This window comes from Klebsiella sp. P1CD1, from assembly GCF_003790505.1.
Taxonomy (GTDB): domain Bacteria; phylum Pseudomonadota; class Gammaproteobacteria; order Enterobacterales; family Enterobacteriaceae; genus Klebsiella; species Klebsiella variicola.
Genome location: NZ_CP033631.1, coordinates 2,846,731 through 2,903,016, shown reverse-complemented (window position 1 = coordinate 2,903,016; position 56,286 = coordinate 2,846,731). Strand labels below are relative to the sequence as shown.

Annotated in this window: 54 protein-coding genes, 2 pseudogenes and 1 riboswitch (1 of these 57 only partly in view); of the genes and pseudogenes, 23 read left to right on the top strand and 33 right to left on the bottom strand. The window is 56.9% G+C overall.

All coding sequences use genetic code 11. From position 1 onward, the window contains the following. Positions 1-420 carry the 3' portion of a hypothetical protein gene (locus DTA24_RS14480; protein ID WP_023340159.1) on the top strand. The gene continues 219 nt to the left of window position 1, outside the view, so 420 of the gene's 639 nt are visible here — the last part of the coding sequence; its start codon lies off the left edge, out of view; it ends in the stop codon at positions 418-420. 42 nt (positions 421-462) lie between these two features. On the opposite strand, the gene atzF is transcribed toward DTA24_RS14480, so the two are convergent. From atzF to DTA24_RS14445, 7 genes are all read right to left on the bottom strand, one after another. Continuing rightward, a complete protein-coding gene (atzF, locus tag DTA24_RS14475; RefSeq protein ID WP_023340160.1) occupies positions 463-2,259 on the bottom strand; it encodes an allophanate hydrolase in 1,797 nt (598 codons plus the stop codon). Continuing rightward, the gene (uca, locus tag DTA24_RS14470; protein ID WP_123836910.1) at positions 2,256-5,861 is read right to left on the bottom strand and encodes an urea carboxylase; all 3,606 of its coding nucleotides are present in this window, start codon (positions 5,859-5,861) and stop codon (positions 2,256-2,258) included. Before uca ends, atzF begins: the two co-directional genes overlap by 4 nt. Positions 5,862-6,027: 166 nt before the next feature. Then, positions 6,028-6,663 (bottom strand): urea amidolyase associated protein UAAP2, encoded by a 636-nt coding sequence (locus DTA24_RS14465; RefSeq protein WP_008804848.1) that lies wholly within the window; start codon positions 6,661-6,663, stop codon positions 6,028-6,030. A 10-nt stretch (positions 6,664-6,673) separates the two neighbouring features. Continuing rightward, entirely contained in the window at positions 6,674-7,402 is a 729-nt protein-coding gene (locus DTA24_RS14460; RefSeq protein WP_008804847.1) for an urea amidolyase associated protein UAAP1, read from the bottom strand. 4 nt (positions 7,403-7,406) lie between these two features. Then, entirely contained in the window at positions 7,407-8,183 is a 777-nt protein-coding gene (locus DTA24_RS14455) for an ABC transporter ATP-binding protein (protein WP_023297640.1), read from the bottom strand. Beyond that, complete coding sequence (locus DTA24_RS14450) at positions 8,180-8,995, bottom strand: ABC transporter permease (RefSeq protein ID WP_023297641.1); 816 nt, start codon at positions 8,993-8,995, stop codon at positions 8,180-8,182. The genes DTA24_RS14455 and DTA24_RS14450 overlap by 4 nt, the downstream gene beginning before the upstream one ends. A gap of 24 nt (positions 8,996-9,019) precedes the next feature. Then, positions 9,020-10,078 carry a putative urea ABC transporter substrate-binding protein gene (locus tag DTA24_RS14445; RefSeq protein ID WP_008804844.1) on the bottom strand — a complete coding sequence of 353 codons (1,059 nt, stop codon included), beginning with the start codon at positions 10,076-10,078 and terminating at the stop codon, positions 9,020-9,022. 56 nt (positions 10,079-10,134) lie between these two features. Then, a riboswitch (guanidine-I (ykkC/yxkD leader) is annotated at positions 10,135-10,233 on the bottom strand. A 446-nt stretch (positions 10,234-10,679) separates the two neighbouring features. Between DTA24_RS14445 and oxlT the strand changes: the two genes are divergently transcribed. Beyond that, the gene (oxlT, locus tag DTA24_RS14440) at positions 10,680-11,978 is read left to right on the top strand and encodes an oxalate/formate MFS antiporter (protein WP_123836909.1); all 1,299 of its coding nucleotides are present in this window, start codon (positions 10,680-10,682) and stop codon (positions 11,976-11,978) included. 37 nt (positions 11,979-12,015) lie between these two features. On the opposite strand, the gene DTA24_RS14435 is transcribed toward oxlT, so the two are convergent. The 5 genes from DTA24_RS14435 to DTA24_RS14415 are packed head-to-tail and all read right to left on the bottom strand — an operon-like array spanning position 12,016 to position 14,146. Continuing rightward, complete coding sequence (locus tag DTA24_RS14435; RefSeq protein WP_162708825.1) at positions 12,016-12,594, bottom strand: GNAT family N-acetyltransferase; 579 nt, start codon at positions 12,592-12,594, stop codon at positions 12,016-12,018. A 30-nt stretch (positions 12,595-12,624) separates the two neighbouring features. Beyond that, a complete protein-coding gene (locus DTA24_RS14430; protein ID WP_110198541.1) occupies positions 12,625-12,753 on the bottom strand; it encodes a phosphoserine phosphatase in 129 nt (42 codons plus the stop codon). Further along, positions 12,741-13,220, bottom strand: a complete 480-nt coding sequence (locus tag DTA24_RS14425) for an Hcp family type VI secretion system effector (RefSeq protein WP_032418948.1) — start codon at positions 13,218-13,220, stop codon at positions 12,741-12,743. The genes DTA24_RS14430 and DTA24_RS14425 overlap by 13 nt, the downstream gene beginning before the upstream one ends. Positions 13,221-13,262: 42 nt before the next feature. Continuing rightward, positions 13,263-13,451 carry a hypothetical protein gene (locus tag DTA24_RS14420; protein ID WP_032411087.1) on the bottom strand — a complete coding sequence of 63 codons (189 nt, stop codon included), beginning with the start codon at positions 13,449-13,451 and terminating at the stop codon, positions 13,263-13,265. A gap of 2 nt (positions 13,452-13,453) precedes the next feature. Continuing rightward, positions 13,454-14,146: a hypothetical protein gene (locus DTA24_RS14415; protein ID WP_123836908.1), complete on the bottom strand. Its 693-nt coding sequence runs from the start codon at positions 14,144-14,146 to the stop codon at positions 13,454-13,456. Positions 14,147-14,485: 339 nt separating this feature from the next. On the opposite strand from DTA24_RS14415, the gene DTA24_RS14410 reads away from it, so the two are divergent. After that, positions 14,486-15,064 (top strand): TetR/AcrR family transcriptional regulator, encoded by a 579-nt coding sequence (locus DTA24_RS14410; RefSeq protein ID WP_012968189.1) that lies wholly within the window; start codon positions 14,486-14,488, stop codon positions 15,062-15,064. On the opposite strand, the gene DTA24_RS14405 is transcribed toward DTA24_RS14410, so the two are convergent. Beyond that, complete coding sequence (locus DTA24_RS14405; RefSeq protein WP_012968188.1) at positions 15,040-16,140, bottom strand: iron-containing redox enzyme family protein; 1,101 nt, start codon at positions 16,138-16,140, stop codon at positions 15,040-15,042. The two genes, DTA24_RS14410 and DTA24_RS14405, sit on opposite strands and share 25 nt — an antisense overlap. Before the next feature lie 203 nt (positions 16,141-16,343). On the opposite strand from DTA24_RS14405, the gene DTA24_RS14400 reads away from it, so the two are divergent. Further along, the gene (locus DTA24_RS14400) at positions 16,344-17,258 is read left to right on the top strand and encodes a DMT family transporter (protein WP_012968187.1); all 915 of its coding nucleotides are present in this window, start codon (positions 16,344-16,346) and stop codon (positions 17,256-17,258) included. Positions 17,259-17,298: 40 nt separating this feature from the next. Here the strand turns inward: DTA24_RS14400 and DTA24_RS14395 are convergent, their stop codons facing one another. Further along, positions 17,299-18,531 (bottom strand): MFS transporter, encoded by a 1,233-nt coding sequence (locus DTA24_RS14395; RefSeq protein WP_012541690.1) that lies wholly within the window; start codon positions 18,529-18,531, stop codon positions 17,299-17,301. Positions 18,532-18,807: 276 nt separating this feature from the next. On the opposite strand from DTA24_RS14395, the gene DTA24_RS14390 reads away from it, so the two are divergent. Continuing rightward, positions 18,808-20,415 carry an FAD-NAD(P)-binding protein gene (locus tag DTA24_RS14390; RefSeq protein WP_023340169.1) on the top strand — a complete coding sequence of 536 codons (1,608 nt, stop codon included), beginning with the start codon at positions 18,808-18,810 and terminating at the stop codon, positions 20,413-20,415. Between the two features lie 107 nt (positions 20,416-20,522). Beyond that, positions 20,523-21,623 (top strand): NADH:flavin oxidoreductase/NADH oxidase, encoded by a 1,101-nt coding sequence (locus DTA24_RS14385; protein WP_123836907.1) that lies wholly within the window; start codon positions 20,523-20,525, stop codon positions 21,621-21,623. 232 nt (positions 21,624-21,855) lie between these two features. On the opposite strand, the gene DTA24_RS14380 is transcribed toward DTA24_RS14385, so the two are convergent. Next, complete coding sequence (locus tag DTA24_RS14380) at positions 21,856-22,344, bottom strand: hypothetical protein (protein ID WP_025712450.1); 489 nt, start codon at positions 22,342-22,344, stop codon at positions 21,856-21,858. 87 nt (positions 22,345-22,431) lie between these two features. After that, positions 22,432-23,337: a LysR family transcriptional regulator gene (locus tag DTA24_RS14375; RefSeq protein ID WP_162535966.1), complete on the bottom strand. Its 906-nt coding sequence runs from the start codon at positions 23,335-23,337 to the stop codon at positions 22,432-22,434. A gap of 174 nt (positions 23,338-23,511) precedes the next feature. On the opposite strand from DTA24_RS14375, the gene DTA24_RS14370 reads away from it, so the two are divergent. Continuing rightward, on the top strand, positions 23,512-24,489 hold the full coding sequence (locus tag DTA24_RS14370; RefSeq protein ID WP_008804833.1) for an NAD(P)H-dependent flavin oxidoreductase: 978 nt from the start codon (positions 23,512-23,514) through the stop codon (positions 24,487-24,489). Positions 24,490-24,521: 32 nt separating this feature from the next. On the opposite strand, the gene hpxK is transcribed toward DTA24_RS14370, so the two are convergent. The 7 genes from hpxK to hpxU all read right to left on the bottom strand — a co-directional run bounded on the left by hpxK (position 24,522) and on the right by hpxU (position 30,923). After that, positions 24,522-25,781, bottom strand: a complete 1,260-nt coding sequence (gene hpxK, locus DTA24_RS14365; RefSeq protein ID WP_008804832.1) for an allantoate amidohydrolase — start codon at positions 25,779-25,781, stop codon at positions 24,522-24,524. Then, a complete protein-coding gene (locus tag DTA24_RS14360; RefSeq protein WP_008804831.1) occupies positions 25,778-27,019 on the bottom strand; it encodes a pyridoxal-phosphate-dependent aminotransferase family protein in 1,242 nt (413 codons plus the stop codon). Before DTA24_RS14360 ends, hpxK begins: the two co-directional genes overlap by 4 nt. A 15-nt stretch (positions 27,020-27,034) precedes the next feature. Next, positions 27,035-27,772, bottom strand: coding sequence for an amino acid ABC transporter ATP-binding protein (locus tag DTA24_RS14355; protein WP_004179947.1), 738 nt, complete (start codon positions 27,770-27,772; stop codon positions 27,035-27,037). Continuing rightward, positions 27,753-28,409 carry an amino acid ABC transporter permease gene (locus tag DTA24_RS14350; protein WP_004179948.1) on the bottom strand — a complete coding sequence of 219 codons (657 nt, stop codon included), beginning with the start codon at positions 28,407-28,409 and terminating at the stop codon, positions 27,753-27,755. Before DTA24_RS14350 ends, DTA24_RS14355 begins: the two co-directional genes overlap by 20 nt. Beyond that, on the bottom strand, positions 28,409-29,074 hold the full coding sequence (locus DTA24_RS14345; RefSeq protein ID WP_004176117.1) for an amino acid ABC transporter permease: 666 nt from the start codon (positions 29,072-29,074) through the stop codon (positions 28,409-28,411). The genes DTA24_RS14350 and DTA24_RS14345 overlap by 1 nt, the downstream gene beginning before the upstream one ends. A gap of 9 nt (positions 29,075-29,083) precedes the next feature. After that, positions 29,084-29,869, bottom strand: a complete 786-nt coding sequence (locus DTA24_RS14340; RefSeq protein ID WP_004143665.1) for a transporter substrate-binding domain-containing protein — start codon at positions 29,867-29,869, stop codon at positions 29,084-29,086. Between the two features lie 214 nt (positions 29,870-30,083). Continuing rightward, on the bottom strand, positions 30,084-30,923 hold the full coding sequence (hpxU, locus tag DTA24_RS14335) for a MurR/RpiR family transcriptional regulator HpxU (RefSeq protein WP_012968180.1): 840 nt from the start codon (positions 30,921-30,923) through the stop codon (positions 30,084-30,086). Positions 30,924-31,102: 179 nt separating this feature from the next. Between hpxU and hpxW the strand changes: the two genes are divergently transcribed. The 5 genes from hpxW (at position 31,103) to DTA24_RS14310 (ending at position 35,170) form a co-directional block, all read left to right on the top strand. Beyond that, positions 31,103-32,689 carry an oxamate amidohydrolase gene (gene hpxW, locus DTA24_RS14330; RefSeq protein WP_109956406.1) on the top strand — a complete coding sequence of 529 codons (1,587 nt, stop codon included), beginning with the start codon at positions 31,103-31,105 and terminating at the stop codon, positions 32,687-32,689. A 10-nt stretch (positions 32,690-32,699) separates the two neighbouring features. After that, positions 32,700-32,885, top strand: coding sequence for an oxalurate catabolism protein HpxX (hpxX, locus tag DTA24_RS14325; RefSeq protein ID WP_023322648.1), 186 nt, complete (start codon positions 32,700-32,702; stop codon positions 32,883-32,885). After that, positions 32,882-34,279: an AtzE family amidohydrolase gene (locus DTA24_RS14320; protein ID WP_080930340.1), complete on the top strand. Its 1,398-nt coding sequence runs from the start codon at positions 32,882-32,884 to the stop codon at positions 34,277-34,279. Before hpxX ends, DTA24_RS14320 begins: the two co-directional genes overlap by 4 nt. Beyond that, positions 34,276-34,662 carry an oxalurate catabolism protein HpxZ gene (gene hpxZ, locus DTA24_RS14315; RefSeq protein WP_002905421.1) on the top strand — a complete coding sequence of 129 codons (387 nt, stop codon included), beginning with the start codon at positions 34,276-34,278 and terminating at the stop codon, positions 34,660-34,662. Before DTA24_RS14320 ends, hpxZ begins: the two co-directional genes overlap by 4 nt. A gap of 85 nt (positions 34,663-34,747) precedes the next feature. Next, complete coding sequence (locus DTA24_RS14310) at positions 34,748-35,170, top strand: GNAT family N-acetyltransferase (protein ID WP_109956417.1); 423 nt, start codon at positions 34,748-34,750, stop codon at positions 35,168-35,170. Between the two features lie 37 nt (positions 35,171-35,207). On the opposite strand, the gene asd is transcribed toward DTA24_RS14310, so the two are convergent. After that, positions 35,208-36,326, bottom strand: coding sequence for an aspartate-semialdehyde dehydrogenase (gene asd / locus DTA24_RS14305; RefSeq protein WP_064323519.1), 1,119 nt, complete (start codon positions 36,324-36,326; stop codon positions 35,208-35,210). 205 nt (positions 36,327-36,531) lie between these two features. Between asd and DTA24_RS28200 the strand changes: the two are divergent. From DTA24_RS28200 to fabF, 5 genes and pseudogenes are all read left to right on the top strand, one after another. After that, positions 36,532-36,651, top strand: a pseudogene (locus tag DTA24_RS28200) (hypothetical protein); the annotation flags it as partial. Next, on the top strand, positions 36,648-37,205 hold the full coding sequence (locus DTA24_RS14300) for a winged helix-turn-helix transcriptional regulator (RefSeq protein WP_123836906.1): 558 nt from the start codon (positions 36,648-36,650) through the stop codon (positions 37,203-37,205). The pseudogene DTA24_RS28200 and the gene DTA24_RS14300, both read left to right, overlap by 4 nt. Then, positions 37,189-38,232 carry an HlyD family secretion protein gene (locus DTA24_RS14295; protein ID WP_032733066.1) on the top strand — a complete coding sequence of 348 codons (1,044 nt, stop codon included), beginning with the start codon at positions 37,189-37,191 and terminating at the stop codon, positions 38,230-38,232. Before DTA24_RS14300 ends, DTA24_RS14295 begins: the two co-directional genes overlap by 17 nt. After that, positions 38,229-39,789 (top strand): annotated as a pseudogene (locus DTA24_RS14290) (DHA2 family efflux MFS transporter permease subunit). Before DTA24_RS14295 ends, DTA24_RS14290 begins: the two are co-directional and overlap by 4 nt. Positions 39,790-39,808: 19 nt before the next feature. Beyond that, positions 39,809-41,083 (top strand): beta-ketoacyl-ACP synthase II, encoded by a 1,275-nt coding sequence (gene fabF / locus DTA24_RS14285; protein ID WP_123836905.1) that lies wholly within the window; start codon positions 39,809-39,811, stop codon positions 41,081-41,083. 64 nt (positions 41,084-41,147) lie between these two features. Here fabF and DTA24_RS14280 read toward each other — a convergent pair whose 3' ends face one another. Both DTA24_RS14280 and DTA24_RS14275 read right to left on the bottom strand, forming a co-directional pair. After that, positions 41,148-41,456, bottom strand: a complete 309-nt coding sequence (locus tag DTA24_RS14280) for a YciI family protein (protein WP_023340176.1) — start codon at positions 41,454-41,456, stop codon at positions 41,148-41,150. 122 nt (positions 41,457-41,578) lie between these two features. Then, positions 41,579-42,307 carry an alpha/beta fold hydrolase gene (locus DTA24_RS14275; protein WP_016161078.1) on the bottom strand — a complete coding sequence of 243 codons (729 nt, stop codon included), beginning with the start codon at positions 42,305-42,307 and terminating at the stop codon, positions 41,579-41,581. Between the two features lie 172 nt (positions 42,308-42,479). Between DTA24_RS14275 and DTA24_RS14270 the strand changes: the two genes are divergently transcribed. Continuing rightward, on the top strand, positions 42,480-43,478 hold the full coding sequence (locus DTA24_RS14270) for a GlxA family transcriptional regulator (protein ID WP_023340177.1): 999 nt from the start codon (positions 42,480-42,482) through the stop codon (positions 43,476-43,478). Between the two features lie 117 nt (positions 43,479-43,595). Beyond that, the gene (locus tag DTA24_RS14265) at positions 43,596-43,910 is read left to right on the top strand and encodes a PTS sugar transporter subunit IIB (protein WP_008804820.1); all 315 of its coding nucleotides are present in this window, start codon (positions 43,596-43,598) and stop codon (positions 43,908-43,910) included. Positions 43,911-43,958: 48 nt separating this feature from the next. On the opposite strand, the gene gstA is transcribed toward DTA24_RS14265, so the two are convergent. Further along, on the bottom strand, positions 43,959-44,573 hold the full coding sequence (gstA, locus tag DTA24_RS14260) for a glutathione transferase GstA (protein ID WP_043875246.1): 615 nt from the start codon (positions 44,571-44,573) through the stop codon (positions 43,959-43,961). A gap of 129 nt (positions 44,574-44,702) precedes the next feature. Between gstA and DTA24_RS14255 the strand changes: the two genes are divergently transcribed. Continuing rightward, the gene (locus tag DTA24_RS14255; RefSeq protein ID WP_123836904.1) at positions 44,703-45,578 is read left to right on the top strand and encodes a LysR family transcriptional regulator; all 876 of its coding nucleotides are present in this window, start codon (positions 44,703-44,705) and stop codon (positions 45,576-45,578) included. 70 nt (positions 45,579-45,648) lie between these two features. Here DTA24_RS14255 and DTA24_RS14250 read toward each other — a convergent pair whose 3' ends face one another. The 6 genes from DTA24_RS14250 to DTA24_RS14225 form a co-directional block, all read right to left on the bottom strand. Next, entirely contained in the window at positions 45,649-46,482 is an 834-nt protein-coding gene (locus DTA24_RS14250; RefSeq protein WP_012541670.1) for a PRD domain-containing protein, read from the bottom strand. Positions 46,483-46,505: 23 nt separating this feature from the next. Continuing rightward, the gene (locus DTA24_RS14245) at positions 46,506-47,966 is read right to left on the bottom strand and encodes a glycoside hydrolase family 1 protein (RefSeq protein ID WP_012541669.1); all 1,461 of its coding nucleotides are present in this window, start codon (positions 47,964-47,966) and stop codon (positions 46,506-46,508) included. 4 nt (positions 47,967-47,970) lie between these two features. Continuing rightward, positions 47,971-49,839 carry a beta-glucoside-specific PTS transporter subunit IIABC gene (locus DTA24_RS14240; RefSeq protein WP_123836903.1) on the bottom strand — a complete coding sequence of 623 codons (1,869 nt, stop codon included), beginning with the start codon at positions 49,837-49,839 and terminating at the stop codon, positions 47,971-47,973. A gap of 270 nt (positions 49,840-50,109) precedes the next feature. Beyond that, entirely contained in the window at positions 50,110-51,705 is a 1,596-nt protein-coding gene (locus tag DTA24_RS14235) for a carbohydrate porin (protein ID WP_038422582.1), read from the bottom strand. 842 nt (positions 51,706-52,547) lie between these two features. Continuing rightward, positions 52,548-53,039 carry a DMT family transporter gene (locus DTA24_RS14230; protein ID WP_012968168.1) on the bottom strand — a complete coding sequence of 164 codons (492 nt, stop codon included), beginning with the start codon at positions 53,037-53,039 and terminating at the stop codon, positions 52,548-52,550. Between the two features lie 9 nt (positions 53,040-53,048). After that, on the bottom strand, positions 53,049-53,483 hold the full coding sequence (locus DTA24_RS14225; RefSeq protein WP_012541664.1) for a DMT family transporter: 435 nt from the start codon (positions 53,481-53,483) through the stop codon (positions 53,049-53,051). A 99-nt stretch (positions 53,484-53,582) separates the two neighbouring features. Here DTA24_RS14225 and DTA24_RS14220 point away from each other — a divergent pair, with 99 nt between their 5' ends. The 3 genes from DTA24_RS14220 to DTA24_RS14210 all read left to right on the top strand — a co-directional run bounded on the left by DTA24_RS14220 (position 53,583) and on the right by DTA24_RS14210 (position 56,228). Continuing rightward, a complete protein-coding gene (locus DTA24_RS14220) occupies positions 53,583-54,518 on the top strand; it encodes a LysR family transcriptional regulator (protein ID WP_012968167.1) in 936 nt (311 codons plus the stop codon). 252 nt (positions 54,519-54,770) lie between these two features. Further along, on the top strand, positions 54,771-55,127 hold the full coding sequence (locus DTA24_RS14215) for an ASCH domain-containing protein (protein ID WP_164481336.1): 357 nt from the start codon (positions 54,771-54,773) through the stop codon (positions 55,125-55,127). 201 nt (positions 55,128-55,328) lie between these two features. Then, the gene (locus tag DTA24_RS14210) at positions 55,329-56,228 is read left to right on the top strand and encodes a hypothetical protein (RefSeq protein ID WP_123836901.1); all 900 of its coding nucleotides are present in this window, start codon (positions 55,329-55,331) and stop codon (positions 56,226-56,228) included. Positions 56,229-56,286 lie beyond the last annotated feature (58 nt).

Genomic DNA, 56,286 nt, shown 5'->3' with positions numbered 1-56,286 from the left:
GCGGCGTTATTCTCCTGCTGGCTACAGGCCTACGCCATCGATCACACGTTATTCCCCTCTGCTGCGCCGAAACCGACCCTGGCTGAGGTGGTTCAGCACTTTCCTGCCAGCGCGGCGTTTATCGTCAGCGATGACGAAAAGCAGGACGTCGCCAAAAACTATGTGGGGAAAACCATCGCCGACTATACCCCGGACCTGAAAGCCAGGGACGATCGTCTGGAATCAGCGGCCAGCGCCAGCGGTTATGTGCTGGATGAGTATTATGCGTTTACCGATAAGCAAGGGCATCAGCTCAACATCGTCGCTCTGGTGGGCTACGCCATCGGCGGTACGGCGAGCGTGAAAAGCTACTATCGCATCGATGACACGCACGCCCGCGTCTGGAGCATCACCCTGCTCGATGAGAACAGCCCGTTATAAGCGAGGGTTCCCTCTGCGGCGCTACCGCAGAGGATGTTCCGTTTACCTGGCCAGCCACTGACGCCAGCCGCCCCAGGCAGTGATCTCCGTGGCATCCCCCAGCCCGGCGGCTTCGCAAATAAAGCCCGTCACCCATCGGCCGTTGGCCAGCTCAACCTGTCCCAGCCCCAGCGGCGCGGGAATAGCGGCCAGCAGCGACCCCACCTCGGCGCTGGGTATCTCCCAGACTTCCACCGCTATCGCCGCGCCGTCGCGCTCGTCACGCACCATCGCCGGGCGCTTGCCATCCGCGAGAGCGTACAAACGATAGCGTGGCGCGCTGTGGGTCGCCTGCAGCAACCGACCGCCCCGCGCCAGCAATTGACCGTTTAAGGGCAGACCGGCCAGATGCGCACCGCATACCGCCAGTGCCATCCGGTCATGGCCTGCGGAATGCGCAGGCGGCGGGCTCTCCAGCCGCGCGCCGCCTGCCAGCGGCAGCCGCTCCGCGCGCTGGAAGGCGTCGGCCAGGCTCAGCAAATACTGATCGGTAAACGCCCGACCAAACAGCGTGACGCCGGAGGGCAATCCGTCAGGCATAAACCCGCACGGCACACTCACCGCCGCATAGTCCAGCAGGTTCATAAAGTTGGTGTAGTAGCCCAGATCGGCGTTGCGGGCGATCGGCTCCGCCGCCAGCTCGTCGAGCGTTACCGGGCGCGGAAAGGTTGGCGTCAGCACGCAGTCCAGCGTATCAAGGATGGCATCGCACTGCGCTTTATACCCCTGCAACTGATACATCGCCTTAAAGGTCGCCGTCGCGTCGATATCAGGCGCTTTCGCCAGCACGTCGCGAATCACCGACAGCACGGCATCCGGCTGCTGCTCAATCAGCGGTCCGGCCACCGCATAGCGTTCAGCAACCCACGGTCCGTCATACAGCAGGCGGGCGGCGGCCAGAAATGGCGCGAAATCGATCGCTACCGGCACGCCGCCGAGCGCCGTCAGCCGCTGCACGGCCTGGGCGAACAGCGCTTCGCTGGCGCGGCAACCGAGGAAGTTCAGCGTCTGCGGAACGCCAAAGCGAAACCCGGCGGACGGCCTGCCAAAGGCCTGCCGGCTGTTCCACTGGGGATTGCGGCGGCTGTAGCTATCCTGCGGATCGGTCCGGGCAACCAGCGCCAGCAGTTGGCTGGCCTCGTCGGCGGTAGCGCTGAAAAAGGTCACACAGTCCAGCGTGCGACAGGCAGGGACGACCCCGGCGGTGGAGATCACCCCTTTCGTCGCTTTCAGCCCCACCAGGTTATTCAGCCCGGCCGGAACGCGACCGCTGCCGGCGGTGTCGGTCCCCAGCGCGAAGCTGGCGACACCCAGGGCTACCGCCAGCGCGGAGCCGGCGCTGGAGCCACCGGAGGGGTAAGCCGGGTGGTACGCGTTGCGGCAACGTCCGTACGGCGAACGGGTTCCGTTCAGGCCGGTGGCAAACTGGTCGAGATTGGTTTTGCCCACCGGCACGGCTCCCAGCGCAATCAGCTGCGCGACAATGGTCGCGCTTTGCGTCGGCCGGTATGCAAACGCCGGGCAGGCAGCGGTCGTGACGATCTCCGCAAGGTCAATATTGTCTTTGATCGCGAACGGCACGCCGTACAGCGGAAGCGTCTCTGGCGAATGGCCTTCCAGCGCCGCGAGAAACGGCGCCTGCTCCGCTTCGCTCAGGAGATGGATAAACAGATTAAATTCGGGATTCAGCGTTTCCGCCCGCTGGCGGATCGCCGCCAACAGCGCCCGCGGCGTGGTGTTGCCGTTACGATAGTTCGCCGCCAGGGTCGCCAGGCGTAAATCAAACGTCTGCTGCATCATGCCTTCTCCTCAATAATCACTGCCACCCGTTGCCCGGCACGCACCGCGCTGCCTGGCTGCACATTGACCTGCTGAACCCTGCCATCGCACGGCGCCAGCAGCGGGATCTCCATTTTCATCGACTCAAGCACCACCAGCACATCACCGGCGCGTACCTGGCGGCCCACCGCGGTCTGTACCTGCCACAGATTACCGGATACCGGGCTTTCCACCCCCTGCTCGCCCGGTTGCAGCGGCGCATCGCCCGCTTCTTCTGCGGCGCTCTCCTGACTGTCGAAATGGGCCTGGCCGCTGGCGATCCAGCGATCGCGTTCGGCGTTAAACGCCCGCTGCTGATGGTCGCGAAACGCGTCAATGCTCTGCGCCTCGCGAGCGAGAAATTGCTGGTATTCCGCCAGCCGCAGCGTGCTGTGTTCGATGCGCAGCGGATAGCGACCGAGCGGGAAATCGCGGCGAATCTCCAGCAGTTCATCGGCCGAAACCGGATAGAAACGCAGCTGATCGAAAAAGCGCAGCAGCCACGGCTTGCCGGCAAAATCGGCCACCTCGTGATAGCGATTCCACATCTGCAGAGTGCGGCCGACAAACTGATAGCCGCCCGGGCCTTCCATGCCGTAGACGCACAGATACGCCCCGCCGATGCCCACCGAGTTTTCCGCCGTCCAGGTTCGCGCCGGGTTGTACTTGGTGGTGACCAGCCGATGGCGCGGATCAAGGGGCGTGGCCACCGGCGCGCCGAGATAGACATCGCCGAGGCCCATCACCAGATAGCTGGCGTCAAACACCGTGTTCCATACGGCCTGCTCATCCGGCAGATCGTTTATCCGGCGAATAAACTCGAGGTTGCTTGGGCACCACGGGGCGTCCGGGCGGACGGTGGTCATATATTTGTCGATCGCCTTGCGGCAGGCCGGATCGTCCCAGGAGAGCGGGAGATGCACGACCCGCGTTGGAACCTGCAGATCATCGCTCATGCAGACCGTGGCCCACTCCCCGCTGACCCACGCCAGCAGGGTCTCCAGCGCCAGCGTTTCCGGCTGGAAATGCAGCTGCAGCGAGCGGATCCCCGGCGTGATATCGATGATCCCTTCCCGGGCTTGCCCTTCAAGGGCCTGCATCAGGGCATGGATGCGAAAGCGCAGCACCAGATCCAGCTCCGCCTCACCGGCCTCCAGCAGCAGATGGGTATCACCGGAGAGGCGCGCCACCAGGCGTTTGTCGGCGTCACCGCAGGTCATCACCACCGGCGAGGTGAGCGGCACAGGCTGCCAGGCAACGTCCTGCGCCTGCAGGGTCGCCAGCTCCGCGCGACGACCTGCCGCCAGCCGCCGGGCGGTGGGGACGTCCACCGCCACAAAGCGCACTTTATCCCCCGCCTTAAGCTGGCCCAGTTGCCAGAGATCGGCTTCGATAACCGTGACCGGGCAGACGAAGCCTCCGAGGCTTGGGCCGTCCGGCCCGAGGATCACCGGCATATCGCCGGTAAAATCCACGGCCCCCACGGCATAGGGGTTGTCATGAATATTCGAGGGATGCAGCCCGGCTTCGCCGCCGCTGTCACGGGTCCAGACCGGCTTAGGCCCGATCAGGCGCACGCCGGTGCGGCTGGAGTTAAAATGCACTTCCCAGTCGGTGGCAAAAAAGGTCGCCATATACGCCGGGGCAAAGAACTCCGGCGCGCCGTGGGGACCATAAATCACCCGCAGCGTACGGACGTCCGTCAGCGCGGTGCGCAGCCCTGCGGGAAGCGCCGCGCCTTCCCCTGTCTCAACCAAAGGCGCAAGATGCAGCACGTCGCCAGCGCGTAGAGCCCGTCCGCCGTGGCCGCCAAACTGGCCGAGGGTAAAGGTGCTTTTACTGCCCAAATAATCCGGTACCTGAATACCGCCGCGCAGGCAGAGATAGCTTCTGACGCCTGGTCCGTTTATTGCCCCCAGCCTGAGGGTCGCCCCCGCCGGAATAGTGAATACGCAGTTCATGTCCTGCCCGGCGCTATCGAGCGTGACGGTGAGCGGCGCGCCGCAGATCACCGCCTGTACGGCGGTATTAAATTTCAGGGTGGGTCCGCTAAGGGTGATCTCCAGCGCGGCGTCGCCCTCGGCATTGCCCAGCAGACGGTTGCCCAGGCGCAGCGCCCGGTCATCCATCGGGCCCGAGGGCGGGACGCCCACCGCCCAATACCCCAGACGTCCCGGATAGTCCTGGACGCTGGTCTGGGTGCCGGCGCTCAGAACCTCCACGGTATCGGACCGGTAGCGCAACTGCTCCAGGCAGCGGGTCCAGGGTTCTCCGGCGGTAAACGGCGCAAAGCCGAGGATCTGCTGCAGGTATAAGCGGTTGGTTTCGACGCCATACAGGCGGGTCTCCGCCAGGGCCTGCGCCAGGCCGGCGATTGCCTCATCGCGGCTGGGGCGCCAGATGATAGCTTTCGCCAGCAAGGGGTCGAAAAACGGCGGCACTTCACATCCGGCTTCCACCCAGCGGTCGATGCGCAGCGTGGCGCCGTCCGCCGGCGGAAACCAGACGTCGGTTAACAGTCCAGGCGAAGGCTGAAACTGGCGGCCAGGATCTTCGGCGTAAATTCGCGCCTGAATGGCATGGCCCCGGGGCTGTAGCCCGGCGGCCAGCTCGCTCAGCGGCGGTAAATCCCCTGCGGCCAGGGCGATCATCCAGCGTACCAGATCCACGCCCCACACCTGCTCTGTGACGCCGTGCTCCACCTGCAGGCGGGTATTGACCTCAAGGAAATAGAAGCGCTGCGCCGCACTGTCGTAGACAAACTCCATCGTCCCGGCGCTGCGGTAGTTCACCGCTTTCCCGAGAGCAATGGCCGCGCTACACAGCGCCTGCGCCATCCCATCCGGCAAATTCGGCGCCGGGGTCTCTTCAATCACTTTCTGGTTACGCCGCTGCAGCGAGCAGTCGCGCACGCCGAGGGCGATAACCTCCCCCTCACCGTCGCCGAAGATCTGCACCTCCAGGTGACGGGCGCGTTCGATATATTTTTCGAGAAACACCCCGGCGTCGCTGAAGTTGTTTTGCCCCAGCCGCTGCACCGTGGCAAAGGCCTCGCTCAGTTCGCGGGCGTCGCGGCAGACGCGCATGCCAATCCCCCCGCCGCCCGCCGTGCTCTTGAGCATCACCGGGTAGCCCACCGCCTCAGCCGCCTGGCAGGCTTCCTCGCTGTCGGCCAGCAGTTCACTGCCCTCCAGCAGCGGCACGCCCTCCGCCTTCGCCAGCGCGCGAGCGGTATGTTTCAGGCCGAAGGTACGCAGCTGTTGCGGGGTCGGGCCAACAAACGCCAGTCCCGCCGCCTCACAGGCTTCGGCGAAGGCGGCGTTTTCCGACAGAAAGCCGTAGCCGGGATGGATGGCGCGGGCGCCGCTCTGCAGCGCGGCGGCAATGATCTTCTCTACCACCAGATAAGTTTGCGCTGCCGGGCCCTCGCCAAGGCTGAGCGCTTCATCCGCTTCGCGGACGTGCAGACTGCTCAGGTCGGCTTCGGCGTAAACGGCAACCCCCTTCACCTGCATGGCGCGCAGGGTACGTAAAATGCGGCAGGCTATCGCCCCGCGGTTGGCAATCAGTAAGGTATCAAACATAAGCGGAACTCACAGCGTAGCGGGTCGTCCCGCAACAATTCGTCTTTCCCTGAGGTCGTCCCCGGGGGAACCGGCGCTTAAACGTGGCGCGTCGGCGTGTGATTCAGGCGGTCGGCGCGAACGGCGAACAGCCGAAAGGCCAGCAAACGCCAGCGCTGCCAGCGGGTCAGTTCCATACCAGCACCTCGGCGGGGGTCGGGTTCCAGCCATTGCAGGGATTGTTGAGCTGCGGGCAGTTGGAGATCAGCACCATGGCGTTACACTCCGCGCGCAGTTCAACGTATTTTCCCGCCGCCGAGATGCCATCCGCAAAGGTCAGACCGCCCTCCGGCGTTACCGGCACGTTCATAAAGAAGTTAATGTTGGCGCCGATATCGCGCTTATGCAGGCGGCCATCGTGCAGACAGGCGCAGAGAAAATTGTCCCGGCAGCTGTGCATATAGCGCTTGTCGAGAGCGTAGCGCACGGTGTTGCTCTCCTGGGCGCAAGCGCCGCCGAGGGTATCGTGCCGTCCGCAGGTATCAGCCACGATGGTCATCAGCGGATGGCCGAGGTTGGAATAGAGCACGCTGCCGGCGGTCAGGTAGGCGTTCCCCTGGCGACGCAACGTGCGCTGCGCATCGTAGCGCTCGCGCGGGTTGTCGGCGTTGTAAAACAGGGTATCAATCGCCTGATTGCCTTCGAGATCGAGCAGGCGCAGGGTTTGCCCTTTTTTAACCTCAAACAGCCAGGGTTCCCCGGCCGGGATCACATGGCGATAGACGGCCTCTTCCGGGCGTCGGTTACTGGTGATAACGGTCATGAACGCCTCCTTACAGGGCAAAAAGTTGGGTATTACGGAACGCGCGCTGATTCTCATCGCGGGTCAGGAGCGCCTGGATGGCCGCGTCCTCATCGTCGGCCTGATACCAGCTCAACTGCACCGGACGGGGGGCATATTCTGTGGCCGGATCCTGGGGATGCGGCAGCGCGGTGAGCACCAGCAGGACGTCCATCGGGGCAAACAGCTCAACGTAATCCCCGGCGCGACTGTTGCCGGCAACAAACTGGAAACGGCCCTCGTCATCGACGGTGACTTTGCTGAAGAAGTTGACCACCATCAGCAGATCTTCCAGGCCGAGATCCCATTTACCCATCTCCACCAGCAGGTTATCGACGCCGTTGCGGTAGAAGCCATTACGTAATTCCTGGTAGCGTCCGGCGCCATATTTGTCGTGTGTCTCTTCGGCGTTAAGGACCCCGCCGAACGGATCGTGCCAGCCGCAGCTGTCGGCGACGATCCCGGCCAGCACCCGGCCCATGTCGGAGTAGAAACAGTGTCCGGCGGTCAGGCGCGCGGTATGCTGGCCCTTGAGGGTATCCGGCAGGTTCAGGCGCTCACTTTTCTCATGGGGGTTGAGCATCATCATGCTGACGTTCGCCCCGCCGTCGATATCAGTCAGGCGCAGGATCTGCCCTTTGCGCAAAATCAGCGAGGTATGCGCCCCGCCGGGAAGCCGCTCTTCGCGCAGGCTGGGAGTGGCGTGAAAAAGTACGGTCATCAATTTATCTCCTTAATGCGTAAACGTTGGTGTCACTACCGGTGGCCAGCTGCGCCATCCGCGCCTCATTGAGCGGGATATCGTAGGTAATGCGCGCTCCCCAGGCGTTAGGCGCCTGCGGATCGATGCGCACTTTGTCGAACACCAGCAGCCGGGTGCCCAGGTTGAAGCCTTCGGCCAGATCGTGGGTGACCATAAACACCGTCATGCGCGTTTCGCTCCACAGCTGGAGCAGCAGCGCATGCATATCTTTGCGAATGCCGGGATCCAGCGCGCCGAAGGGCTCATCGAGCAGCAGCACCCGCGGCTGCATCACGAACGCCTGGGCGATGGCCAGCCGCTGTTGCATCCCCCCGGACAACTGCGCCGGATATTTATCCAGAGCGTGCCCCAGCCCCACTTTCTCCAGCATGTGCTGGGCCTGTTGCCGGGCCTCGCGTTTTCTGCCGCCAAACAGGCGCCCCAGCAGCGGAGACGCCGGCAGCTCCAGGCCGATGGCGACGTTATCCAGCACGTTGAGATGCGGAAACACCGAATAGCGCTGGAAGACCACGCCGCGGCTGCGATCCGGCTCCGCCGCCAGCGGCTGGCCATCGAGCAGGATGTCGCCACGGGTCGGTTTTTCCTGACCGAGCAGCAGGCGTAAAAAGGTCGATTTACCACAACCGGACGCGCCGACCATCGAGCAAAACTCGCCCTCTTTCACCTGCAGATTGATGCGCTCCAGCACCACGTGTTCGCCGTACTCCTGCCAGATGTTTTTGATGTCGATAAAACTCATCCCCGGCCTCCTTCCGCCCACGGGAAACAGGCTTTGTGCAGCTGGCGCAGCGCCAGATCCATCAGCCATGCCAGCAAGGTGATCCAGATGACATAGGGAATAATCACGTCCATCGCCATATAGCGCCGCACCAGGAAAATGCGGTACCCCAGCCCGGCGGTAGCGGAGATGGCCTCGGCGGAGATCAAGAACAGCCATGCCGAGCCCAGCAGCAGGCGCAGAGAGGTGATCAGCCGCGACAGCAGCTGGGGAAGCACTACCCGCAGCACCAGGGTCCAGCTATTGGCGCCGAGGGTCTGCGCCTTAATAAACAGCTCCGCTGGGATCTCCTTCGCCCGCTGCTCCAGGTCGCGCGCCAGCATTGGCGTAATGCCGATGACGATCAGCATCACTTTCGACAGCTCATCGAGGCCGAAGACGATAAACAGCACCGGCAGGATCGCCAGCGGCGGGATCATTGACACCACCGTCAACAGCGGCGACAGCGCCGCGCGGTACATCGGGAAGACGCCGGCGGCGATGCCGATACCGAGGCCGATCAGCGACGAGACGGCCAGGCCCGTCAACAGACGGCTCAGGCTGATCAGCGTATCGGCCCACAGCAGATACTCACCGCTGCGTTTGTCCGGGGTGAACGCCATCCGGTCAATGGCTGCCACCATCTGCGACAGGCCTGGCAGCAACTTGTCCTGCGGATTGGCTTCCAGCCGCACCGCCGATCCAATAAACCAGGCGGCGATCAGCACGACAAAAGGCAGCAGCATCAGCGTCAGGCGCATCCCCTTTTGGGGATAACGGTTAATGTGGCGCATGGCGTGGTCTCCCGGCGATAATCATTACAGCTGGCCCGCGGCGGCCAGCTTCAGGTAGCTGTCGTCAAAGCGCAGTTTACGGTTGGCGGCATCGCCGAGGGTGACATTTCCCGGGAAGGTCATACCGATAAAGTCCGCGCTCTGCGCCCCTTCACCCAGCAGGCCTTTATCGAACGAGAACTGCGCCACTCGCTGCATCGTTTTCGCCAGATCCGGCGAGGAGATAAACGCCAGGGTGTCGGCAGGGGTCCAGAACAGATGGGTTGTTTTCAGCTGTGCCTGGTAGCCGGCAAGATCGGTGCCGGAGTCGGCGGCCATGGCGCTCAACGCCTGGCTATCCCCGGCCTTCATTTTGGCCATCATTTCAAACCAGGCGCCGGTCAGGGCTTTGCCCAGCGCGGGGTTATCTTTCAGGGTCTGGGTATTCACCACCATCATGTCGATAAGCTCGCCCGGCACCTGTGAGGAGCTAAACACTTCGCTGGTTTGTGGGGTCTTTTTGATAACCGACAGCTGTGGATTCCAGGCCACCGCCGCCCGCACGCCGCTGGTGCCGAAGGCCGAGACGATATCGGCATCGGAGGTATTCACCACCTTGACGTCTTTTTCCTGCAGCCCGGCTTTTTCCAGGCCGCGCACCAGCAGATAGTGGGATACCGACAGCTCCGGGAGATACACCGACATCCCTTTCAGGTCGCTGAGCTTTTTATCCGCCCCTTTCAGGACCACCCCGTCGTTACCGTCGGAGTAGCTGCCGGTGATCAGCGCTGTGCTGTCGACACCGCCCGCCGCCGGGATCGTCAACGCGTCCATGTTGGTCATCGTGCAGCCGTCAAACTGGCCGGCGGTGTACTGGTTGATGGATTCGATGTAATCGTTGAGCTGGACGATATTGATCTTGATGCCGTATTTGCTGGCCCATTTATCAATGATCTTTTCGTTACTGATGGTTCCCCAGGGCATCCAGCCGGCGTAGATGGTCCAGCAGACGTTGAACTCTTTTTTGACGGCGGCAAACGACGGGACGCTGGTCAGCAGCGTCAGCGACAGGACAAGTGAGCGGAGGAGCGGCGATGTTTTCATGGTGGACCTCTGGTTAGCACGAGAAACGGAGCAGCGCGACACCCAACGGTGCTGCTGTCTCCCGGGCTTTTATCCCGCCGTGTAACCTCGCCGAGGTCGCCAGCTCTCGGACCAGACGTTCACCGCGGTGAACCGGAACCCTAGCCAGCTATTGTGTGATCTGAATTGTCTGTTGCGCTGCTTTCTGCCGATGTTCTTGCAAGCGCCATGCCAGGAGCCAGAGGCCGCTCACAGCCGCGTTTCGCCGCCAGCGGACGCATCGATTCCCAAAAATGGGGAGTGATGTTGGGGCATTGCATGGCTTTGGTGCAGGAAAACGCAGAGCGCATGCGCCGACATTCTGTGGATTTGCCACGAACGTTTCCCACGCACTGCGATGACCCATTTGCACCGCCTCAGTGCCGCTCCTTCACCATGTCGCATCCCGTCAGTTACCACCTGATTACATTAACCTGCTGAATATAAATGATTATTTTATATGGCACGTTTAATGCTGTGCGCTTGTATACCGCGATGTGGACAAGATCGTATGCCGTATGGCCACAACACGTCGTCACTCTGCGGTCGCCACCTTCCCCTTTCCGTGAGGCATCCAGGGTGGATGCGTTTCACGGAAGCCTGCTTACTGAAAACGGAGAACAACATGACGACACTCAGCGAACCGTTGGTTACCCCGAAATATGGCAAATGGCGCCAGCTGGTGCTGGGCTTGATCTGTATGGCCGCCATTTCCAGTCCGCAATATGTCTGGACGCTGCTGACAAAACCTCTGGCCGCCAAGCTTGGCGTGGGTTTGCCAGAATTGCAGGTCACCTTCTCGCTGCTGATCATCCTGCAGACCTTCTTTTCCCCTTTTCAGGGGCGGTTAGTGGAAAAGTTTGGCCCACGGCGGCTGATCGCTATTGGCACGGTGATGGCGGGAATGAGCTGGGTGCTTTCCGCGCAGGTGAATGGCCTGGCAACGCTCTGGCTGGTTTATGGCTGCATGGGCGGCCTCGGGACCGGGATCGTCTACATCGGCGTTGTCGGCCTGATGGTCAAATGGTTCCCACAGCAGCGGGGATTTGCCGCCGGCGCGGTGGCGGCGGGCTACGGGATGGGGGCCATCATAACCACCTTCCCCATCTCCCTGTCGCTGACCACTAACGGCCTTGAACACACGATGACGACTTTCGGGATCCTTTTCGCCCTCGTCGGCTTCCTCGCCAGTCAGGGGCTGAAGCTGCCGCCGCCCGCTGTCTCCCAGCCCGTCAGTCAGACGGTGGCGCAGAGCAGCAGATCGTTTACTTCCCGGGAAATGTTGCGCCAGCCGCTGTTCTGGCTGATGTTCGCCATGATGGCGATGATGTCGACTTCCGGGCTGATGGTCACTTCGCAGATGGCGGTGTTCGCCGAGGATTTCGGCATTAGCCAGGCGGTGGTGTTTGGCATGGCGGCGCTGCCGCTGGCGTTAACGATAGACCGCTTTACTAACGGCTTAACCCGGCCGCTGTTTGGCTTTATTTCCGACCGCTTCGGCCGCGAGCAAACCATGTTTATCGCCTTTGCGCTGGAAGGCGTGGCGATGATGCTCTGGCTGGCGTGCCGGGAAGATCCGCTGCTGTTTGTCCTGCTCTCCGGGGTGGTGTTCTTTGGCTGGGGGGAGATCTTCTCTCTCTTCCCGTCGACACTCACCGATACGTTCGGCAGCGAGCATGCCGCCACCAACTATGGCTGGCTGTATATTTCTCAGGGCATCGGGTCAATCTTCGGCGGCCCGCTGGCGGCACTGCTCTATCAGTACTCCCACGGCTGGCATGTAGTCTTCAGCTGCGCGATTGGCCTTGATTTTGTCACCGCCGCCCTCGCGCTGTGGGTGCTAAAACCGTGGCGCGCGCGCTTTATCCGCCAGCACAGCTAACTGCAGCGCTGACAGAAGTGACGGCTCGCCCGTCACTTCACGGATATTCGCTGCGCAGCAGCGCGTACAGGTACTCATCGCCCCACTCGCCTTTAAAAAAGATATTCTGCCGGTAATGCGCCTCGCGACGAAAGCCCAGCCCTTCAAGGAGTTTGATCGCGCCGGAATTGCGGGTATCAACCACCGCCATCAGCCGGTGATGGGCTAACTGTTCAAAGAGTAAGGCCATCACCGCCCGCATGGCTTCCCGGGCATACCCCTGATGCTGATATGTCGGGGAAAAGGTCATTCCCAGCTCGGCCTGTCTGCCCTGATCGAAAAAGTGGATCCCCACATCTCCCGCCAGCGCACCGTTGGCCTGGATCTCTACGGCAAGCTGGAACCAGCTCTCATCCTCAGCAAAGGCCAGCGAATGCTGTTGTTCATAGAAGGCTGTCGCCTCTGTCATGCCGTAGTGGGTCCAGCTCTGAAAGCGGGCCACCTCCGGCAGATTGCGATAATGGCTGAAAGACGGCAGATCTTCCGTTCTGAACCGGCGCAGCAGCAGCCGGGGCGTGGTCAGGGGTAATATCATCTCTTCTCTTCTTCTTAATGAGACAGGCAATCGCGGGGCCATCTTAACCTGCGCAGCCTGACGCTGCCAGGCTCATGGCGGAGCCTCATCCCAGCGATAGATTTTAGTGGTGGCCAGCGCCAGCATGGCGAAATCTTCCGGCGTATCGCCGTAGGCGAAGATCTCCTCGTAATCGGCCAGCTGGGAGTTCAGGCGCAACACCGATCATTCCATGAGTCACGATAGATAATATTCCCTTCGGTATACTTCCAGGTGATCGCCTCATAACGCAATTCGAGTGTTTCGAGATGGGTACTACTCATCCCACCCGGAGAAAGAAATGGTGCAACCGTGGTAAATTTGACGTTTTCCAGAATGATATTGAAATATTCGGCTTCGATACCTGTTTCCAGAATGCGGTACATCTTGATTGTCGCCTTCTTCATGGTTCGGCCTTCGCAGACGGCTCTGTACAAGAGCGGTGTTGTTTGATCGAACTCCTTTACGATCGTTACAGGTTGATGGATCCGCGTACCGGTTAGTTTTCCCCAGTTTGGATCTACCGGAATAGTTACCCCATGAGAAAAGGATTTTAACTCGATAGAACCCAGGCGCAGTGGCATCAAACAACTGCCGAGAATTGGGGAACCATTTTCATCTTCCAGCCATAAATGTGCGGGTGTAGACATATTATTTCCTTATAAATTTAATATAAAGTTAAGTTTTCAATATCAAAATTTTACAAATCGATAAAACATTACAATTACAAATACGAAAAACAGGGGAACAAGCCAGAGAGGCGTCTCTGGAAAAAAGAGCCCTTGTGCCATGGCGAAGAGGATTGTCAATACAGCAGGGCCATAATATGAAATTAACGATCTGAATATTCTTCGCAGCAATCTTTTAATAAGATTCATCATAGCTATCGGATCATCCTGGTAATGATGTCTGCAATACCCTCATTCGATGCCTGTTGTACTGTAAACGCCTCAGATTTTAGAAACAATGGTTCTATCAGAAAGTACATCATTTCCAGCTCATGTGCGTAAAGTACCGAATAATACGCAGGTTCGGAAACGCAAAGACGATGCGCACTCTCTGCTGCTTTCTGCACAATACCATATATTCCGATAGCGCCTACCACTCCCCCTGCCCGGCGTCCAGCCAATGCACTAAGTTCAAGATTGAGGTTTATACCTGTAGCGACAAATGAGGCTGTTGCCAAAGCAAATCCAGCGTTGGTCAGTGAGCTTGCTGCAATATGAATGTTAACAGCCATAAGTATTCGCTTTATACGCTCCAGTTCCTCTGAAGTTTTGTCTTTGAATATTTTTTCAAAATATAGTTTGAGCATATCGTATGCAATATTTCCATGTTTAAGGAGATAAATCACACCGTTTTTAAATCGTATGTCTTCGGTTTTTTGTTGCAGGCACACATCTTGGTACTCATCGGTAAAACAGGACGAATAATAAAGCGTACGCTTTGCACCTGCGCCTATGGTTTCAATTTGATTTGCTACGGCCTTTTCTGCACCCGCTACGGCATGTTTGAGTTTTAACGCAAGAATATTGTTAGCCTGTAAATAACGGACAATTTCATTCTTGTAGTACATAACCATTCCTTGTTAATTATTTATTTTTCCAGGTGTTGTCGTCGCTCTTCATGAGCAAGCCCTGAGTCAATCGCTGGCTATGAAAGAGGGTATTTCTTGGCCAGAATACTGATTATTAACGCGACTCCTCCGTACTTATGCAAAGCGATTTATCGCAGACAAGTATGGTGACTTGTGCATGTCTACGCAATCTTGTTTTATTGAGGGAACCGACGCCGCATAAACCGCGGCTGATTTACTTTTTGCCCGTCTGGCGGCAAGATCCGGCATAATGCACCGCTGTCGCAAGACGGCCGTGTCACCGGCAGTCGTGACAGCGAACATTCGACAGGAAAACGCATGAAGCCAAAACAAGCGGACATTCTCCGCCACGCCAGCGCACTGTTTAATCGCGAAGGATATCAGTCGCCCAGCATCGAGCGGATTGCTGAACATGCCGGCATCTCCAAAATGACATTTTACCGCTATTACGCCGATAAAGAGGCGCTCATTCTGGCTATCCTCAAGCAGAAAGAGAGCGAATTTATGCAGGATTTGGCGCAGATCACGGCGGATAAAGCCACCGCGCGGGAAAAGCTGTTTGCCGTGTTCGACTACTACCATCGCTGGTTTACCTGCGACACGTTCCACGGCTGCATGTTTACCCGCGCGCTGTTTGAATATGGCGCGTCATCGCCGGCGATCCGGGAGCAGTGCTCCCGATTCAAGTCGCTTCTCTGGCAGTTCTTCCGCGATATCCTCCTGCAGGTGTTAAAACCGGAACCTGCCGAGCGGGTCGCCATGATGATGGTGATGCTCATCGATGGCGCTATCGCCGCTCAGCAGGCCGAGTCCGTCGAATGCCGGGAGATCCCACCGGGGATCACCGCCTGGAGCGCAGCCAAAGCGCTTATTTACTCAGAAGGCGGAACGCTGTGAGATAATGCGCTGCCGTCCAGCGACTGCAGGGCCGCCAGCAGGCAATCATAGTAATCGTTGCAGGTTTGCAGGCGCAGCGTGGCGCCAAAGTAGACCTCCTCCATCGCCGCCGGATGTTTTTTGCCAATCGGCACAATTACATTGTTCAGCCAGCCGTCCGCATGACCGATATCGACGGTGATATGTTCGGCATAGTAATGCACGTCGCGATCGGAAAGCCCAATCCGCCGGCAGCCCGCCACCAGTTTTTCATACTGCGGTGGGTCGAGCAGCTCGGTCATCGCCATGACCCCCAGCGATTTGTAATAATGCTGACGGTTTACGCCGCCCAGCATAAAGGCGTTATACCCGGCCAGACCCTGCCACTCGTACAAATGGGCAAAATGATTGTCCGGCAACGCGATATTCCGCCGCTTCAGTAAATCCTTATACAGATTGACGTGGGTGATCTCAGTGCTGCCCTGACCTATCTCATCCCACAGATTTTGCGCAATCTCGGCGCGGGTTTCCGGCAGCGAACCCACCAACCCCATCGCCACAAGATCGAAGAACAGCAGATTCAGCGCGCTGTCGCTTTTGAAGAAATAGTCGATCTGCGCCGCGGAGGCCTCGCTGGCAAGGAAATCGAACAGCGGATGATGAGACGCCGGGTGCTGCTGGCATAAGGCGCGCAGTTCGTCGACGATATTGCCGGCGTTAAGCACCGGTCTCTGGCGGTGGAAACGTTTGCTTTCCGCCCGCAGCCACTCAGACTCAATGTAGTTTCTGATCCCGGAGAGTAGCGGATGAAACTGATTAGCTGCCGCTGGCGAGAGCGGGTCGGCAAGCCAGGACTGATAGAGGATGAACAACGCATGGTGAGCGCGCTTTTTGGCCTGTGGATCGTCAGCGGAGAAGGCGCGGATGCAGGTATTCTCAGTCAGATGCCAGGCTCTGTCGGCCACCAGCGGGTTGGCCGTCAGCTTCAGCGACAGCGCGTTGCTGTGCAGAAGCTGGTCAATTAACTCATCCAGTGCCAGCCTGGCCATCACCGCGGTCTGGTCACTACCAATGACCCCATTTTCTGTGTTACGCATGGATTTGTCCCTGTTAAATGCATGGCAAATATACGGTATAGTACCGTTCGCAACGCGGCAACGAAAATTTAGGAATAACAAATATCATATTGTAAAATAACTACTTTTAATAAATAAAACAAAAGACCACTATAAAAATATTGATATTATAAAATTATTAAAGTTACCATCTAGTACAGTGATAAGCGACGCAAGGAATCAGCATGCCCTATCTGTTACTGACGCTGGCCGCCCTGTTCTGGGGGGGAAATTACGTGGTCGGTCACGTGCTGGTTCAGGGCGTGGATCCGATCCTGATGACCGAAGCGCGATGGGCGTTGACGGCGCTGCTGCTGGGCCTGCTCTACCGCCGGCAGATCGCCGCCAGCCGCCACCTGCTGCGGGAAAACGCGCCGGCGGTGCTGGTGCTAACGCTCTGTGGCCAGGTCAGCTTCCCGCTCACGCTCTATATTGGCCTGCAAACCACCTCCGCCCTCAACGCCGCCATCTATATGTCCGCCACGCCAAGCATGGTGCTGCTGATTAACCGGCTGATTTTTCGTGACCCGGTATCGGCCCGCAACTGGCTGGGGGTCATCTTCAGCACCCTTGGCGTGATGATCCTGTTATTCCAGGGGAACCCACTGCATGCCACCTCGCTGCATACCTTTTCCGTCGGCGATCTGTGGGCCATGGGGTCGGCGCTGAGCTGGGCGCTCTACTGCTCGCTATTACGTCTGAAGGACCGCCGGATCCCGGCGAATGGCTTTGTCGCCGTCAGCTCGCTGCTCGGCGCCCTGATCCTGCTGCCCATCGTCATCTTCTGGCTGATGCGCCACCCGGCGCAGGACTGGGCCGCCTGGCGCGAGCCGTTTTTCCTCAGCGGCCTGGCGTATCTGGTGATTTTCCCGTCGTGGCTGGCCTATCTGTTCTGGAACAAAGGTATCGCCGCGATTGGCGCCACCCGGGGAGAAATTTACACCCATATCATCCCGCTCTCCGGCGGGGTGTTGAGCATCCTCTTCCTGCATACCCAGCCGCATGCCTGGCATCTGTTCAGCGCCCTGTTTATCATGGTGGGGATTGGGATCTGCTCGCTGGAGAAACGGCAGGCGGCGGCAATTCGTCTGCGCGGCTAACGTACGCTGCCGGGCGCCTGACGACGCCCGGCAGCAGAAGTTAACGGCTGGTGGAGAGCGGCTGGCGATGTCCCGCTCCTGCGGGCTGGATCACCCGTCCCTCGCGACCAAAGAAGGTCAGGACGGTAATGACAATCGCCACCGTACCGGCCACCAGGGCCATCGCCAGACCGTAGTTATGCCCATGATGCTGGGCGATTGACGCCTGGAGAGTGGCATTCACCGAAGCCAGCAGATTACCCAGCTGATAGACGAAGCCAGGCAGCACCGCCCGGGTGTTGGCCGGGACCAGTTCATTGAGCCAGGTGGGGATCACTCCCCAGGCCCCCTGCACCATAAACTGCATCAGAAACGCCCCCGCCCCCAGCGCCAGCGAGCCGCTGGCGAAAGCCCACAGCGGGATGACCGGCAGCGCCAGCAGGGCGGCGATCATAATCGCTTTGCGTCGGCCAATTTTTTCCGACAGCGAACCGAAGAACACGCCACCCATAATCGAGGCGATGTTGTAGCAGACGGCGATGATGCTGACCGTTTTAGGCTCGAAGCCGTGCTGGACTTTCAAAAAGACCGGGTAGAGATCCTGCGTCCCGTGGGAGAAAAAGTTAAAGGCCGCCATCAGCACCACCAGGTACAGACACAGCTTCCAGTGACTACGCAGTACCGGCAGCAGCGCCGTGCTCGCTTTACTTTGCCGGGCCGCCAGCCAAACCGGGGACTCCTCGACGCAGAAATAGATAAACGGCAGCAGCAGCACCGGCGCGGCGCCAATCACAAACATCCCGCGCCAGCCGAGTTGTTCAAACAGCAGGCCGTAGGCGACGGCCGCCAGCAAATAGCCGAAGGGATATCCCGCCTGGAACAGACCGGACATCAGACCGCGCGAGCGGTCGGGGATCGTCTCCATCGCCAGCGACGAGGCCACGCCCCAGATCCCGCCCATCGCCACGCCATACAGCACCCGCAGCAGAAAAAACAGCAGCAACGACGGCGCGGCGGCGGAGAGCAGCTCAAAAGCGGAGAAGAAGACGATATTCAGCATCAGAATGGGTTTGCGGCCATACTTTTCCGCTGCCCTGCCGAAAATCAGCGCGCCTATCGGCCGCACGGCCAGGGTAAGCAGAATCGCCAGAGTGACCTCTTCAAGGTCGACGTGAAACGAGTGGGCGATATCGCTCAGTAAAAAGACCAACAGAAAGAAATCGAAAGCATCGAGCGTCCAGCTTAAAAAACTGGCAATCGCCGCGTTGCGCTGTCGTGAAGTCCAGCCATGCATCTTGTCATCCCTATCCCGACGGGGTTGCCGGGAGCTTGCGCGGCGTCCGGCAGAGCAAGCTGGTGTCACCGCTTATGTAAATTGTTTGTATAGAAAGTTGCTCTTTTGTTAATTACACCCTTTTTCCGGCCGTCGGCAAGTTTATTAGCCTGCTAATTTGTTTCAAATTGCGTGTAACGGCCCACCGGATCGGCAATTTTCGACCAGAATTAAAGACAGGCTGGCGTCAATGAACCGCTGTCCATGCCGCATCCGCCCACAGGAAGGGAGAGAATCATGAAGAGAGTTGCCATCGTCGGCGTGGGGCCGACGGGGATTTACACGTTCTATGAACTGGTGAAGCGTGGTGAGCCGCTGGCGATCACCCTGTTTGAAAAAGAGGCGCAGGCCGGGGTGGGTATGCCCTACAGCGATGATAATACGGCGGCGCAAATGCTGGCCAACATCGCCAGCATTGAGATCCCCCCTATCGACCTGACCTATCTGCAATGGCTGCAGCAGCACAGCGACGCCTGGCTGGCGGCGCGCGGCCTCGAGCGGCACACGCTGCATGAGCGCCAGTTCCTGCCGCGAGTGATCCTCGGCGAGTACTATCGCGACCGTTTTCTGTATCTCACAGAGCGGGCCCGGGACGCCGGCTTCATCGTTAGCGTTTGTGAATCCTGTGAAGTGACGGATATTGCCGTCCAGCCCGCCGGGATCGCCATCCACACTGATAGCGCGGCAGAACCGGTTATCGTCGACCTGGTGGCGATTGCCACCGGCCATCTGTGGCCTGAGGAAGAGCGCGCCAGTCGACAGTATTTCCCCAGTCCGTGGACCGGACTGATGGACGCCCGGATCGCGCCCTGCCGGGTCGGGATCCTCGGGACCTCTTTAAGCGCCATTGATGCCGCCATCGCCGTGGTGGCCCAGCATGGTGTTTTCCATACTGAGAACGACAAAACGACCCATTTTACCCTCCATCCTGGCAGCGAGGCGCTGGAGATCACCCTGCTGTCGCGCAATGGGGTGCTCCCGGAAGCCGATTTTTACTGTCCGATCCCATGGGAGCCGCTGGAGATCGCCACCCCTGCCGCCCTTGAGGCTGCCGTCGCGCAGGGCAGTGACGGGCTACTGGATCGGGTATTCGAGCTGGTCGTGCAGGAGCTGGAATATGCCGCCCCAGCCTGGTGCGAGGCGACGGGGCTGCGCCAGCTAACGCCTGACAGCATCGCCGAGGCCTGGTTTGCCGACCGTCTCACCCATGACCCGTTCCAGTGGGCGCAACGCAATCTGCAGGAGGTGGAGCGCAATAAGCGCGAACACCACACGGTGCCCTGGCGCTATGCCATTCTCCGCCTGCACGAGGCGATTGAAAGCGTGGTGCCGGAACTCAACGACGAGGACAGCCGCCGCTTCCGGCGGGGGCTTGCCCGGGTGTTTATCGATAACTATGCCGCCATCCCGCCGGAATCCATTCGCCGGCTGCTGGCCCTGCACCAGGCCGGTATTCTGCGTATTGTGGCGCTCGGCGAGGATTATGACCTGCAGCGCGAGTCTCACCGAACGCTGATTGTCCATCATCAGCAGCGCTGTGAATTCGATGTGTTTATCGATGCCCGCGGGCAACAAGCGTTGAAAACCCGGGACCTGCCCTTCCCATCGCTGCGCCAGCAGCTGCTGGCCTGCGGCGACGACATTCCGGACGTCGGCGATGACTACACGCTGCAGGCGCCCGAGACGCTGCGCGGCCGGGTCGCTTTCGGCGCCCTTCCCTGGCTGATGCACGATCGTCCCTTTGTGCAGGGGCTGACGGCCAGCGCCGAGATTGGCAGCGCGATGGCCCGTGCCGTGTCGCAGCAGGCGACGGGCCGCCGGCGCCGCCTGTGGTTTATCGAATAGCGGGCTGCTTAAACGCAATATCCGAATAAAGAAGGGCAAACAGGCGTGCTATAAACAGTGACTGTTCGCCCCCATGCAAGACCCTGTCTAACTTTTACGAGGTACTCATGAGCCATCTTTTTAGCGCGACGCGTATTGGTCAGCTGGCGCTGGATAACCGCATCGTTATTGCTCCCATGTGTCAGTACTCTGCCGACGAGGGTAAAGCCACCTCCTGGCACCGGATCCATCTTGGTCAGCTGGCTTTCTCCGGCGCTGGCCTGTTAATTCTGGAAGCCACGGCGGTAGAACCAGCGGGACGTATCTCGCCGGGGGATCTGGGTTTGTGGGATGATGAAACCGAAAACGCGCTGCGCGCGGTGGTAGAGGATATTCGGGCCTGGTCGCCGATCCGCCTGGGGATCCAGCTGGGGCACGCCGGACGCAAAGCCTCCTGCGCGGCCCCGTGGCAGGGTGGTCATCAGCTGGCCCTTAATGAGGGTGGCTGGCAAACCGTTGCCCCCTCCGCCGTGGCGTTTCACGATGGCGACCGCGCCCCCACCGAGCTGAGCCTTGCCGATATGGCGCGCATCAAAGCGGCGTTTGTCGCCAGCGCGTTGCGCGCCCAGCGTCTGGGCTTTGAGCTGATTGAACTGCACGCCGCCCACGGCTATCTGCTGCACCAGTTTCTCTCGCCGCTCAGCAATCAGCGCCGTGATGAGTACGGCGGTTCTCTGGAAAACCGTCTGCGCTATCCGCTGGAAGTGTTTAACGCGATCCGCGAGGCGGTGGGCAACACCATGGCGGTGGGCGTCAGGCTGTCGGCTACCGACTGGGTCGAAGGCGGCTGGGACTGCGAGCAGTCCATTCAGTTTAGCCAGCAGCTGGAAGCGCTGGGCAGCGACTATATTCACGTCTCCAGCGGCGGATTGTCGCCGCAGCAGTCGATCACCGTCGGACCGGGTTATCAGTTGCCATTCGCCCACGACATTCGCCAGCAGGTTGCTATCCCGGTGATTGGCGTGGGGCTGATCACCGATCCGCAGCAGGCGGAAGCGGCGCTGGAGGATGGCGATGCCGACCTGATCGCCCTCGCCCGCGCGGTACTCTACGATCCGCACTGGCCGTGGCACGCTGCCGCCAGCCTCGGCGCCCAGGTTCGCGTCCCTTCGCAGTACCTGCGCTCCGAGCCACACGGCCTGAAAGGCACCCTGCTGCCAAACCGTTGAACCCGCAGCGCGCATAAAAAAGGGGTATCGTAAGATACCCCTGAGCAGGATGCTATTGCGGTCCACGTGCCGGGCGACGACGGCGCCTTGCCCGGCTTACACAAGGGTGATGCCCGGTCATTGCGCAGCCAACCCACCCCCTGCGTAGGCCCGCGCAAGCGCAGCGCCGCCGGGCAATCTATCAGGCTCCGCTCCCTATATTTCCTAGCGCGGGTCAGGCAAACAGCGCAGGTTACTGCTGGGCGGGCGGTGGCGTGGTGTTCTGTTTGTCCGCCGCGATACTGTCCTGGATGGCCTTGGTTTTGCTCGCCGCCTCCGCCGAGAGCTGATTGGCGTCGCCGATGGCATTGTCTTTGATTTGACCCGCCTCTTTGACTATGCGGTCACTTTCCTGCTTTGCGTTCTGCTTCACGGCATCGGCCTGGGCTTTCGCCTGCTGGGCGATGGCATCCGCTTTCTTGTCCGCCTCCGCCTTGATGGCGCTGGCCTGATCCTTCAGGCGGTCGGCCTCGGCGTCAGCCTGGCTTTTCAGCGTATCGATTTGCTTATCCGCATCCTGTTTAATCGCCTGCGCTTTGTCCGCCGCGGCATCCTTCATCTGCTCCGCATTATCTTTGGCCTTATCCAGTTTGTTATCCACTTTCGACGCATCGTCGCAGCCAAACAGGGTCAGACACAGAGCGGAAGCAAGTAGTGTTTTATTCCAGAGTTTCATCAGCATTCCCTTACAGGTTAAGTCGTTATCCAGCTTTGTGATTCATTGCTTAATAGCATTCACATTTTATATATAATCGCTCAGTCGGCAGAGTCAAGCCGACACCGATCGATCCAGCGTCGCTACCAGCCCCTGCAACCAGTCGGCAAAGACCCGCACCTTATGCGACAGATGCCGGTGCGGATAGAGTAGCGACAACGGTCGACGCGGCGCCGGAAAGTCCGGCAAAATTTCCACCAGTTGCCCGCTGTCGATATAAGGTTGCAAAAAGAAACGCATCCCCTGCAGCATCCCCAGCCCCGCCAGCCCGGCGGCAGTAAAGACTTCAGAGTTGTCCAGCACCAGTTTACCGGGAATGGCGATCTGCCTGATGCCCTCCGGGGTCTGGAATCGCCAGGGCATAATCTGCCGGCTGCTGCTGTTCACCCAGTTCACCGCCAGATGCGACTGCAGGTCCTCCAGCGTCGCGGGCGCCCCATAGCGCGCCAGATAGCCCGGACTGGCGCAGGTGGTTAACGCCACCTCCCCCAGCGAACGCGCCACATAGTCGCCATCCTCAAGATCCCCCACCCGCAGCAGGCAATCCAGACCATCGCGCAGCATATCCCGGCGTACGTCGGAGCTGCTGAGGACAACCTCCACCTCCGGATGAGCCTGATAAAAATCCGGCAGATGCGGGATCACCAGCAGCCGGGCAAAGGCGATCGGCATATCAACGCGCAGCTGACCGCGGATCGGTCGGTCCGGCGCGAACGACTCCAGCAGATCGTCGGCCTGGGAGAGCAACGGTTTGCTGCGGCGATAAAACTCTTCCCCCTCCGGCGTAAGATACAGACGCCGGGTGGTGCGCTGCAGCAGCCGGACCCCGCTCTCCTGCTCCAGCTGCTGCAGCGCTTTGGTCACCGCCGGTCGGTGGATCTGCAAATTTTCCGCCGCCTGGGCAAAGCTGCCGGCATCGACGATTTCAATAAAAATTTTAATATTTTCAAACAGATTCATTTGCATGATGGCCCGCCTCCCACCTCTTCATTAGTTCACATTATTACTAATTTAATAATAGTGATGAAAGTTTTTGCTCATTTTTTAAAACAATAAAGACGCCTACACTGCCCTCATTGCCGCATCGCTGGAGCGAAGAAATTTATAACTTATTAACATACAAGGAAAAATATCATGCAATCCAACCGCGTCGCCCGCATTCTGGGTATTGAAAAACCGGTGGTCCAGGGGCCGCTCTCCTGGCTAACCGATGCTCGTCTGGTGGCGGCCGTCGGCAACGCCGGTGGGCTTGGCGTGCTGGGCCCGAACGCCGGACTGACGGCGGCAACCGCCGTTTCCACCCCGGAGGCCACCGCCGAGAAAATGCGCGAAGAGATCCGCAAAACCAAACAGCTGACGGAGAAACCCTTTGGCGTCAACCTGATCCCGACGGCGGAAAATGACATCTGGACGCCGGCGATCCTGCCGGTGATCAAAGAGGAAGGCGTTAAGGTGGTGGTCTACACCGGCTACGGCGATGGTTCGTTAAAACCGGCGCTGTTCGACGAACTGAAAGCCGCCGGGATCACCATTATCTATCGTGACATCAACCCGACGCCGGAGAACAGCCGCCGCGCGGAGCAGGCCGGAGCGGATATTATTGTCGCCACCGGCTTTGACGAAGGCGGCACGCTGCCGGGTACCGCCCTCGGGACCTTCACCATCGTCCCGCTGATCGTTGACGCGGTACAGCGGGTTCCGGTGATGGCCGCCGGGGGGATCACCGACGCCCGGGGCGCGCGCGCCGTCCACGCCCTCGGTGCGGAAGGCGTCTTCGCCGGCTCGGTATTTATCAGCACCATCGAAAGCCGGGTTCCCGACTCGGTGAAAGCGAAAATTGTGGCCGCCAACGGTCTGGATCTGCGCCTGTTCCGTACCCTGCCGGACTACTATCGCGCGCTGCCCGGCAAACTGAGCGACACACTGGTGGCCATGGATCGTGCCGGCGCCTCAAAAGCCGAGCTGGCCCAGGCGATGGGCGGTCTGCGCGGGATGCGGCTGGGCATGCTGGAGGGGAATACTGATGAAGGGTATATCTCGGTGGGCGCGGGGATCGGCAACATCCATGCCATCACCTCTGTCGCCGAGGTGGTCAACCAGCTGGCGGTGTGAAGCCGCCAGCCGGGGCTCGGCAACCGGCGCGATCAGGCGTCGGCCACCTTCTCTACCGCCCGGGAGAAAGCGTCGATAGCCAGTCCGACGTCGGCGGCGGTGACCGACTCCGCCGGGTGATGGCTGACGCCCCCCCGGCAACGCACAAACAGCATGGCCGATGGCCAGCGCTCGGCGATGGCGATGGCGTCATGCCCTGCGCCGCTCGGCAGCGTCAGCGAACGCCCCTGCACCGCCGCTACCGCCTCGCCCAGCACCGCCTGCAGGTGACTGTCGCAGGCGGTGGCGGCGATGCGATAATACTCCTCGGCGGCGAAACGCAGCTGGCGACGCCCGGCAATGGCCTGCGCCTCGCCCAGCAGCTCATCCAGCAGCGCCGTCAGCGGCGCATCCTGCGGGCCGCGAATATCCAGCGTCAACTGCACCTCGCCCGGTATCACGTTCACCGCGCCCGGCGCACAGCGCAGGGTGCCGACCGTCGCCACCAGGTTACCGCCGCGCTGCCGGGTCAGGTTTTCCACCTGCACCATCCATTCCGCCGCCGCGGCGAGGGCGTCCTTGCGGTGGAGCATCGGCACCGTGCCGGCATGGCCAGCTTCGCCGGTAAAGCGGCAGTTCAGCCGTCGGGCGCCGTTAATCGCCTCCACCACGCCGAGCGCCAGCCCCGCCTGCTCCAGGCACGGCCCCTGCTCGATATGCAGCTCCAGATAGGCGGCGATATCCCGCGGGAGACGGGCCGCATCGCCGATCCGCGCCGGATCGAGTCCGGCATTCACCAGCGCCTGGGCGACGCTCACGCCGTCGGTATCGCACTGTGACAGCCAGCTTTCAGGCCAGGTGCCGGTGACGCCGCGGCTGCCGAGCAGGGTGATGCCAAAGCGGGTGCCCTCTTCATCGCCAAAGCCGACGATCTCGATTGCCTTTGCCAGCCGTCGCCCCTGCTGGTGCAGACGCTGGACCACCTCAATCGCCGCCAGCACGCCGAGCATGCCGTCGTAGCGTCCGGCGTTGCGCACGGTGTCAAGATGAGAACCCAGCAGCACCGCCGGCGCCCCCTCCTGTTGTCCTTCATAGCGTCCGCAGATGTTGCCGACGCTGTCCTGCCACACCATCATGCCGGCAGCCTGCATCCACTGGCCCACCAACTGGTTGGCCTGCAGATGCTCGGGCGACAGATAGACCCGGGTCAGGGCATCGGCGGTTTCGCTGAGGGTGGCCAGCCGATCGGCACGCGCCATCACCCGGCTGGCAGCCGCTTCTCTCTCCGCCTGCTGGCGGGCGGTATCACTCATAGGGTGGCCTCGGTGCGGTAGTGATCCCAGGCCGCCTGCATCGCCGCGCCCTGAGTGGTGGTGAACTTGAGGTAGTTCAGGACCGCTTCCAGCGCGCTGAGCGTCTGCATCACGCAGTCTTTACGCGCGTTATAGCCCATGGTGCCAATGCGCCAGACTTTACCGTGCAGCGGACCAAACGAGGTGCCAATTTCAATGCCGAAATCTTCCAGCATCAGTTTGCGTACCTGATCGCCGTTGACCCCGTTGGGGATCACCACCCCCAGCACGTTATTCATTTTGTGCCGCAGGTCGCCAAAGGTCTCGAGCCCCATCGCCTGGATGCCCTTCAGCAGCGCATCGCCGTGCAGTTTGTGGCGGGCGATGCCGTTGTCGAGTCCCTCCTGGAGGATCAGGCGCGCGCACTCCCGGGCGGCGAACAGCGCCGAGGTCGCTTCGGTATGGTGGTTAAGGCGCTCCGGCCCCCAGTAATCCATTACCATGCCGAGATCGAAATAGTTGGAGTAGATCATCTCGTCGACGCCATCGTGGTGGGCGTCGGTGCGGATCCCCTGCTCAATGCAACGACGGCGGCGGATGACCTCTTCCATCCGCGGGCTGAGGGTGATGGGCGAGGTGCCGGAAGGACCGCCCAGGCACTTCTGCATCCCGGCGGACACGGCGTCCAGCTGCCAGGCGTCGGTTTCCAGCGGGTTACCGCCGAGCGACGCGGTGGCGTCGGTATAGAACAGCACTTCGTGACGACGGCAAATCTCCCCCAGCTCCGCCAGCGGCTGCAGCATGGTGGTGGAAGTATCGCCCTGCACGGTGAGCAGCAGGCGCGGGCGCACGCGCTTGATCGCGTCCTCAACCTGATCCGGCGTAAAGACCTCGCCCCACGGCACCTCGATGGTGTGCACCTCTGCCCGGCAACGACGCGCGATCTCGCACAGCAGATGTCCAAACCGGCCGAACACCGGCACCAACACTTTGTCACCCGGACGGATCGCCGACACCAGAATCGCTTCGATCCCGGCGCGCGAGGTGCCGTCGACCAGCATCGTCCAGCGATTTTCGGTGCGAAACACACCGCGGTAGAGCGCCATGACTTCATTCATGTAGTGGGTCATCGCCGGATCGTACTGGCCAACCAGCTGGCTCGACATGGCGCGCAGCACGCGCGGGTCGGCATTGATCGGCCCCGGCCCCATCAGCAGGCGCTGCGGCGGGTTAATTTGCGAAAACTGAGTGATATCCATCTGCCATTCCTTACGTTAGTTAAGACCGCGCACCGAGGAGATAAACTGTTTCAGTTCGCTGGTCTGCGGACTGGCGAACAGCGTTTTGCTGTCGCCCTGCTCCCAGACGCGTCCCTGATGCATAAACACCACGCGGTCGCCCACTTCGCGGGCAAAATTCATTTCATGGGTGACGAGGATCAGCGTCATACCTTCCGCCGCCAGTTGCTCCAGCACCTTCAGCACTTCACCCACCAGTTCCGGGTCGAGTGCCGAGGTGATTTCGTCACAGAGTAAAACTTTCGGCGACATGGCCAGCGCCCGGGCAATGGCCACGCGCTGCTGTTGGCCGCCGGAGAGATTGGCCGGATAGTAATCCAGACGGTCGCCAAGACCGACCTTCTCCAGCATCCGCTGCGCCAGCTCCCGGCATTCGGCCTGGGACTTCTTCAGCACCCGCCGCGGGGCCAGCATGACGTTCTCCAGCGCCGTCATGTGCGGGAACAGGTTAAAATTCTGGAACACCATGCCGATAGAGCGGCTGATCTCCCGGGCCTGTGAATCGCGGTCGGTGATGGTCATGCCCCCGAGCTTGATACTGCCCTCCTGGTAGCCCTCCAGACCATTGATACAGCGCAGCAGGGTGCTTTTACCCGAGCCACTGCGGCCGATGATCGAGATCACTTCCCCCATGTCGATATCCAGATCGACGCCCTTCAACACATGGTTGTCGCCGTAGTACTTCTGCATCTGATTAATGGTGATGAGAGGCATTGAATTTGTTCTCCAGATAGCGGCTGTAGCGGGACAGCGGATAGCACAGAATGAAATAGCCCAGCGCCACCAGGGCAAACACTTTAAACGGCTGATAAGTGACGTTGGTCAGCATCGTCCCGGCCTTGGTCAGCTCCACAAAGCCGATAATCGATGCCAGCGCCGTGCCTTTGATCACCTGTACGGCAAAGCCCACCGTCGGCGCGATGGCAATGCGCAGCGCCTGCGGCGCCACCACCCGGTACAAGGTCTGGCCGAAGCTCAGCCCGAGACACCGCGAGGCCTCCCACTGGCCTTTGGGCAGCGCGCGAATGCTGCCGAACCAGATATCCAGCAGAAAGGCGCTGGTGTAAAGCGTCAGAGCGACCGAGGCGGCGGTCCACGCCGAGACGTCGATGCCGAACAGCGCCACGCCAAAGAATGCCAGAAACAGCTGCATCAGCAGCGGCGTGCCCTGAAACAGCTCGATGTAGCCGCGGATCAGCCGTTTCACCTGGCGTCCGCCGGTGAGGCGCAGCAGCAGTAACGGTAAGGTCACCAGCGCCCCGCCGGTGAACGCGACCAGCGACAGCAGCACCGTCCAGCGACCGGCCAGCAGCAGGTTGCGGATAATGTCCCAGTCAGTAAAAGTGGTCATCAGGCCTGTACCCCCAGCCATTTACGCCCCGCCGCCATCAGCAGCTGGCGCATCGCTATCGATAACGCTAAGTAGATCCCGGTGGTCACCAGATAGACCTCAAAGCTCAAAAATGTCCGCGACTGGATCAGGTTGGCGGCGAAGGTCAGCTCCTCATAGGAGACCTGCGACACCACTGACGAGCCGAGCATCACGATGATGCACTGGCTGACCAGCGCCGGGTAAATCCGCTGCAGCGCCGGGGGCAATACGACGCGAACGAAGGTTTGCGTCCGGCTAAGCCCGAGCACGCGACCGGCTTCCCACTGGCCCTTCGGCGTCACCTGAATACCGGCGCGGACGATCTCGGTGCTATAGGCGCCGAGGTTAACCACCATCGCCAGCAGCGCCGCTTCACCGGCGGTCATCTTCAGTCCAAGGTTCGGTAAACCAAAGACGATAAAAAAGAGCTGCACCACAAACGGCGTGTTGCGGATGATTTCCACATATCCGCCCCATACCCGGCTGAGCATTCCCGGGCGCCCGCTGCGGATCGCCGCCCCGAGGATGCCGATCGCCAGTCCGCCGATCGTCGCCAGCACCGTCAACTGCACCGTCACCCACAGGCCGGCCAGCAGCTCCGGCCAGTGCGGCCAGAGCTCAGAGAAATGAAGTTGCTCCGTCATCCCCAGACCTTACGCGCCGAGGCTGGCAGGCAGTGGCGCTTTCAGCCACTTCTCAGACAGACCGTTGAGGGTGCCGTCCTTAATGCCCTGCTCGATGAGGGTATCCACTTTCGCCTTCAGCGCCGGTTCGTTCTTTTTCAGACCGATAAAGCACGGCGAGTCCTTCAGCATAAAGCTCGGCACCGGCGCTTTGTCGGCGTTCTGCCGGGAGATGGCCGCCACCACCAGATTGCCGGTCGCGACATACTGCACCTGACCGGACAGGTAAGCCGACAGCGTAGTGTTATTATCCTCGTAGCGCTTAATCTGCGCTGCCTGCGGCGCCACGCTGGTCAGTACCATATCTTCCACCGCCCCACGGGTCACCCCGATGCTTTTGCCGCTCAGCGCGGCCGCGTCCTTCAGTTCCGCCCCTTTCGGGCCAAACACGCCGAGGAAGAACGGCGCGTAGGCGCGGCTGAAGTCGATCACCTTCTCGCGCTCGGCGTTCTTGCCGAGGCTGGAGATCACCAGGTCCACCTTATCGGTCTGCAGATACGGCACGCGGTTGGCGCTGGTCACCGGGACCAGCTGCAGCTTGAGCTTCATCGATTTCGCCAGATAGCGCGCCATATCGATGTCATACCCCTGCGGCTGCAGGTCGGTGCCCACCGAGCCGAACGGCGGAAAATCCTGAGGCACGGCAATACGAATGACGCCGCGTTTTTCAATATCCTGGAGCTGGTCAGCCTGCGCGGCAGAAACAGACGAAAGGAGACAAGCGGCCCCGGCCAGTGCGATCAACAGTTTCTTCATGATGTTTACCCGTTACGTTAGCATGAAACAAAAGATTCTTTGAATCTGTTTTTGCAACTAATGTGCCAGATACAGACGAGGCGAGAGTTGGCGAGGAATTAAAACAAAAAGTGAGAAAGGACAAGCGTTAACGGGAAAGTGTTCAGCGAGCGGCGGCGCCATCACGTGGTTTTTCTTGCACCATAATAATGCAAAGCACCACGCTGGCGCCCCATTAGCGTTGTTCCAGCTCGTCCAGTTGCTGATAAAGCGTGGCGATATCGTGGATGCGCGGACGACCGCTGTCGAGCGTTTCATGGAGAAAGGCATTGGCCAGCAGATTAATCAGGCTGTTGACCGAGGCATAGCTGTCGTAGGCGGAGACGCTGTCCAGCGGCGCGCAGAGCTGCCAGCGGGAGAGCGGAAACAGGCTGTGGGCCTGCGGCTCGCACATTAACAGGACCGGCACCCCGTCGCGCTGCAGCTGCTGCAGCAGAGGGCGTACTATTCGCGGCCGGCGGCGAAACGCCATCATTACCACCAGATCATCGGCGGTCAGATCGACCAGCTCTTCGCTGAGACTCTGACCCGGCTGGGGCAGCACCAGCACCTGGCCGCGGGCCTGCAGCAGCTGCTGGCGCAAGTGCAGCGCCGCCGGATAGGCGTTACGCATCCCCACCACCACAATGCGGCGCGCGCCCACCATCGCCGTCAGCGCCTCGGCGAACTGGCGGGCGTCGAGGGCGTTGACCCACTGGGTGAGATTCGCCATCTCCTGCTTATAATGGCGCGCCAGCAGCGTGTTACCCTGCACCGCGTCGCGCTGGTCGGTGAGCGGCATCCCGCTCTGGCGCAGGGTGCGCAGTTCATCGCGCATATCCTTATATTTGTCGTAACCGAGGCGCTTGAACAGCCGGCTGACGGTGGCTTTCGACACGCCGCTCAGCTGCGCCAGCTCGGCGCTGTTGTAGCTTATCAGGTCATCAAAGTGGTCAAAGATGAAATCCGCCACCCGCTGCTCCTGCGGCGACAGCGAGGCGTATTGCCCTTTCAGTCGTTCATCGAGTTGTTGCATAGCGCCCCTGTAACTTTCGTTTCATCATCCATCCCTCATCATACTGTATCTGCTATGCCTTACACATAGCGTGCCAGTGGGAAAATTCTGGTCATTGTTTTTATCAATGAAACGAAACGTTCAGAGATGGAACAGCTTTTGCAGTGTTCTGCGGGTGATTCGTTCAGAAAGGATAATTTATGCACAGTAGCAACGTTTCGACCCACGGCATGGCGGTGGCCCCCCATCACCTCGCCAGTCAGAGCGCGCTGGCGATCCTGCGCGAGGGCGGCAGCGCCATTGAAGCGATGGTGGCTGCCGCGGCGGCCATCGCCGTCGTCTATCCCCATATGAATGGCCTCGGCGGCGATGGCTTCTGGCTGATCGTACCGCCTGAGGGAGACCCCATCGCCATTGACGCCAGCGGGGCGGCCGGATCGCTGGCGACCCTCGAGGCCTACGCCGGACAGCAGCATATTCCCCACCGGGGACCGCAGGCCGCGCTGACCGTCGCCGGCACCGTCAGCGGCTGGGACGAGGCGCTGCGTATTTCACGGGACTTAACCGGCCGCGCGCTGCCGGTGGCCCGCCTGCTGGCCGATGCGATCGGCTATGCCGAAGACGGTATTCCGGTCACCGCCTCGCAAGCCCACGCCACCGCCAGCAAACTGGAAGAGTTGCGCCATCAGCCGGGCTTCAGCGAAACCTGGCTGGTATCGGGCGAGGCCCCGCGGCCCGGCAGCCGCTTTCGCCAGCCCGCCCTCGCCGGTACCCTGCGCATGCTGGCCAGCGACGGTCTCGACAGTTTCTATCGCGGGCCGCTGGCCGAGCGTCTCGCGCAGGGTATGGCCGCGCTGGGGATGCCGATCACCCTCGGCGACCTGCAGGCCCACCGCGCCCGGCGTCCGGCGCCGCTGACGCTCCAGCACCAGCAGGGCACGCTGTGGAATCTTGCGCCGCCGACGCAGGGACTGGTGTCGCTGGCGATCCTTGGCATCACCGACCGCCTGAACATGGCCGATGCCGACGACGCGCAAACAGTGCACCGTATTGTCGAAGCCACCAAGCGGGCATTTGCCCTGCGCGATGCGCATATCACCGATCCACGCCATCTGGATGTGGATGTACAGCAGTTGCTCACCCCGGAAGCCCTGCAGCAGCTGGCCGACAGCATCGACGACGCCAGCGCTTCCCCCTGGGGCCGCGGCAAAGGCCCTGGCGATACCGTCTGGATGGGCGTCGTGGATAACAGCGGACTGGCAGTGTCATTTATTCAGAGTATCTATCACGAGTTCGGCAGCGGCGTGGTGCTCCCGGACACCGGGATCGTCTGGCAAAACCGCGGGGCGGCCTTCAGCCTCGATCCGCAGCATCTCCTGGCGCTGGCCCCTGGCAAACAGCCATTCCATACCCTCAACCCTGCCGCCGCCCGCCTGAACGATGGCCGGGTGATGGTCTATGGCTCGATGGGCGGCGACGGTCAGCCGCAAACTCAGGCGGCGCTGTTTACTCGCTATATCCTGCAGGGGGTGCCGTTGCAGGAGAGCATCTCCCGTCCGCGCTGGCTGCTGGGCCGCACCTGGGGCCAGTCCTCCGATTCACTGAAGCTGGAGGGACGCTTTGCCCCCGCCTGTATCGCGCACCTACGCGAGCTGGGGCACGAAGTGGAAGTGCTGGCTGATTTCAGCGAAGCGATGGGCCACGCCGGCGCCATTGTCCGCCATCCCAACGGCCTGCTTGAAGGGGCGACCGATCCACGCAGCAACGGCGCCGCCGCCGGATACTAAGGAGCAGACTATGACCACACAGCCTGACTGGAGCGAGTATCTGACGCAGATGACTCACCTGTTGGATATGGAGCTGGATGCGCCGCGTCGTGAAGAGCTGGAGCGCCAGTTTGCCCGCATCGCCGCCATGGCGCAGCCGCTGATGGACTATCCCCTCGGGTCGCGCGAGGAGATTGCGGGGGTGTATAAAGCATGACTCTTCATCACTTCACTATCGCCGAGATCCAGCGTGCGCTGCACGAGGGCGAACTGAGCGCCCGGGAGATCGCCCGCCAGACGCTGGACGATATCGCCCGCGTGAATCCGCAGATCAACGCCTGGACCGAGGTCACCGCGCAGCGCATGCTGGCGGAGGCCGACAGCATTGACGCCCTGCGCCGGGAAAAGCGCCCCTTGCCGCCGCTGGCAGGGATTCCTTACGCAGTGAAAAATCTGTTTGATGTCGCCGGGCATACCACCCTCGCCGGGGCGGAACTGCTGAGCGACCGGCCGCCGGCGACCAGCGACAGCTGGGCGGTGCGCCAGCTGCACAGCGCCGGCGCCCTGCTCAGCGGGATGCTCAATATGGACGCCTACGCCTACGGCTTCACCACCGAAAACAGCCACTTTGGCGCGACGCGCAACCCGCACGATCTGTCGCGGATCGCCGGCGGTTCTTCCGGCGGTTCGGCCGCGGCGGTGGCGGCCGGGCTGGTCCATTTCAGCCTCGGCAGCGACACCAACGGCTCGATCCGCGTCCCCGCGTCGCTGTGCGGGATCTTTGGCCTGAAACCCACTTTCGGTCGCCTTTCGCGCTCTGGCAGCCATCCGTTTGTCGCCAGTCTGGATCATATTGGTCCTTTTGCCCGCCGGGTGGCCGACCTCGCCGCGGTGTATGACGCCCTGCAGGGGCGCGACCCGGCCGATGACTTTCAGGCTGATAAAGCCAGCGAGCGCACCGGTAATCTGCTGGAGCGCGGACTGGAGGGGCTGCGCTGCGCGCGGCTGGGCGGCTATTTCACCACCTGGTGCGATGACGACGCCCGGGCGGCCGTGGATCGGATCGCCCACGCGCTGGGCGCCGACAGCGAGCTGCAGTTCGCGGATGCCGCGCTGGCCCGCTCGGCGGCCTTTATCATCAGCGCCAGCGAAGGCGGCAATCAGTACCTGACGGATCTTCGCCACTCGCCAGAGCGTTTTGAACCTCACTCCCGCGAGCGGCTGCTTGCCGGAGCGATGATCCCCTCCGCATGGTATCTGCAGGCTCAGCGTTTTCGCCGTCATGCTCGCCAGGCAATGAAATCCCTGTTCAGCCAGGCCGACGTGCTGATCGCCCCCGCCACCCCATGCAGCGCCACGCCAATAGGCGCGGAGGAGATGGTAATTAACGGCCAGCCGCTGCCGGTGCGCGCCAGCATGGGAATGCTAACGCAGCCGATCTCCTTCCTCGGTCTGCCGGTGGTGACCGTCCCCCTGCGCACCGCCAGCGGTAAGCCGATTGGCCTGCAGCTGATTGCCGCGCCGTTTAACGAACAAGCCTGTCTTCGCGCCGCGCGGGCGCTGGAAGCGATGGGCATTACCGATGCCCGAGTGGCGGAGAGTGCAGCATGATCAATCTGGATAATGTAGACCGCCCGGCGATCCTCGCCGAGGTGACGGCGGCGTTTTATCAGTATGAAGAGGCGCTGGTCAGCAATAACATCGAGGCGCTGGATGCGCTGTTCTGGCACGACCCGCGCACCGTACGGCTGGGAGCCGGCGAAAATCTGTATGGCATCGAGGCGATCCGCGCCTTTCGCGCCGCCCGCCCCGCCGCCGGTCTGGCCCGCGATCTGCGCCATACCACCATTACCACCTTTGGCGCGGATATGGCGGTGTGCAGCACCGAGTTCACCCGCGAAGGCAGCGCCCGCCTGGGCCGCCAGCAGCAGACCTGGGTACGCTTCCCCTACGGCTGGCGCATTGTCGCCGCCCAGGTCAGTCTGATGGACTGAGTGGCGTATACGGGAGCGGACCGGAGAATAAGGTATCCACCGGCCCGCTTCCGGTCCGGTAACACGCTATTTGGAGTCGAAGATCATGGTGTTCATCAGAGCGGCTGAATCAAAAGATATCCCCTCGCTGAAAACGCTATTTCTGCAGCTGGGCTATCAGACGGAGACGGCGATCATAGAACAACGCATCACTGCCCCGCAGAGTATGATGAGTGCGCTGGTGGCGGAAACAGAAAACGCCGTGTGTGGCGTAATCGTTATCAATTTTATTTTACCGGTACATGAGAACCGTTTATGGGCATTAATTCCCGCGCTGGTCATCGAGGAATCGTCACGTGGATCAGGGATAGGCCAGCAACTTCTCCATGCCGCAGAGCGCCTCGCCCGCGATAAACAATGCGCTCAGATCGAACTTTCAAGCAGTGAAAAAAGAATCAGAGCGCATCAATTTTATGAAAATAACGGCTACAAGGAGGTCCGCAAACGCTTCGTTAAACATTTGTCTTAACCGCCTGCGCGCGAGGGCTTTCCCCGGATGACCGTAACTATATTTTGCCCAGCAGGATATTTAACATGCGGCGCAGGGGTTCCGCCGCACCCCATAGTAGCTGATCGCCAACCGTTAACACCGAGTAGACGGGTTCATTATTTAACGACATTTTCTTGTAGCGGCCAATTCCTACCTGCAGCGAACCACTAATAGCAGCCGGGGTCAATTTACTGACACTCTCTTGCTTATTATTGCGGATATAGTTTACCCATGGATGGGAATGGGTGACTAACTCAGCGAATTCCGCTTCGCTGACCTCACGTTTAAGTTTAAGGGTAATGGCAGCGCTGTGGCAGCGGATCACGCCGACCCGAATGCATAAGCCATTGACCGGAATGGTGCCGGGCGCAAGGCCAAGAATTTTATTGGTTTCCGCCTCGCCCTTCCATTCTTCGCGGCTGTTTCCATCGCCTAAATCGCTGTCGATCCATGGAATGATGCTTCCCATCAGAGGAACGCCAAAATTCTCCACCGGCATACCCGCGCTGTTAATCAGCTCACTCACTTTATTTACCAATGGCAGTACTGAACCTGATGCCGTCAGTTCATCCGCAGATAAATGCTGACTGATATAAGCGCTTTGCGCGATTAATTCCCGCACCTGTTTGGCGCCCGCTCCGGAGGCAGACTGATAGGTCATCACGCTCATCCATTCGATCAGGTCAGCCTTGATCAGCCCGGCCAGCCCCATCAGGCTCAGCGTAATGGAGCAGTTGCCGCCAACAAACAGTTTCACTCCCGCTTTCACTGCGCGATCGATATTATCGCGGTTGACCGGGTCGAGAATAATGCAGGCTTTTTCATCCATCCGCAGCGCCGAAGCGGCGTCAATCCAGTAACCTTGCCAGCCATGGTTAATTAACGCTGGATAGATGGCTTTGGTATACTCCCCGCCCTGACAGGTGATGATGATATCCATTTCGGCGAGGGCGCTAAGGGAATTCGCATCTTTAAGGATGTCGCTTTTACCATTAATAACCGGGCCCACACCGCCCGCACTTGAGGTACTAAAAAAATGCGCTGAAATATCGTCGAAATCATTTTCTTCGATCATTCTTTGCAGTAATACAGAGCCTACCATTCCCCGCCAGCCAACAATACCCACCTGCTTCATTTATTTAACCTTTATAAGTTATGAGAATGTTAATTTGCATTTCGCCGTACTTTATATCGCATCCCTTAATAAAGGTCATTACCCACCACATCGATTTCTATCATTATTAAAATGTTTCATCCGCCATCAGCGATTTTTATCTCTTATTACGGCAAAGCAGGAATAAGGTGGCGGCGACTGTCCCTCTTTTCGGCATTCAAAGGAGAAACGACGTAGCGAAACGGGAGCGGCTTCTCCCCTGGGTACCGTGAAGAGTAACTTGCATTTTGATAGTGACTATGTCAATTTGCTGGCAAAAGCCACCTGGTTACTGGACAGCCCATGAAAAATGAACCGCTTTGCCACGCTCCCTGCCCCATCGCCCGCAGCCTTGGCCGCATCGGCGACAGCTGGAGCATCATGATCCTGCGTGACGCCTTCGCGGGCTTTACCCGCTTTGACGAGTTCCAGAAAAGCAGCAACGTCGCGCCCAATATTCTGTCGCGCCGCCTGAAGGCGCTGGTCGACGACGGGCTGCTGGAGAAGGTGTGCTACAGCAGCACCCCGCCGCGCTACGAATACCACCTTACGCAACGCGGCCGCGATTTTCGCATGGTGCTGCTGGCGCTGGCGGAATGGGGTAACCGCCACTTCGCCCCCGAAGGCCGTCAGATGCAGCTGGTGGAAACCGCCACCCAGCGACGGGTGGAGCCAGTCATGGTGGATAAAGCGACCGGGGAAGAGATTATTCCGGGTAAGTACGCCATGGAGCCGGGCCCCGCCGCCTCGCCGCTGATGAAATATCGTCATGAATATCTGCTGCGCAAACGCGAAGGCGATAGCGGGCAAAAATTCCAGCCTGAACCTTACAGAGATGCCAGCAATGAATCCGACCAGTAAGAAAAATATTCTTGTCCTGGCGGCCCTCGGCGCTGCCGCCCTGGCGGCAGCGAGTTACGGCGCTTACTGGTGGCATACCGGGCGCTTTATGCAGACCACCGATGACGCCTATGTCGGCGGCGACATTAGCGCCATCTCCAGCAAAGTCTCCGGCTATATCCAGCAGTTGGCGGTGCAGGACAATATGGCGGTGAAAAAAGGTGACCTGTTGATCCGCATTGACGACCGCGATTATCGCGCCGCCCTCGCGAAAGCCGCCGGAGAAGTGGCGGCGCAGCAGGCCGCGCTGGCCGATATCCAGGCTACCCGCCAGCTTCAGCAGGCGACCATTGCCGGCTCTGCGGCCTCGTTACTGGCCGCCACGGCGGCAACCGAAAAACTGGCTAACGACAACCGACGCTATAACGCCCTGGCCGCGTCGAGCGCGATTTCCGCACAGATCCGCGATAACGCCTCCGCCGATTATCGCCGGGCGCATGCCGAGCAGGAGAAAGCCAAAGCGGATAAAACCGTGGCCGAACGTCAGCTGGCGGTGCTGGATGCTCGCCAGCAGCAAACCCTGGCTGCCCTGGCGCAGGCCCAGGCTAACCTCGAGATGGCGAGGCTGAACCTCAGCTATACCGACATTCGCGCGCCGTTCGATGGGGTGATTGGCAACCGCCGCGCGTGGTCCGGTTCGTTCGTCAGCAGCGGCACGCAACTGCTCTCCCTGGTGCCCGCGCACGGCCTGTGGATTGACGCCAACTTCAAGGAAAACCAGCTGGCGCATATGCGTGCCGGCCAGCCGGTGACCATCGTCGCCGATGTGCTGCCGAACCATACCTTTAAGGGCCATGTCGCCAGCCTGGCGCCGGCGACCGGCTCACGCTTCAGCATTCTGCCGGCGGAGAACGCGACCGGGAATTTCACTAAAATCGTGCAGCGGGTGCCGGTCCGCATTGCGCTGGAAGGTGACGGGGCAAAGCTTGACGTCCTGCGCCCGGGACTGTCGGTGATCGTCACCGTGAACGAAAAGAGCCCTCGATGAGCACCGTTCAGGCGCTGTCTGCCCCGCAGGGTCTGTCGATGCCGACGGCGAAGAAGATCTTCGCCTTCGCCAGCATGTGCGTGGGGATGTTTATTGCCCTTATCGACATCCAGATCGTCTCCGCCTCGCTGCGGGATATCGGCGGCGGCCTGTCGACGGGCGACGATGAAACCGTCTGGGTACAAACCAGCTATCTGATCGCCGAGATCATTATTATTCCGCTTTCCGGCTGGCTGGCCCGGGTCATGTCGACCCGCTGGCTGTTTGCCGCTTCCGCGGCGGGCTTCACGCTGATGAGCCTGCTGTGCGGCTGGGCGTGGAACATCCAGAGTATGATCGCCTTCCGCGCCCTGCAGGGACTGGCGGGCGGGTCGATGATCCCCCTGGTGTTCACCACCGCTTTCGCCTTTTTCCAGGGCAAACAGCGGGTTATTGCCGCGGCGACGATCGGCGGCCTGGCCTCCCTCGCCCCTACGCTGGGTCCAACGGTGGGCGGCTGGATCACCGAAAACTACAACTGGCACTGGCTGTTCTTTATCAACGTGGTTCCGGGGATTTACATCGCGGTGGCAGTGCCGCTGCTGGTGAAAGTAGACAGCGCCGACCCCTCGCTGCTGCGCGGCGCCGACTATCTCAGTATTCTGCTGCTGGCCTTGTCCCTCGGCTGCCTGGAATATACCCTCGAAGAAGGTCCGCGCTGGGGCTGGTTTGATGACGCGACCCTGACGACCACCGCCTGGGTCGCCCTGCTCTGCGGCGTGGCCTTTGTTATCCGCACCCTGCGCCATCCGCAGCCGGTGATGGATCTCCGCGCCCTGCAGGATCGAACCTTCAGCCTCGGCTGCTATTTCTCGTTTATGGCCGGCGTCGGCATCTTCGCCACCATCTATTTAACCCCGCTGTATCTGGGGAGCGTGCGCGGTTTCAGTGCGCTGGAGATCGGCCTGGCGGTATTTTCCACCGGTCTGTTCCAGGTCATGTCTATTCCGTTTTATTCGTGGCTCGCCAACCGCGTCGATCTGCGCTGGCTGTTGATGGCCGGGCTGATCGGCTTTGCGGTGTCGATGTACAGCTTTGTTCCGATCACCCACGACTGGGGCGGACCAGCTGCTGCTCCCGCAGGCCTTTCGCGGACTGGCGCAGCAGTTTGCCGTCGCGCCAACGGTGACCCTGACGCTGGGCAGCCTGCCGCCCGCGCGCCTGAAGCTGGCCTCCGGGCTGTTTAATCTGATGCGCAACCTCGGGGGCGCCATCGGCATCGCCCTGTGCGGCACGGTGCTTAACGACAGAACCAATCTGCACTACAGCCGCCTGGCGGACCATCTGAATAACGCCAACCTGGCAATGAGCGATTTTGTTCAGCGCAGCGCGGCAAACTTCACCGTCCAGGGGATCTCGCCGGATGCCGCGCAGACGGCGGCGCTGAAAAATCTTTCTGCGCTGGCGCTGCGGGAGGCGCGAACCCAGGCATTTTCCGATGCTTTCTACCTCATCATGATGGGTTTTTTGCTTGCCGCGCTGCTGGTTCCCTTGATGAAAAAGCCGCCGGCACACTAATACTACAGGAGAGTTAACTCTGGGCGTTTCCGTTAAACGCATTGTCGTCACCGGGATGGGGATTGTCAGCCCGCTGGGTTGCGGCGTACAGCACGTCTGGCAATCGCTGCTGGCAGGAAAGTCAGGGATCACCCGGCTCAGCGAGCAGCTGGTCGCGGATATTCCCTGCAAAGTGGCCGGCCAGGTGCCGTCCATTGACAGCGATCCGCTGCACGGCTTCGACCCGCTGGCGACCATCCCGGCGAAAGAGCGCAAAAAGATGGATCGCTTTATTGAGTTTGCGCTGGTCGCCGCCCGCGAAGCGCTGGCCCAGGCCGGTTGGTCGCCAGCATCCGAGGCCGAACAGGAACGCACCGCCACGGTGATCGCCACCGGGATCGGCGGGTTCAGCGAGATCGCCAATGCGGTACATACCACCGATGAACGCGGGCCGCGTCGCCTCTCGCCGTTCACCATCCCCTCTTTTCTGGCCAACCTGGCCGCCGGGCATGTGTCTATCGCCCACGGTTTCCGGGGGCCCATCGGCGCGCCGGTCACCGCCTGTGCGGCTGGCGCCCAGGCCATTGGCGATGCGGCGCGGATGATCCGCAGCGGCGAGGCGGATATCGCCCTCTGCGGCGGCGCGGAAGCGGCGATTCATCGCGTTAGCCTTGCCGGGTTTGCCGCAGCAAGGGCGCTGTCCAGCGCCTCCAGCGACCAGCCGGAAGCCGCTTCCCGCCCCTTTGACCGTGACCGCGATGGTTTTGTGATGGGAGAAGGCGCGGGGCTTATCGTGATCGAATCTCTGGAGCACGCGCTGGCGCGCGGCGCCACGCCGCTGGCCGAGCTGGTGGGCTACGGCACCAGCGCAGATGCTTATCACCTGACCGCTGGCCCGGAAGACGGGAACGGCGCACGTCGGGCCATGGAGACCGCTATTCGCCAGGCCGGGGTGACCGTCGACGAGATTGACCATATCAACGCCCACGCCACCTCAACGCAGGTAGGTGATAAAGGTGAGCTGGCGGCGATTAAAACGCTGTTTGGCACCCATCCGGTCGCCATTACCTCGACGAAATCCGCCACCGGCCATCTGTTAGGCGCGGCCGGCGGGATCGAGGCCATCTTCACCATTCAGGCCCTGCGCGATCAGGTGGTGCCGCCGACGCTGAACCTGCATCACCCCGATGAAGAGGCGGCAGGTCTCAATCTGGTGGCGCTGCAGGCCCGCCCGCAGAAAATGCGTTATGCGCTGTCGAACGGTTTTGGCTTTGGCGGCGTTAACGCCAGCCTGCTGCTGAAACGCTGGGAATAATCGTCAACTCCCCCCGCCGGCACTGGCCGGCGGGGTTAATCAGAACACGGACGCGCCACATGGATTAAATAAATTTAGCCTTATCTGCCCATGCAACAGGCACACCCTGAGCGCATAACAGGGGTTCAAAACTGAGCAGCACCGCATCAGCAATGTTGTGCTCGATAAAAGGATCTTCCTGCAGAAAAGCGTGAATCAAGGGCTTATCGTTTCCGCGCATAAGAATGAACCCACCGGCATGATTATCAACAGGGCCGGCAAACAGAATTTTTCCTTCTTTAATTCCGCGCATAAGCCATTGCTTGTGTGCCTCAAGATGGGCTGAGATTTCCTCTTCCGAACGCAGGTATGTCAATGTTATCGCGTGCATCATGGCCTACACCTCATTAGCAAATCGTCGTTGATGTTCTAAGAAACTGATCTCAATGTCTGACTTATTTCTTTTAACTGCACATGTCTGAATAACGGGTTTCATAACTCCAGCAAACGCTGAATTTATTCTATGCTGAGCGCCGCCTGATTAATCAGTTCAGCGACCTGAGCGGGATGGGAAATCATGGACAGGTGATCGGAATGAATCCGCGAAATGTGGGCGCCTATCTCGTGGGCAAAACGCGCCTGGACCGACGTATTCAGCGCATGGTCATTTTCGGTGATCAGGTACCATGATGGCCTGCTATGCCAGGCGGCGGTCTCTATCTTTTCGCTGAAGGCGCCCGCGGCGATGGGCTGCTGCTGCGCCGCCAGAAGGCGTGCCTGTGATGCAGAAAGGTCATTCGCCATGATCTGATGAAAAGCATTCGCATCATCCAGCCAGATCAAGCCGTTTTTATCCGCCTCCATCCCCTCCATCGGCGCATTAAGCCGTGTCAGAGCCTCGGCGACAGATTCTCCTGAGTCCGGCGCCAGGGCAGAAAGGTAGACCAGTCCTTTCACGTTTGGTGCATTACCTGCCTGGGTAATAACCGCGCCAGCCCATGAATGCCCCACCAGAAGAACGCCGCCCTTCTGACGCTCGAGGACGCGTTCCGTCGCCGTCACGTCATCCTGCAATGAGGTCAAGGGATTCTGCACGGCGGTGACGTGATAACCGTCAGCCTGAAGCAACGGGATAACGGCAGACCAGCTGGAGCCATCCGCAAACGCCCCGTGGACCAGAACAATGTTTTTAATATCCGTCGCCTCTGCCCGGAGAGGCGATGCGAATGAAATCATCAAAGACATAACGAATGCTCCCAGGCGAATGTTTTTCTTAAGAAAAGGGTTCATCGACTCTCACTCTACCGTTGACGTTAAAAGAACGTCGCTCACTTTAACGCGGCAGGATGAAACCTATAAAGTGTCTTAAATGACAGTTATGATGCTAAATCAGACATAATTTTTACCAGGACTCACCATGCGAATTGCGTTACTGGCTATACCGGGCAGCATGAGATCGGCACTTGCCGGCATAGCCGACATGTTCTGGCTCGCCAATCAGATCATCGTCCAAAATCCGCAAGTCAACGCGGATATTGCACGGACGTCACCGTTTTTTGAGGTCATGGTGGTCACCTCCGATGGTCTGCCAGTCATGGACGTTCAGGGGAGAAAAATCGTTAGCGATGGTTCGTTCAATGATGCCCAACCTGTTGATCTGGTTATTGCCAGCGGTATGCAGCTTGACGAGCAGAAGCTTCCCCTCGCGCAAGAGGCCGTTACCGCTGCCGCAGAATGGGTGAAAGAAAAATATCTTCAGGGCAGTTGCATTGCAGGGGCCTGCGCCGGCGGATTTATCCTGGGTGAAGCCGGGTTACTCAACGGACGCGCCTGTTCCACGACCTGGTGGCTGTATCATACCTTGCGATCGCGATACCCACTGGCGAAGCCCGTCTGGGGGAAAGTCATGGCTGAACAGGACAACATCATTACCACAGGAGGCCCGTTTTCGTGGATTGACCTGGTTATCTATATTGTTCGCAAATATGCGGGCAATGAGATTGCCAAACTGACGGCTGATATGGCCGTTGCGGATAGCCAGCCATTATCACAGCAGCTTTATGCGCCTGCGGGATTTCTCAATTCAAGGCATCCTCTTCTGATGAAGGCTGAACAGCTGGTGCGTTATCAAAACCCGGGCATAACGGTGGATCAGCTGGCTGAGGCCTTGAACCTGACACCCCGCACCCTCAATCGTAAAATGACCGCGCTGATCCAGCAGAGTCCGAAAAACTTTATCACGCGGGTTCGTATTGAAACGGCGGCGCTTATGCTGGAAATCCCTGGCAAAACGATTTCTCAGGTCGCCAACGCCTGCGGATATAGTGATGAGACCGCATTCAGGCGGGCTTTCAGTCGTATCATGGGCATGTCCCCAGGGAATTACAAAGAGCGGATCAAAAATCAGGCCCCATAGTCTTTCACATGCCTGGAAAGCATCATCATGATGAATTCTTCACGCAATTATGAGGTGGCGCTCATTTTATACGCATGGCGAGTCATATCCTGAAATTCATTCTCAGGAGGTAAAACCATGAAAAAGCTTCTGATATGTTGTTTGTTTGGCAACACTGCCAATTCTCTCGCCAAAAAGATACAGTTACTGGCGGAAAAAAAGGGCCATCCTCTCATTGTCAGCGCAGTGGGCCTGGAAAATTTTGCCAGCGTGGCGCCCGCTTTCGACGGATTTCTCATTGCGCCGCATATTCAGTATAAGGTCGCGGAGATAAGAGGGATTGTTGGCGACGCTCGTTCTATTGCGGTGATTGAAAGTCTGCCCTATGCCTCACTCGACGCGGAAAAAGTTTTCGCGTTTGTGATGGCGCAGATGCCTGAACTGGCAATCTGACGCCAAAGGCCGCCTCTCTTGTGCGGCCTTCTCTACTCATGTCGCCTTCTACCTGCCCTGTTGAGACGCTTCAGCCCGTAATGCCGCCTGTACAGCAGGACGGGCATTTATTATTTCCATATACGACGATAGCGCTGGCCAGCGATCCAGTGGGATCGCGAAGAATTTGCACCATCCCAGCACCGTGAAGAGGTAGGCATCCGCCACGCTAAAGGACGGGCCAGTCAGATAGGTTTTTTCGCTGAGCGTCGTCTGCAGAAAATCGAAGCGTCGGAATAGCTTGTCCCGGAACATCGTTCTGACATCTTCCGCCAGCGCGGAGTTAAACAGCGGCGCCGAACCCGCGTGTATTTCACTGGTGATAAAGTTAAGCCATTCCTGCAGGCGCACCCTTTCCCAACTGCCCGCGCGTGGCGCCAGGCCGTATTCGGGTTTACGATCGGCGAGGTACTGCACCATCGCCGGCCCTTCGGTGAGGATCTGCCCATCATCCAGCTCAAGCGCAGCAACATACCCTTTCGGGTTAATGGTGAGGAAGTCGCGACCATCAGCGGTGATCTTGCTTCTGTTGTTGACTCTCACCAGTTCAAATTCAAGGTTCAGCTCGCGCAGCACGATGTGCGGTGATAGTGAACAGGTATCTGGCGCGTAATAAAGTTTCATCTCGTCTCCGTTAATGTGTAAAGCCGTCGGACAACGTCCTGCACGATCCTCAGCACACTGTATTTAACGCCGATCGCACTGTAAAATTAATGATATAGAAAAGAACTATTAGCTGAGCTACTGATAATCATGATGAATCTTTTACACTGGCGCCTGCTGGTAGCCGTGGCGGATGCCGGCAATATCTCACGTGCTGCCGAGGAGATAGGCATGACCCAGTCCGGCGCCAGCCAGGCCATTGCCCAGCTGGAGGCTTCTCTGGGCTTTCCGGTATTTACCCGTGAGCGACGATACATCGGGATTACCGCCCTGGGTGAGCAGGTGGTGGAACATGCCAGAAACATGCTTTCGCAGCTGAACGCCATCCGCGAACTGGCTGATCGGGGCCGGAACGTCACCCGCGGGCGCATTCGGCTGGCCAGTTTTCCCTCCGTGACGTCTACCTTGTTGCCCGGCCTGCTGCGCGACGTTAAGCGCCTGCATCCGGGTATTGACGTTGTTGTGCTGGAAGGCTCTGACGAAGAAGTCGAAGCGTGGCTTGCCGCAGACACCGTTGAACTTGGGGTGGTCATGAATCCCGTTCCCGGACGTGCAGAGGTGGTACTAGGACAGGATGCATGGGTCGCGGTCCTGCCCGCCAGCCATCGGTTGGCACAGCATGCGAAAGCTGATGGCATAACGCTAAAGGCGCTGGCGGACCAGTCCTTTGTTCTGGCGACGGGCGGCTGTGTCGTGAATGGCAAAAGCCTGATGGAAAAGGCCGGGTTGCAACTCTCTGATATCCGCGTGACGGTTCGCGACTGGATAAGCGCCTGTAAACTGGTCGGTGAAGAGATGGGCGTCGCGCTGGTACCGGAATCCGCCCTGCCGGAGACCTTGCGCAACCTGTGCGTGGTGCCAGTGACGCCGGCTATTCATCGTGAATTTGGGCTGGTTTGTTCGCCATCCGGAACGTCTTCTGATGCCACACAGGCGCTGCTTAATGCGCTACGTAAACGAAGATGAGCGCTAGAGTGAATCATCTTATCGCCATGGCATCAATCTCTGACCTATCTCCTGTTCCCAAACTAAAATATCACTTTGAATATTTACTGAGTTTACTGATATGTATACCTAACCAGGTAAGTTCATCATTAGGAATAGCAATGGCGTAATTGCTTTTTATAAAGTCACGAATCACCTCAGCAACCACCATCGCTTTTGGATGGAAACGAATTAACTCATTATAGAAGTCGTCAGTTTCTTCTGTTGCAAGGCTATTATTTAATACCCTTTCAGCGAAATATCTTAAATGCGTAATAAATCTGGCATAGTGAATTGAATTCACATCAATATTTTGATTGAGTTTATAACGAACAATTTCAGCAATTCTGTTAACTAACTCTACTTGCTTATGTGCGTTAGTCTCATCAAATTGAAAAGTTGCATTGATAATATGAAAAGCAATGTGTACAGCCTCGTCATCAGGAAGACTCACCGCAAACTTAGCTGATACCAAATCTCTTGCCAGCTCGCCAATGCTATACTCTTTCTGATAGTAACGCTTTATTTCCCAGGTCAGTTTATTCGCAATGTTCGTATTTGTCTTACAGCGTTCAACAGCAAAATGCAAGTGTTCCGCGAGGGTGAATAGTAAAACTGAATTAAGCTTTTCGCTGTAATGAGCTTGAGCCATCTTAACAATTTCATGAGTGATCTCAAAGAAATCCGCGGGAATTGTGTCCGTTAGTGACAGATAATGTCGCGACTTGAGGGTATCCAAAGGCATAAAGACCTGTTCGACACTTTGCAAGTCGATAATTGTCCCTGGCTTGGTGTTAAAACCGATACCTTTGCCAAAGAGTATCATCTCTTTTCCGTCATTCTCAGCAAGCAGCATGCTGTTATTTAAGGACTTTTTAACTTTCATCTCAGTTCCCGCGGTAGCAATGATTAACTTAAATCAGTCCCGTTCGTCGCTATAACCTTGCGATACCAATAGAAGGAGTCTTTGCGTAACCGATTCAAAGAACCGTTCCCCTCGTCATCTTGATCTACATAAATAAAACCATAGCGTTTGGTCATTTGCGACGTGCCAGCACTAATAATATCAATTGTTCCCCAACTCGTATACCCTATTAAATCGACACCTTCTTTGACAGCTTCAATCATCTGCTCAAAATGCGCACGGAAATAATTAATACGGTAATCGTCATGAATCTTCCCATCAACCACTGTATCTTTTGCCCCAAACCCGTTTTCAACAATAAATAAAGGGATTTGATATCGATCGTAAAGCTCCAGTAGCGAAATTTTAAGCCCTACAGGATCTATTTGCCATCCCCATTCAGAAGCCGGTAGATGAGGGTTTTTTACACCCATGATAGTATTTCCTGCCGTGCGCTCTGCATCGGACTGAACAGATTCCGTGATGGACATATAATAACTGAATGAAAGGAAATCTACAGTATAGCGACGTAACGTTTCCAAATCATCCGGCTGCATTTTTATCTTGATATTCCGCAGCTCCAGGTCCCGCTTAATTAATGGTGGATATTCGCCTTTAATCTGAACATCTGAATAAAAATAGTTTTCGAGATTTTTTTTCAGAGTGGCTTCCACGTCAGCAGGATGACAGGTCAGTGGGTACGTTGTTAACTTAGTAAGCATACATCCGACCTGGCTGCCAGGTATCTTTTCATGGCAGTCTCTTGTCGCTAAGGCCGAAGCAACAAACTGATGATGCAACGCCTGATAAATATCCTGCGTGCTTTCTCCCGGTAGACTTTTCTCTTCGCGGACACCCGCTGTCGTAAAAGGATGCCGATGAATGCTATCAATTTCGTTGAATGTCAACCAGTAACGTACCAAATTCTTGTAACGGTCAAAGCACACATTTGAATAGCGTACAAACGCATCAACAACATTTCGGTGGACCCAGCCATTATATTTCTCACTCAATGCTAATGGCATTTCATAATGTGAGAGCGTAACCAATGGTTCAATGCCAAGTCTGCGCATTTCAGTGAACATATTTTCATAGAACTGTAATCCTTTTTCATTCGGTTGCTCATCTTCACCTGTAGGGAAGATTCGTGACCATGCGATTGATACGCGCAGGACTTTTATACCCATTTCGGCAAAAAGCGCTAAGTCTTCTTTGTAACGATGATAAAAATCTATGCCTCTGCGTTTAGGGTAATTTTGATCATTCTTCCCCTCAAGCGCATCACTCACGTTTTGATCAGATACGGCCATATGGCCGGCATAATCGCTCGTGCTCAGATGCGCCTTATAGGCAACTGCATCTGCAACAGAAGGCCCTTTGCCGTCAACGTTCCATGCACCCTCTGCCTGATTGGCTGCAATGGCTGCACCCCATAAAAAATTCTTGGGAAGAATAGATTTCGACATAATATTAAGCCTCTTTTAATGAAAAAATATTAAACTGCTGGAGTGTATTGGTATGATCGTTCGACGGCTTCATCATAAAACGATCGCTATTGGTAATAACCATTATTACAACTGGGTCATAACCCGCTTTAGTTATTTCATCAATATCAAATTCGATTAATAGTTCACCCGCTTTAACGTGTTGGCCATCTGTAATTTTCGGGTGAAAGCCTTGACCGTCCATTTGTATCGTATCAATTCCTATATGAAAGATAACCTCTACTCCATGGGTAGTCATCATGCTGGCTGCATGGCCACTTTCGAACACATGCTCAATAACGCCATCGGCAGGTGCATAGAGTGCTCCCACAGTTGGAACGATAGCGATACCATCCCCCATGATTTTTGAAGAAAATACATCGTCGTTGACCTCTGTCAGGGGGATGACTTTCCCTTCAACCGGACTGGTAAAGGTAAAGTCATTCATTAAGACTGGATTAGCAGTGACTTCAGTCTTCTCAAATTTGGGCATCTCCTCCTCTGGATGGGGCGTTGCTGTTTTTTCTTTCCAGAAGAATAATGTTGATAAAAATGCCAGGCAGAATGCAACAAGTGCGCCGATGATTGCATATATCAAACTGGTTGGATTATCCGGTGACGCAAAAATTGAGATACTGGCAAGGCTCGGCGCTACAATTGCATAAGCTGAGACCATCATAAATCCCATGAAGGAGCCACCGACCATTGCCCCCAGCATCACGGAGATCAGTACTGGCCTATGCAGTAAAGTAATACCGTAAAGTGCAGGTTCAGTAATGCCAAACAGCGCTGATATTCCAGAGGAAAGAGCAGTCCCTTTAAACATTTTATCTTTACTTTTTAGCGAAACGGCAAGGCAGGCTCCTGCTTCAGCGATATTGTGAGCTAAGGAAGCTGGGTTATACAAAGATTCTTTACCCGTTTGCCCCATTGACATTATGGCATAAGGGAGGAAAGGTTTATGCATACCGGCCGCTACAATAAATGGCAGTCCGCCAGCAAGTAAGCCTGTTGCGATGAATCCAAATTTGCCATGCATCCAAAGGATCAGATGCGTTAACAGAGACCCCATTTCAAAACCTAATGGCCCAAGGATAAGCAATGTGACGGGGACCGTCGTAACCAGCGATAACATGGGCGATAAGAAACCACGTAATGCATTAGGCGTATAACGATTAAAAAGAGATTCCGTTTGTGCATAAAAAATAACACAAAGAATTGCGGGAAACACCTGCGCTGCATAGGAGACGTTCGTAATATCGAAAGTCATTAACGTTGCACCTTGTTTTGCCAGGGTAGTAAATGTGGGCAACAACAAGACTGAGACAGCAGTCAATGCAACTAATGGATTAACTTTAAGCTTATTCGCAGTAGTGATGGCGATAAGTAAGGGTAAAAAATAAATAGGCGCGGTTCCGATGCAGTCCAAAATTTGATATGTCGAACTGTCTTTAGTCAGCCATCCAGCCATATTCAAAATAATTAAAATGGATTTCAGCACGCCGCCACCTGCAATTGCAGGTATGAGTGGTTGAAAGATACTGATAACAAAATCAATCAACCATGCATTCCATTTTTTCTTTGTTACGGGTTTCTGTTTCGCGTCAGCATCATTAGCCATTAACGATCTAATCGCATCAAACACTTTAACAACGTCTTTGCCAATGACTATCTGACACTGCACATTTGTCACGACACCCATTACCTCAGGTAATTTTTTGAGGTCAGACACTTCAACTTTAGCATTGTCATACAAGCTTAAGCGTAATCTGGTTGAGCAATGTTCAATGTGTTCGATGTTGCCTGCTCCGCCGACTAATTTGAGAATTGTACGCCCAGTATTTAGATGATCCATAAGTTGCCTCATGAGCAAAAAAAAAGACCTGAAATTCTCACCCCAAATGAGGGGGAGAATTTCAGGTCTTGCCTGCATTACCAGTTACACGCCTGTACTACATATTTGCCAACAATATACTATATACATAGTTACAGGCAATAAAATTAACCCATCTTTTGTCAAAATGTGACAGTTATCACATAATAATCCTCGTAAATGACCACGATATAAAAACCCTCCCAGGAGTATTTTCTCCCTGTATTATATTTCCTTTATATTAACCGATAGTTACCACCACACCTCAGCCTGAGCGCCAATAGATAATTGATCTTTTTTATTATCGTTGAATGTATAATTCGATATCTCGTTCTGGTTTGCCCGGATATACGTTGTATAGAACCGAATTTCTGGCCTTGAAGTTAGAATTGATGTATTAACTTTAAGCGCATGATACAATGTTGTTTTGTAACCGGATTCACTATATGTCTGCTCTTGAGTTTTGTTATCCTGTCTAAACCATCCGAGTTCTACCCCGGTCTGGTTGAATTTATCCCAGATATAAGCAGGACGGATGACACTTCGATAACTTTCAAAATCTGTATGAGCACCAGTATCATAGCTAAATATATCATTACCATTTGAATATACTAGTGCGTGTGCAACAATAGTGTTTTCCGTGGGGTAAAATTCCCCTTGAGAAATTATTCTGAATGCCTTGCCATTTGTGTGATTTCCATAATAGTTATCACCACTCCCAAATGTTGGGTTTGCTCCTGAAATTTTTGCAAAAGAACTGGCGATAGAATTATTGGCAGCTTGCAGGGTTAATTCGTCATAACCCCCTGCGTCAAACTTCTGCCTTAAAATCGCACCTACCAGCCAGGCATCTTTTACATGATAATACTGACCATCAGCCTCCCCTGACTTCACGACGTCTGATTTGTTTGCCATGTTATAGCGCCCATCAAGTTCTAATGTTGCCTTATCCCATAATGGAATTTCACGATAACGTATATCAAGCGCATTCGTATTGATCTGTAATGAATTTCCTGATGTATCATAATCAAGAGCACGCGCGTTCAGGTCCTGACGCACTACAGCAACGTTAAATTTGCCTGGACCCATTTTCCAGTTTTCTATACCGAGCCCTGCTCCGCTTTCTGTTCTGACGCTTTTCCAGTCAAGCATCTGTATCTCATACTTAGGCAGATAGTGTTTACCTACCCAAAAATCAGCTTCAGGGGCAAAATTAAGAAATCCCTTCGTCGTGAGATAGATATCAGAAAATTGTAAGTTACTCTCTGTATCTTTATCAAAGACTGCATTGTTGTATTGCTCACCCACATTGCCATCCAGCATAACGACAGCATGTGCAGTTTTACCATCCTGGTCGTACACTTTCTGCTTGAGTTGAAGATCGAACCATGAGGTATATTCATTGCCGAAACGGCCAAGTGATCCAATAGCATATTCTTTTGGCGATCCATGATTAGCCGTTCCCCAACCAGAACGGAAATAGCCATTGTACGAAAACCCAATATCGTTTTTAACAAAGTCACTAATATCTTTCAATGTAAGATCATTATTAACTTTAGTTGTGGCACTATTGCCTGTTTTGTTGCTATTACTCGATGCTACTGCAACAGTTGAAGTGGCAGAATTTGTTGTTGGTTGAATTTTTTCATCTGCAGAGCTGACCGGGTTTCTGTTTGTTTTATCAGCTTGCTTATACCTGGTTAATTCTGCTTTTGTGCTTTTTAATTCTGCAGTGTTTTCCTGGAGTTGTTTTTCAAGCAAAGCCAGTCTCTCTTCCACTGTTAAACTCTGTCCATAAGCATTGCTGAACATGGCAGAGATAAGACAAAATAGAATAGTCTTGTTCATATTTTAAAATTCTCATGTAGATTACAGGGGTAAAGCGTATATTAAAATAAAATCATACTTCACCTTCCCAGGGTAGAAATATATATAGTAAGCAAGCCTATTTAGCCTGATCATTTCATAGCTATTTGACTCCAGAGAAATGGATCGATGCTTAACATTATTATTGAATTCTGAAATGAAAAATTGTTTTCAAAAAATTATTTGCTTGTTGTCACTCCTTTAACTGTGCCGATTCGCAACGTGAACGGAGACTTCTCTTGTCTTATCTCGTCACAACAGTTCTGTTTTTACAAATGAACCCAAATGACCGCCCTGCCCGATAAAAGTAAGCTTGACGCTATTTGGATTATCAGGAGCAGCATTTTTCTTCATTTAACCTAAGCTGTCGTCGGGTAGAACTATGTTCAATATGTTCAAAATTGCTTGCCCCGCTGTTCAATTTACGTATTTTCTGCGCTGTTTTTTTGGAATCCATTTGCTACCTCAGATGCAAAAAAAAAGACCTGAGATGAGCAATGAATAGGTCTAAATTCATCGCTCATCTCAGGTCTTGCCTGTTTTACCAGTTACACGCCTGTCGTTCTGCCCGTGTATTTAAATATTTTGTAGGAGGGTTTTACAATAGCTTACTTTGGATTTTTTTTAAAATGTGACATGTCTTACAAATTTCAACCGTTGCCGGATGCGAATTAAACGACGTTTCTCAACAGCAAAAGCGGGATAAACCCTACCCGCACCGGGTTTCTGTCCCTGTAATATGCCCATGGCATCGCTGTGTAACACCTGAAGAGTGTCAGGATATTTCTGGCACTCTTCAGAGAGAACACCTGAACTGGCCGGGCTTATGTGTTAGCGTTTTCCTGCTGCCGGGGAGTTTTCGCCATTGCGGCTTTTGACTTACTGCTGGAGTAAATGAAGAACAGCGCGATACCCAGGCAGATAATGGCGCCGATTCGGCTCATCGAGAATGGAATCGACGCATTGCCCAGCCAGCCGAAGTTATCGATCAGCATGCTCATGGTTAACTGGCCAAAAATGACAGCGACCGTAGCCACTGCCGCGCCAATACGCTGGACGGCCAGTACCATAATGACGATATACGGTACGCCAAACATTGCGCCCAGCAGCTGCCATTTAGGCACGTCCATCAACGTCAAGGTGTGTTTGGGTTCGAAGAAGAAGATCAGCAGCCCCGTCACCAGGGCGCCGACAGAAAATGTCAGGAACGCGCTTTTGAATACGCCGACCTTGCTGCCCAGCTGGCCATTGATAGCCGCCTGGATACTCAGCATGGCGCCACCGGCGACGGCGAGCAGAATCATGATAATAGTCATAATGTTACTTTACCCCTGTGCAACCATAGCCAGCGCTGCAATGATGAAAATCAGCGCAATGATACGCTTACTGTCAATTTTCCGGCGCGACGTACCGAGCAGACCGAAGTGATCAATAATCAGGCTCTTGAACACCTGGCCTGCCAGGATGCCGATCATCGTCATGGCGATGCCGATTGCCGGCGTTACCACGGTCAGGATGATGACGTAAATCGGCCCAAGCACGCCGCCAAGTAGCTGCCACGCTGGTTGCGCAAAGAATGACGGGCTGTTACGCGGGCTGAAAAAAAGCATCAGCAGGAAGGTCAGCGCCGCGCCCACGCCAAATATGCTGAAGGTAGCCCAGAGGTCACCGACCTCCCCACCCAGTGGCCCGAGCAATCCTGCCTCTATGGACAGTCCCATGCCTCCGGCAATGACGATAAAAATCAATATTAGTTGCATAGCAATCTGTCTCCCAAAGTCCAGGCGGAGAAGATTACGACTTAACATGGATGAGAAAAATGCCATAATGAGATAAACACCTGTGCAGGATATGCATTAATGAATGGCCTTGGGAACATCAGTATTCGCGCCCTGCTGATTTTTATAGACGTTTATGAAACGCAGAATTTCTCTGTGGTGGCCCGGCGGGAAGGGATATCGGCCTCTCAGGTATCACGCGTCATCCATCAGATGGAGGATGTGCTCGGGCAGCAGCTTTTTTACCGCAATACCCGGGCTATAATTCCGACGGAAAGCGGCCATCTTTTTATCCGCTATGCGCGTGCGATGACGGGCAGCATGGAGGAGGCGCGGCGGGAACTCAATGAGAGAACGCTTGAGCCTTCCGGAATGGTCCGCATAAACGCACCGGTGTTCTTTGGACAGCGCCATGTCGCACCCGCGTTACCCGGCCTGACGGAGCGATATCCGAAGCTTAGTATTGAGCTTACGCTAACTGATGATTACATCGATCCGCACCGGGAGCCGGCTGACGTGATTTTCCGGATTGGCGTGCTGACGGATTCCGCCTTTCATGCGCGCGTGTTTGGCCAGCAGTTCTATCATCTTGCCGCGTCACCGGATTACATCCGCCGGCACGGCATGCTGGGATCACCCGAAGAGCTCGCGCGGCATAAATGCCTGGTCTATCGTGGTTCGTCAGGACCAAACCAATGGCTGCTGCGCAGGCACGGAGAGGAATGGGTGCACTATCCCGTCTCGCCCCTGATGTCATCGAATAATGCGGAAACCCTGCTGATTGCCGCACTCGGGGGGATGGGGATTGTGCTATTTCCTGACTGGCTGATTGGAGACCGGCTGAAGAGCGGCGAGCTGGTCGGACTACTGCCGGAACTGGATACATCCATAAAAACGGAGCCACAGCACATCGCGGCAATCTATCCGAATGCCCGCCACCCTCCGCTGAACGTGCGGGCGATTATCGATTACTACCTGGACGCGTTCGGTTCACCGCTTTACTGGCAGTCTGAATAAGACAGGCGACTTTATGGCTCGTCTCGAAGTTAACTTCCGTTTCTGGCGCAGAGCACACGCGTTAAATGCGCTTAAGGTCTGTTTTGAGCGAAGAACGGACCACACTATCTAAAGAAAGATATCGCTGATAATGTTGGGACCGCTCATGTTAAAAAAGGTATGCCATTTCTTTTCATTGACGATAACGAAGGGATTTTCATGGTTGAGGTTGAGGAAATAAAAAAGAAGTATCCCGGCGCAGATGCCTGGCAAATGGGTGACAGTCCGGAGCTGGCTAACGAGCTTGCTGACCTGATCAAAAAAGGGATCAAAACGGCCTCTTGCGGATCTTTTGCCTCTTACCAGCAGGAAGAATCTGCCCCGAGAATTGGGAGTTATCACATTATTCTTGATGGCCAGAATGTTCCAGTTTGCGTGATCAGACTGATTTCGATGCAGCTGGTTCGTTTTTGTGATGTGACTGAAGCGTTCGCCCGCAAAGAAGGTGAAGGCGATTTAAGCCTTGAATACTGGAAGAAAGAGCATCAGAGATTTTTCAGCTCTGAAGGTCATTTTTCTGAGGATATGGAGTTGATCGCAGAAGAATTTGAAGTGGTTGAGGTGCTGTAAGGCAAGGGCAACGGGTTGACGTTTTATCACTGGCCACTGATAACACTGTTCGCTTCTGGCGCGGAGCGGACAAGCTGTCGAGCTAAAGGTCCGCATTGAGCAAGGAGCGGACGTGCCAGCTATAATTGGTAATAAAATGAGAGTAGAACTATTCTGATTTGTTTAAAAAAACATTTTTACATCCAAGGGTAAAATATTTTTATGCTATCTTACATGCTATCTCAATATGCCAGGCTACCTGTGCCTGAAGTTACTCTACGTTCATGGTTAAAACAATGGTTGTCAGAGCAGGAATCGAGGTGTACAGACAGAAGTTTCTCGGCGCGATTTCCCTGGAGAGAAACTGGATTATGTCAGGAATATTTTTTACAACGAAAACTCAAAATTGATGGAAAGCAATTTCTTACTGGCCCCCGTTATCAGGGCGGAAATATTAACAAACCTTTTATTGATATTGTAGGTATGGATTCTGACCTAAATCATATTGCATTAGAACTCATTAGTAAGGAATGGTCACAACTCAGAGCTCAGTATGTCCGCATTCTTGTGCCAGGCCAGTCCTTCCCGCAGGGTATTCCCGACCAGTATATATATGCCACGTCTTTTTCTGAACCCCCTGAATTCAATGATAAATCTCTTACTTTGCAAGTGGCGACATACGAAGATTTTGACTGGTGTTGTCAGGCTCTGGGCGATGCCTATAAGCATACATGGCAGACAGTTCGTGAACTGTCTGCAAGTAATTTGGTAGCAGTTGATGACGAAGAGTTGTGTGACCATATTTCTGAGAGAGAAGTATATATTATCTATGAAAACGATGTTCGCGCCGGGTTGCTAATATGCCAGAAAGGAAACCTCGCTTTTCTGAGAGGATATCGTATTACTGACAAAGTAATACTTCCTGCTTTTCGTGGTCGATCATTGTCAGCCCGAGCGCAACGCCTGCTGTACCGATTATTAACTCATTCCGATTCGGGACTATCTTTGTATATGGGCACAATTATTCCGGAGAATATCCCCTCGATGAAAACTGCAGAAAGAGCGGGACGAACTTGCATCCTAAGTTATCAATTTCTACCCATCTGCAGCACCCACGATTAACATCAACGCTAATTTATCTTCAGCCTACTTCCGCTTTTGGCTCACAGGGGATGTCCAG

Bases quoted from the DNA above. Each gene is read 5' to 3' on its own strand.
- atzF (WP_023340160.1), bottom strand. From the start codon at position 2,259: ATGATGCAGCAGACGTTTGATTTACGCCTGGCGACCCTGGCGGCGAAC.
- uca (WP_123836910.1), bottom strand. From the start codon at position 5,861: ATGTTTGATACCTTACTGATTGCCAACCGCGGGGCGATAGCCTGCCGC.
- DTA24_RS14465 (WP_008804848.1), bottom strand. From the start codon at position 6,663: ATGACCGTTATCACCAGTAACCGACGCCCGGAAGAGGCCGTCTATCGC.
- DTA24_RS14460 (WP_008804847.1), bottom strand. From the start codon at position 7,402: ATGACCGTACTTTTTCACGCCACTCCCAGCCTGCGCGAAGAGCGGCTT.
- DTA24_RS14455 (WP_023297640.1), bottom strand. From the start codon at position 8,183: ATGAGTTTTATCGACATCAAAAACATCTGGCAGGAGTACGGCGAACAC.
- DTA24_RS14450 (WP_023297641.1), bottom strand. From the start codon at position 8,995: ATGCGCCACATTAACCGTTATCCCCAAAAGGGGATGCGCCTGACGCTG.
- DTA24_RS14445 (WP_008804844.1), bottom strand. From the start codon at position 10,078: ATGAAAACATCGCCGCTCCTCCGCTCACTTGTCCTGTCGCTGACGCTG.
- oxlT (WP_123836909.1), top strand. From the start codon at position 10,680: ATGCGTTTCACGGAAGCCTGCTTACTGAAAACGGAGAACAACATGACG.
- DTA24_RS14435 (WP_162708825.1), bottom strand. From the start codon at position 12,594: ATGGCCCCGCGATTGCCTGTCTCATTAAGAAGAAGAGAAGAGATGATA.
- DTA24_RS14425 (WP_032418948.1), bottom strand. From the start codon at position 13,220: ATGTCTACACCCGCACATTTATGGCTGGAAGATGAAAATGGTTCCCCA.
- DTA24_RS14420 (WP_032411087.1), bottom strand. From the start codon at position 13,451: ATGATGAATCTTATTAAAAGATTGCTGCGAAGAATATTCAGATCGTTA.
- DTA24_RS14415 (WP_123836908.1), bottom strand. From the start codon at position 14,146: ATGTACTACAAGAATGAAATTGTCCGTTATTTACAGGCTAACAATATT.
- DTA24_RS14410 (WP_012968189.1), top strand. From the start codon at position 14,486: ATGAAGCCAAAACAAGCGGACATTCTCCGCCACGCCAGCGCACTGTTT.
- DTA24_RS14405 (WP_012968188.1), bottom strand. From the start codon at position 16,140: ATGCGTAACACAGAAAATGGGGTCATTGGTAGTGACCAGACCGCGGTG.
- DTA24_RS14400 (WP_012968187.1), top strand. From the start codon at position 16,344: ATGCCCTATCTGTTACTGACGCTGGCCGCCCTGTTCTGGGGGGGAAAT.
- DTA24_RS14395 (WP_012541690.1), bottom strand. From the start codon at position 18,531: ATGCATGGCTGGACTTCACGACAGCGCAACGCGGCGATTGCCAGTTTT.
- DTA24_RS14390 (WP_023340169.1), top strand. From the start codon at position 18,808: ATGAAGAGAGTTGCCATCGTCGGCGTGGGGCCGACGGGGATTTACACG.
- DTA24_RS14385 (WP_123836907.1), top strand. From the start codon at position 20,523: ATGAGCCATCTTTTTAGCGCGACGCGTATTGGTCAGCTGGCGCTGGAT.
- DTA24_RS14380 (WP_025712450.1), bottom strand. From the start codon at position 22,344: ATGCTGATGAAACTCTGGAATAAAACACTACTTGCTTCCGCTCTGTGT.
- DTA24_RS14375 (WP_162535966.1), bottom strand. From the start codon at position 23,337: ATGAATCTGTTTGAAAATATTAAAATTTTTATTGAAATCGTCGATGCC.
- DTA24_RS14370 (WP_008804833.1), top strand. From the start codon at position 23,512: ATGCAATCCAACCGCGTCGCCCGCATTCTGGGTATTGAAAAACCGGTG.
- hpxK (WP_008804832.1), bottom strand. From the start codon at position 25,781: ATGAGTGATACCGCCCGCCAGCAGGCGGAGAGAGAAGCGGCTGCCAGC.
- DTA24_RS14360 (WP_008804831.1), bottom strand. From the start codon at position 27,019: ATGGATATCACTCAGTTTTCGCAAATTAACCCGCCGCAGCGCCTGCTG.
- DTA24_RS14355 (WP_004179947.1), bottom strand. From the start codon at position 27,772: ATGCCTCTCATCACCATTAATCAGATGCAGAAGTACTACGGCGACAAC.
- DTA24_RS14350 (WP_004179948.1), bottom strand. From the start codon at position 28,409: ATGACCACTTTTACTGACTGGGACATTATCCGCAACCTGCTGCTGGCC.
- DTA24_RS14345 (WP_004176117.1), bottom strand. From the start codon at position 29,074: ATGACGGAGCAACTTCATTTCTCTGAGCTCTGGCCGCACTGGCCGGAG.
- DTA24_RS14340 (WP_004143665.1), bottom strand. From the start codon at position 29,869: ATGAAGAAACTGTTGATCGCACTGGCCGGGGCCGCTTGTCTCCTTTCG.
- hpxU (WP_012968180.1), bottom strand. From the start codon at position 30,923: ATGCAACAACTCGATGAACGACTGAAAGGGCAATACGCCTCGCTGTCG.
- hpxW (WP_109956406.1), top strand. From the start codon at position 31,103: ATGCACAGTAGCAACGTTTCGACCCACGGCATGGCGGTGGCCCCCCAT.
- hpxX (WP_023322648.1), top strand. From the start codon at position 32,700: ATGACCACACAGCCTGACTGGAGCGAGTATCTGACGCAGATGACTCAC.
- DTA24_RS14320 (WP_080930340.1), top strand. From the start codon at position 32,882: ATGACTCTTCATCACTTCACTATCGCCGAGATCCAGCGTGCGCTGCAC.
- hpxZ (WP_002905421.1), top strand. From the start codon at position 34,276: ATGATCAATCTGGATAATGTAGACCGCCCGGCGATCCTCGCCGAGGTG.
- DTA24_RS14310 (WP_109956417.1), top strand. From the start codon at position 34,748: ATGGTGTTCATCAGAGCGGCTGAATCAAAAGATATCCCCTCGCTGAAA.
- asd (WP_064323519.1), bottom strand. From the start codon at position 36,326: ATGAAGCAGGTGGGTATTGTTGGCTGGCGGGGAATGGTAGGCTCTGTA.
- DTA24_RS14300 (WP_123836906.1), top strand. From the start codon at position 36,648: ATGAAAAATGAACCGCTTTGCCACGCTCCCTGCCCCATCGCCCGCAGC.
- DTA24_RS14295 (WP_032733066.1), top strand. From the start codon at position 37,189: ATGAATCCGACCAGTAAGAAAAATATTCTTGTCCTGGCGGCCCTCGGC.
- DTA24_RS14280 (WP_023340176.1), bottom strand. From the start codon at position 41,456: ATGATGCACGCGATAACATTGACATACCTGCGTTCGGAAGAGGAAATC.
- DTA24_RS14275 (WP_016161078.1), bottom strand. From the start codon at position 42,307: ATGTCTTTGATGATTTCATTCGCATCGCCTCTCCGGGCAGAGGCGACG.
- DTA24_RS14270 (WP_023340177.1), top strand. From the start codon at position 42,480: ATGCGAATTGCGTTACTGGCTATACCGGGCAGCATGAGATCGGCACTT.
- DTA24_RS14265 (WP_008804820.1), top strand. From the start codon at position 43,596: ATGAAAAAGCTTCTGATATGTTGTTTGTTTGGCAACACTGCCAATTCT.
- gstA (WP_043875246.1), bottom strand. From the start codon at position 44,573: ATGAAACTTTATTACGCGCCAGATACCTGTTCACTATCACCGCACATC.
- DTA24_RS14255 (WP_123836904.1), top strand. From the start codon at position 44,703: ATGATGAATCTTTTACACTGGCGCCTGCTGGTAGCCGTGGCGGATGCC.
- DTA24_RS14250 (WP_012541670.1), bottom strand. From the start codon at position 46,482: ATGAAAGTTAAAAAGTCCTTAAATAACAGCATGCTGCTTGCTGAGAAT.
- DTA24_RS14245 (WP_012541669.1), bottom strand. From the start codon at position 47,966: ATGTCGAAATCTATTCTTCCCAAGAATTTTTTATGGGGTGCAGCCATT.
- DTA24_RS14240 (WP_123836903.1), bottom strand. From the start codon at position 49,839: ATGGATCATCTAAATACTGGGCGTACAATTCTCAAATTAGTCGGCGGA.
- DTA24_RS14235 (WP_038422582.1), bottom strand. From the start codon at position 51,705: ATGAACAAGACTATTCTATTTTGTCTTATCTCTGCCATGTTCAGCAAT.
- DTA24_RS14230 (WP_012968168.1), bottom strand. From the start codon at position 53,039: ATGACTATTATCATGATTCTGCTCGCCGTCGCCGGTGGCGCCATGCTG.
- DTA24_RS14225 (WP_012541664.1), bottom strand. From the start codon at position 53,483: ATGCAACTAATATTGATTTTTATCGTCATTGCCGGAGGCATGGGACTG.
- DTA24_RS14220 (WP_012968167.1), top strand. From the start codon at position 53,583: ATGAATGGCCTTGGGAACATCAGTATTCGCGCCCTGCTGATTTTTATA.
- DTA24_RS14215 (WP_164481336.1), top strand. From the start codon at position 54,771: ATGGGTGACAGTCCGGAGCTGGCTAACGAGCTTGCTGACCTGATCAAA.
- DTA24_RS14210 (WP_123836901.1), top strand. From the start codon at position 55,329: ATGCTATCTTACATGCTATCTCAATATGCCAGGCTACCTGTGCCTGAA.